Genomic DNA, 57,671 nt, shown 5'->3' with positions numbered 1-57,671 from the left:
GCAGGTCAAGACCCGGCAGCTCATCGACGGCGTGGTACCGCTCGTGGACCGGCTGGTGGGGCTGTCCCGGCTGCGCGTGCTGCGGCCGGTCACCCGTCAGGCGCTCGCACTGATCCACACGCTGCGTCACTGACTTCGCCGCCGCACCTGCCAGCGATTGCGCAGGTGAGAGTCCGTAACCGGACAGTGGCACACCCCTTGTTGACCACCGGCACTAACACATAGCGTTACCGATGTCGGGGCCTGGGGGAGAGCAGCGGACCGTGGATCCGGCCCGGGATCCACGGTCCGCGCCAGGCCGGGGATCCGGGCCGGCTCAGCGGGGGAAGACGCCGAACGCGGTAAGGCCGCGATCCGGGAACCCGGCCGCCTCGGCCACCCGGCCGGACGCCGCGTTGCCCGGGTCGTGCAGGTAGGTGGGGATCGCCCCCTCGTCGAGCACCCGGCGGGCCGCCTGCGCGACCAGCCGCCGGGCCAGGCCGCGCCCGCGCGCCGTCGGCACCGTGCCCACCGCCAGCTCGTGGCCGTACGCGTCGTGCCGCTTGATCCCCACGCCGGCCCGGTACGCGCCGTCGGCGCCCCGGACCACGAGCACCTCCCTGTCGAACAGCCGCAGCCACGGCGGCAGCCCGGGCAGCGTGGGCGGCACCCACTCCCCCACCTCGGGCAGCGGCGCCGGGTCGGTGCACCACCGGAAGACCGAGGTGTGCGCGATGAACTCCGGCATGCCGACCGCGCCCGGCAGGTCGGGCAGCCACTCCCCGAGCGGCCGGTCCCGCACCAGCGTCCGGACCGCCTCGACCCGGTCGGCGGCCACCGAGAGGACGGTGCTGCCGCCCGCTGTCACCGCGACGGCCGGGCGCAGCCGCCCGTCCCAGGCCGGGCGGGCGCGGCGGTAGGACCGGACCACGTGCAGCCCGGGGCCCGCCGGCCACTGCCCCAACCAGGTCGCCAGATGAAGGAAGACCCGCCGGTCGAGCACGTGATCATGGTACGCCGGGACGCCGCGCCCATGCCTGCGGAATTCGCCGATCGCGGCGCGGTTGAGACGCGCGGCACGCGGGTAGAGGGTCGGCACGCCAGCGACGGGCGCCGATTCCTGGTTCCGCCACCGGCCGCAGGAACCCCGGGCGCTTCGCGGAACCGAAGGCATCGCCCCTGCGTCATATTCATTTCCATACATGGACAAGTTTCTCTGGGACGGTAGTGGTCATGCCTCACGAACCGAATGACCGATTCCAGCAGGACGCGGAGCGCGGCTGGCGGGCCGCCGCAGACGCCGGACGGTTCCCGGCGCAGCCGGCGTACCGCGAGGCCCGCGACCGGGCGCTCTCCTGGGCCGAGCTGAACGCGCAGCCGGCCGGCACCGCCGCCTGGCGTGGCCTCACGCCCCTCTGAGAGGGCGGGCGGCGACACACCGGCCGGGCGGGCGTACCGGCCTTCGCACACCTGTGCGGTAGCGTCTTGTGGTCCGATTTCCGGCCTACGACAGGAGAAGCTCCGCGCATGGGCAAGAAGACGATCCACGTCTCCGACTTCACCGGTCAGGTGCTCAGCCCCGACGACGAGGTGGTCAAGGTCGTCGTCCTGGAGCACCCGGACCTGGTCGCCGGCCCCGTGCAGCTGGACGCCACCGCGGTCGAGGTGGAGAGCATCGACGACGCGGCGCTCGACGTCGCGGTGGTGGAGATCCACGACCGGCACGGCCACGGTGAGCCGCGCCGGGTGGTGCTGACCGCCAGCGAGTTCGACGCGATGGCGACCGACGTGCCGATGGCGCAGCTGCTGCGGACCGCCGAGCGGGTCAAGCCGCCGAAGGCCCGCCGCGCCACCGAGAAGATCGACTACGGCACCATCGAGCACGCCGGGCGCCCGCACCGCGGCCGGGTCACCGAGGAGGAGGCCCGGCTGGTCCGGGAGCACCTCGACGAGGTGAACAAGCGGCTGGCCGACGCCGGGATCCGCCAGGTCGACCCCGCCGACCCGGAGCACGCCGCCCGGTACGGCTTCCCCACCGCAGACTGACACCCGGACGCCGGGCACGCGCCCCCGTGACGCGTGCCCGGCGCGGTGTCAGGCCCCTTTCCGGGTGATCTCGGCGAGCGCCGCCTCGAACGCCGACTCCAGCGCGGACTTCTCCAGGCCGAGGCCGCGCAGCACGCCGTCGTCGCCCTCCTCCTCCAGCAGGGCGAGCAGGATGTGCTCCGTACCGATGTAGTTGTGCCCCATCCGCAGCGCCTCCCGGAAGGTCAGCTCCAGGACCTTCTTGGCCCGTGCGTCGTAGGGGATCAGGTCCGGGACCGGGTCGGCCTTCGCCGGCAGCGTCGCGGTGACGACCTCCCGCAGCCGTTCCAGGGGTACGCCCCGAGCCACGATCGCCGCGGCGGCCAGCCCTTCCGGCTCGGCGAGCAGTCCGAGCGCGACGTGCCCCGGGGTGATCTCGGCGTTGCCCGCGGCCCGCGCCTCCTCCTGCGAGGCCAGCACCACGTTGCGGGCGCGCGGGGTGAACCGGCCGAACCCGGAGTTCGGGTCGAGCGCGGCGGCGGTCTCCGCCTTGGCGGCGGAACGCTTCTGGGCGGCCTGCTTCGTCACGCCCATGCTGCGGCCGATCTCCGTCCACGAGGCGCCGGAGCGGCGCGCCTGGTCGACGAAGTGCCCGATCAGGTGGTCGGCCACGTCGCCCAGGTGGTCGGCGACGAGAACGGCGCCGGCCAGCTGATCGAGCGCGTCGGTGTGCGCCTTCTTGATGCCGTCGATGAGGTCGTCGAGTCGTACCGGCTGGGTCATCTTGAGCGGTTCGGTCTCCTCCATGCGTCAACCATAGGTTGACGATCCTCGACCGTCAACCCTCGGTTGACGACACCGTCCGCATCGCATGATGATCTCGACGCGGGTACTGTCGGTCGAGGTGAGCACCCATTCGACACTGCTGTTCGTGCTCGCCGCCGTCGCGGTCGTCATCGCCGTGCGGTGGGTGGCCTCCCGGACCGGCCTGCCGGCAGCCGCGCTGCTGCCACTCATCGGCATCGCGTACGCGCTGCTCCCCGGCCCCAACGTCAGCCTCGACCCCGACCTCGTGCTCATGGTCGTGCTGCCGCCGCTGCTCTACAGCGCCGCGCTGGACTCCTCCCTGCTGGACATCCGCCGCAACCTGCGGATCGTGGTCAGCCTCTCCGTGGTGCTGGTGCTCCTCACCGGACTGCTCGTGGGCATCGGGTTCCACCTGTTCGTGGCCGGCGCGACGCTGGCGGCAGGCATCGCTGTCGGTGCCGCGATCGCGCCGCCCGACCCGGTCGCCGCCCTGGCCGTGGGCCGCCGGGTCAACCTGCCGCCGAAGATGGTCACGATCATCCAGGGCGAAGGGCTGCTGAACGACGCCACCGCGCTGACCATGCTCAGCGTCGCTGTGGCCGCCGCCGTGGGCGGCACGTTCTCGTTCCCCGCCGCGATCGGGCAGTTCGTGCTGGCAGCGGCCGGCGGCATCGCGGTGGGCGTGGTCGTCGCACGGGCGAAACGGCTGGTCCGGCCGCTCACCGCGGACCCGCTGCTGTCGAACGCGATCTCGCTCGCGACGCCGTTCGTGGCGTACCTGCTCGGCGAGGCGCTGCACGTCTCCGGCGTACTGGCAGTGGTGGTCGCCGGCCTGATCGTCGGCCACCAGACGCCGCAGTTCGGCTCCGGGGCCGCCCGCCTCCAGACCAACGCCGTGTGGCGGCTCGTCGACTTCCTCCTCGAAGGCTTCGTCTTCCTGCTGATCGGCCAGCAGCTCCCCGCCGTCATGCGGGGCCTGCGCCAGTACGAGACGTCGACAATCGTCATCGCCGTCGCCGTGTCGGTCGGCGTGGTGCTGCTTCTGCGCCCGGCCTGGCTGATCCTGACCCAGTGGCTCCCCCGGTCGCTGCACACCCGGCTCGGTGGCGTCGCCGAACAGGACGACACCGACGATCCTGATGCCGCACGCCGGCTCGGCGGCGTCGACCGCAACGCCCGCGGGCTGACCTCCCGCGAGGTGGTGGCCCTGAGCTGGTCCGGTACGCGGGGCGTGATCAGCCTGGCCGCGATCTTCACGCTGCCGCTGACCACCCGTAGCGGAGATCCCTTCCCCGATCGTGACCTGCTGCTGTTCTGCACCTTCGTGGTCGTCCTGGTGACGCTGGTCGGGCAGGGCCTGACGTTCGCGCCGCTCGTGCGCATGCTCGGCCTGCGCGCCAACGAGGCCGACCAGGCCCGGGTACGCAACGAGGCCCGCTCGGCCGCGGTGGAGGCCGCGCTGGCCCGCCTCGACCTCGTCGCCGCCGAGGAGCCGGACAGCAGGGTCGCCGTCGACACCACGCGGGCACAGTTGCAGACCCGGCTGGCCCGCTACCGGGGGCGGCTCGACCTGCTCCAGCAGAGCGGATCGTCGGAGCTGCCCACCTCACCGGAGTACGAGACGGCGCTGCGGGTCCGCAGGACCGTCCTCGAAGCGCAGCGCGAGGAGTTGCTGCGGTGGCGCGACTCCGGGCGGCTGCCGGACGAGGAACTACGCGTGCTGGAACGCGAACTCGACCACGAGGAGCTGCTGCTGCCGAAGCGGGCGCCGGGCTGACTCCGGACCCGGCGCCCGCCGACCGCCTCACAGCTGGCGCAGGATCACCGGATCCTTGATCTTCTTGTCGGCGGCCAGCAGCAACGCCTTGCTGATGATCTCGGCGAGCCGGCTGTCACCCTCGAAGGGCAGGTACATCTCCGGCTCCTTCGCCTTCGCCGAGTCCGGGATGATGCACAGGTACCGCTCGTCCGGTGCGATCAGGATGTTCCCGGAGCCGCAGTGGATGCGGTACGTGTGCAGGTCGCCGCGTACCTCCAGGAACCTGTCGGTGAGCGTGCACCGGTCGGCGATGGCCAGCCGGGGGATCAGGTCCGCCAGCACGTCCCGGCGCGTTCGGCCGGTCGGGGTCAGCTCGCCGAAGCTGCTCTGCGCCCAGTAGTCGCGATACCGGCCCTGCGGCCCACCGTCGTACCAGTTCGGGTCGGCGCCCACCCCGGCCGCGGCCACGAACAGGTCGACGTCGCGCATCACCTCGCTCAGCACGACCGGCGGCACCTCCGCCAGCGGAACCGGCAGGCGCTCTCCCCGGATGAAGAACAGCTGGTCGGTCCCCATCGTGTCGAACACGAGGTCGTCGCCCCGGTCCTCGATCCCGGCGACACCCAGTTCGGCGCGCAGCCCCCAGTCCGGGAGGGCCAGCCAGGGCAGGTCGTACGAGGCCCCGTCGTTGCGGTGCTGGACGTACGACCAGCCACGCCGGGACAGCAGCGCGTTGAGCCGGTGCTGGCGCACGATGTGCGCGGCGAACCGGTTGGAGTACATGCCCGTGGCCCGCTCCGCGTCGGTGAGCAGGTACTGCTCCCGGTGCGCCTGCTTGAACGGCTGGGTGATCCCGTGCCGGGTCAGGAAGTCCCGCCACGGCCCCACCGCGTCGGGGTCGAGCACCGGATGCCACAACCGGACCGTCGCCTCGTCGGCCGGCTCGACCATTGTGTCGTCCACTGTTCGCAGCGCCTCACCGGCCCAGCAGCAGGCCACGCCGTCGACGGTCCAGATGAGACGCCGGGCCAGCGTACGGGCCAGCGGATGGTCCAGGAACCGCTCGCGCCACTGCTCGACGGTCCACGAACGGTCGCGTCGCAGCAGGCCTTCCAGCCGGTCGCGGGTGGCGACGAGCGTCGCGGCGACGTCGGCGACAGTCGCCTTCAGCTCCTTCACCTCGTCGCCGTGGTCCCTGCGCACCTGGGCCGGAGGCGTCTTGACCACCTTGCCGTCCGCGTTGCGCCACACCACTACGGCGTCGACACCGCGCACCTCCAGCTCGTACGAGCAGTCGCCCAGCTTGTCCGCGAGCGGCAGCCCGAAGCCGGGCAGGGCCATCTCCTCGACGTCCTCCCGGCTGACACCGCGCGCCTCGGCGTGCCGGGTCAGCCCCTTCTCCACCAGGCGCAGCGTGCTCTTGTAGGTCAGCCGCGAGGACAGCCGGGCCAGTTGGGCGAGGGCGGCGGGGTGATCGGTGTCGACGAGCGCCGCCACAGCGACGTTCGCCAGTTTCGGGCTCGCCGGGCCGTGGCCGGAGATCTTGCGGGCGGCCCGTTCCGCGATCTGGCCGAGGCTGCGCAGTGTCTGCTCGGACGGCTGGCACATCGTCCGCATCCAGATCAGTCCCCACAGCAGCCCGACGTTGTAGCGGTCGATCATCCGTGGTGGCATGTCCTTGATGTGGCCGGGGCAGCACGCGGTCATGCGCAGCGGCAGGCTGCGCGCCTGCCCGACGAGCGGGAGCCAGTCGTCGAGCCGGGCGGTGAAATCGTCGACGCCCACCGCGTCGAGCAGCGACCGGGCCTGCTTGCGCCAACCGGCCGTCGGCTTCGCCTTGTCCACCTCGACCGGACAGTGCGCCAGCAGCGCCTCCCACGCGGACCGGCGATCCGCCGGCATCGCCTCGACGTCCGCGATCGCGCGGTCGGCCCACTGCTCACCGACGTTGGGGATCGGCCACATCCGTTCGGCCTCGTCGCTGATGTCGCTCAGCGAACGTTCGAGCCGGGTCCGGCGCCAGGTCGCCAGCGCCGCCGGGTTCACCCGCCCGGCCGACGCCTCCGCCTGGATGGCCTCCCAGGTGAACCGATTGAGGTGCCAACTCCAGTAATTGAATCCCAGCCAGGCCTGAGTGCCCAGCCGGCCGAGCCAGGCCGAGCCGTCGAGGCCGCCGCCGGAGCGCACGACACGGATCAGTCTGGTCTGCTTGTCACCGCTCTCCCCCGGCACCGTCAGCGCGTCGAAGACCACCTGGCGCACCGGCGCCGGCTGCGCGGCCAGAAGTTCTTCCGTCCGGCGCCACGCCTCGCCACGGGCCCGGTCCCACACGCTCACGTCCTGGTGCGGCCGCCCTGGCAGGTGGCCGACCGTTGTCAGCGCGGCGGCGGCACGGCGGTCATGATCCGCGTCGTCGCCGGCCAGGTCGGTCACGGCGGCGGCAACCGACTCGGCCTTCCGCACGGCCTCCGACAGCAGCTCCTCCTGCGGCGGAGCGGGATCACCGGACCGGCGCGTGTCATTGAGCGCGGCGAGCAGCGCCGGAACCGAACCGGCCGGCGCCCAGCCGAACACGGCCACCACACCGTCGAGGAAGTGCCGCAGGTGATGCTCGTTGAAGGTCTGGTCGTCGCTCTCGCGCCAGCCGCTGGCGGCGTCGACCACCTCGCGCAGTGCCGCCTGCACGTCCTGCGTGTCCACTCAGCCACCCACCAGTGGGACGAGTTTGAGGAAGGTGACCCGGGATCCGGCGTGCAGGTGGATCTTCTCGCCCAGGTCAGTCACCTGGCGGTCGTCGACGAGCACCACGAAGGCGTTGCGGCGGAACGCGTCGAGCGTCAGACGGGTGCGCTCCCCCGCGTCGACGTCCACACCGGACTCGGCGATCTCCAGCGAAACCCGCCGCCGGATCAGCTCGTCGAGGCGTACCTCCTCCTCGAAGACCTCGATGGTCCACGTGGGCCCGCTCGGAGCACCGACGACCTCGTCGGTGACTGTGATCAATGGCATGGCGGAGAAAGTAACGCCTCCCACCGACACCGCACACATTTGTGTGACCTGACCGCGTACCGGACAGTCTCCACCGTGTACGAGATCGTTCCGTGAAGGCGAGGTTGTGAGCGTGTCCTCTCACGCGTACCCGGGCAGGGCCGACATGTCGACGGTGGTGGACGCGGCACGCCGCGGCGACCGGGCGGCGGTGGACGAGTTGGTCTCGCACTGTCTGCCGCTGGTCTACAACATCGTGGGCCGGGCCCTGAACCGGTCGGCGGACGTCGACGACGTGGTGCAGAACACGATGCTGAGCGTCGTCCGCGGGCTGCCGGGCGTACGCGAGCCGCAGCTTTTCCGCTCGTGGCTCGTCGCCGTCACCATGAACGAGATCCGCACCCACACGCAGCGCCGGCACACCACACCGGCGCCGCCGGAGGACATCGACAACGTGATCGACCCGCGCTCGGACTTCGAGGACCTGACCCTGACCCAGCTCCGCCTCGCCGACCAGCGCCGGGAGGTCGTCCTGGCCACGCGCTGGCTGGACGACGACCACCGCCACCTGCTGTCGCTGTGGTGGCTGGTCGAGGCCGGTCACCTCAGCCGCGCCGACCTGGTCGACGCCCTGAAGCTGGCCCCGCACCACGTGACAGTGCGCGTCTCCCGGATGAAGGCGCAGCTGGACACCGCCCGGCTGGTCGTACGGGCCCTCACCGCCCGGCCCGGTTGCGCCGGCCTGGCCGACACGGCCGGCGGCTGGGACCGCCGACCCGCGCCGGTGTGGCGCAAGCGGTTCGCCCGCCACATCCGGGACTGCCCGCACTGCCCGGACGCGACGAACGACCTGGTCCCCGCCGAGCGGCTGCTGGCCGGCCTGGCGCTCACCCCGATCCCGGCCGGGCTCGCCTCGGACGTCACGCACCACCTGCGCACCGTCGCCTCGCCGTCGCACGTCGTACCGCCCGGCGCGCAGATCGTGACCGCCGGGGCGCGGTCGACGCTCTCCCTGTCCAAGACCCTGATCGGCGTCGTCGCCGCCGTCGCCGTGCTCGGCGGGGGCGGGCTCGTTCTCGCCAACTACCCGGAGGAGCCGGGCCGGCAGCCGGCGAGCGCGGCAGCCGCGCAGCCCTCGGCCGCGACCGCCACACCGGCGCCCACACCCTCCCCGACTGCGGCGAAGCCCTCAGCGACCGCGGTGAAGCCGTCCCCCACCACGGCGCGCCCGAGTCCCGCCAGGTCGGTGAAGCCGTCACCGAAGCCGACTCCGTCGCCGTCCCGGTCGGCCGGCACGTCGACGGGTGTCTCCGCCGCGGAACGGCGGCTGCTGGTGCTGCTCAACGAGCGGCGTCGCGCGCTCGGGCTGACCGAGGTCAAGCTCGGCGCGGCGCAGCACCGCGACGCGGAGGCCTGCGTACGGCAGAACCTGAACGCCGGCAGCGGGCTGAAGCACTGCGGGCACGAGGTGCTGTTCGCGTCGTCCGGCACCGCCACGCCGGAGCAGATGATCGAGGCGTGGTTCAACAGTCCCGGCCACAAGACGGCGCTGACGTACACCGGTTCCCGTTTCGCCGGCCCGGCCATCGTCTCCAACGGCAGCCGCCAGGTCGCCGCCATCAACATCGACTACTGAGAGCGGACCCGGATCACCGCCGGCGAGTGTCGCTACGCTCCCCTGATGACGCACGAGAAGGAGATCGTCGAGCCGGTCGACCTGTGCATGCCGGACGGGCGGCTCAACCCCGCCGCGGTCGGCTGGACCCGCCGGCCGCTGCACCGGGCGAACCTGCGCGGCTGGGGAAGGGCCAAGCGGTGGGAGTACTGGGGGATCGTGACGCCCACCCACATCGTCGGCCTCGTCGCGTCGTCGCTGGACTACGCCGGGGTGCACGGCGTCTACGTGCTCGACCGCGCCACGAAGGTCGAGACCGGCAAGGACGTCGTGGTCCCCTTCGCCCGTGGCGCCGTGTTGCCGCCGGTCAGCGGCGTGGGCACCGTGTACGCGCGCGGGGGCAGCCTGTCGATCGACATCGACCAGACCACCGAGGGCAGCACGATCCGTGCCACCGCACCGGGCATCGAGATCGACCTCGTGGTGCCGCTCCCGCCCGGCCACGAGTCGCTCGGCGTCGTGATCCCGTGGAGCACCCGCCGGTTCCAGTACACGGTCAAGGACGTCGGCCGCCCGGTGCGGGGCTCGCTGCGGGTGAACGGCACGACGCACGTCGTGCCCGAACGGGACTCGTTCGCCGTACTCGACCACGGCCGGGGCAAATGGCCGTACGCGATCACATGGAACTGGGCGGCGGGCAGCGGACCGGACGTGTCGATCCAGCTGGGCGTCAAGTGGACCGACGGCACCGGCTCGACCGAGAACGCGCTGTTCGTCGGCGGCCGGCTGCACAAGCTCGGCGCCGAACTGCACTGGAGCTACGACCGCCACGACTGGCTGCGGCCGTGGCGGATCAGCGGCGATCGGGTCGAGGTGGAGTTCCACCCGTTCCACGAGAAGATCTCGCGCACCAACCTCGGCGTCGTGGCCAGCGAGACCCACCAGTGCTTCGGGCACTTCTCCGGCTGGGCCCAGGCGGACGACGGCGAGCGGGTGGCTCTGGACGGCCTCGTCGGGTGGGCGGAGGAGGCTCAGAACCGCTGGTGAAGCAGCTGTGCGTTGACCTGCCGCACCACTTCCTCGGGAAGCTTGACCACGCGCCGGTCGTACGTGAGCAGGCCGTTGAGCTCGTCCTCCACGTCGGACAGCTGGGTGTAGACGGTCGCGCTCAGACCGGCCCGGATCGCGGGCACGATCTGCTCGGTGTGCAGCCGCGTGAACGCCTCCGCCAGTTCCTCGGTGCTCCGGCACCGCCGGTAGCCGAAATCCTTGCGGCTGAACGCGTGCCCGTCGACGCGCAGGTTGTAGCCGCCGTACTCGGACAGCACCAGCACCCGGCGGTCACCGCGTCGCCGCGGCACCCGGAAGCGGCGGAAGTACACGTGCAGGCTGCGCAGGTCACCCCCACGCTGGTCGTGCCATCCGCTGGCGTGGTCGACAGTACGGGTGGGGTCGAGTTCGGCGACGTCGCGGGCGATCCGGGCCGCGTCGAACTGCCCCCAGCCCTCGTTGAAGGGCACCCACACGGCGAGGCTCACCACGTTGCGCAGGTGCTCGACGGTGTCGCGCAGCTCGGCCCGGAACCGGTCCCGTCCGCCGGCGTCGGCGCGGCCGAACCAGCGCCGCCACCGGCCCCGGTCGGGCAGCCGCAACGGCGTCACCGCGGGCGCGGTGACGACCAGCGGGTGGTAACCGCCGCCGCCGTTGACCATGTCCTGCCAGACCAGCATCCCCAGCCGGTCGCAGTGGTAATACCAGCGCAGTGGCTCGATCTTGATGTGCTTGCGCAGCATGGTGAACCCGAGCCGCTTCATCGTGGCGATGTCGGCGATCATCGCCTCGTCGGAGGGCGCCGTGTACATGCCGTCGGACCAGTAGCCCTGGTCGAGGATCCCGGCGTGGAAGTACGGCCGGCCGTTGAGCAGTAGGCGGGGCACGCCGTCCCCGTCCGGTCCGACACCGAACGAGCGCATGCCGAAATAGCTGCGTACCCGGTCCGCGCCCAGCTCGGCGGTCACGTCGTAGAGGAACGGATCCTCCGGGCTCCACTGCCGTACCTCGGGGATGGGGATGCGCACCGCCACGCCGACCGGCGCGGTGGCCTCGGCCACCACGATCCCGTCGGCCAGGATCCGGATGCCGGCGTCGCCGGCATCCGCCGTCGCGTGCGCCGTCACCTCGACGCACCGCTCGTCGAGGAGCGGCGTCAGGGTGAGGTGCCGCAGGTGTACGGCGGGCACGCTCTCGGCCCACACCGTCTGCCAGATCCCGGACTGGGCGGTGTACCAGATGCCGCCACGGCGCAGCCGCTGCTTGCCCCGGGAGTGGTGGCCGGTGTCGCTGTCGTCCTGGACCGCCACGACCAGGACGTTGGCGTCCTCGCGGAGCGCGTCGGTGATGTCGCAGGTGAACGGCAGATACCCGCCGGTGTGGCCGCCGACCGGGACGTCGTTCAGGTAGACCCGGCAGGTCTGGTCGACCGCGCCGAAGTGCAGCAACAGGCGCGAGCCGGCGGCGTGGAAGCCCGCCGGGAGGGTCAGCGGACGGCGGTACCAGAGCGTCTCGCCCGGCTGGAGCTGCCGCCCGACGCCGGAGAGCGCGGACTCCGGCGAGAACGGCACGAGGATATGGCCGTCGTAGCGTTCGGGCTCGGTGGGCGAGCCGGTGATCGCGTACTCCCACCGGCCGTTGAGGTTGAGATGGCTGTCCCGGGCGAACTGGGGACGGGGATACTCGGGCAGGACACGCTCCGCGTCGAGCGTGGCACCCCACGGGGTCAGCAGCGTCATGCCGGGGCCCCCTGCTCCCGCCGCCGCAGCGCCACGGCCGGCACCGCGATGAGGACCAGCACGGCCAGTGCCATGAGGAAGATGCCCGGCGTCGGGACCTGCTTCACCACACCGAGATCCTCGTAGACCTCGCCGGCGCCGGTGATCACGGCGGCACCGAGGTACGGGCCGACGAGCATCGGAATGAGGATGGCGAAGACCATCCGCAGCCCCTGGACATGGCCGGCCCGGCCCGGTGGTGAGTAGTCGCGGACGAGGGCGCCGATCGGGGCGAGGACGAGCATGAAGCCCGACATCATCACGATCCCGGCGTCGATCACGGGAACCATGCCGCGGGTGAGGAACATGAGCGCCAGGCCGGTGCCGTAGACCACTACCGCCGGCAGCAGGAAACGCACCTTGCCGACGCGGTCGATGAGCCGCCCGCTGACCACGCTCACCGCCGACGCCGTGACGAGGACGACGGCCAGGACGACGGCGTACCCCTCGATCCTCAGGTACCGCTGCAGGTAGATGATCAGATACGGCAGGAACACCTGCGTGGAGATCCCCCAGACGGACCAGGCCGCCAGGGCGAGGTAGAGGCCCGGGTTGGCCCGCATGGCAGCCGGGCGCAGACCGTGGACGACAGCCCGCAGGTAGCCGCCCTCGTGCCGGACGACTGACGGGCCGTCCTCGACCAGGAACCAGGCCAGCACCCCGGCCACGGCCATGATCACGCCGATGACCACGAAGAACAGCTGCCAGTTCCCGGCGCGGGCCAGCCAGTCGAACCCGCCGAAGATCACCAGCATCGAGACCAGCGGCATGATCGCGAGCACCGACTCGACCCGGCCACGGTTCGCCGGCACCGTCACGTCGGTGACCCACGCCTGGAACGCCGCGTCGTTGGCCCCGGAGCCGAGGAAGGACATCAGGCAGTCCAGCGTGATGACCGCGATCGCCGTGACGAGCACGACGTTCGCGACGGGCGCGATGTCCTCCACGAGGCCCACGGTCAGGAAGCCGAAGGCGGCTGTGGAGACGCCCCACAGCAGATACCCGCCGGCGATGAACGACCGGCGCCGCCCGGTCCGGTCGGAGAGGGCGCCGAGCAGCAGGGTCGCGACAGTGGCGGTCACGGCGCTGGCGGCGACCATCGTGGCGATCACGTTCGGGTCGCCGGTGATCGTGTCGTACACGAACAGGTTCAGGTAGATGTTCTCGATGGTCCAGGCCATCTGCCCGACGAGTCCGAGGACGATCAGGGCGGTCCAGACCCGGGGGCGCAGGCCGGCTGGGCCGGCCGACGTGGCCGGGGTGAGCACGCTCCGGGTGGCGGACACGACGGCCTCCTTCGACGGGTCAGAATATGATCCGTCCCGTCCGGCCGTCGATGGGTCCGGGGTCGGCTACGCCGCCGCTGGAGTGCGGGCACGACGAAAAGGCCCCGGTTCGGGTGACCGAACCAGGGCCTTGATCGTTGGTGCGCCGCCAGGGACTCGAACCCCGAACCCGCGGATTAAGAGTCCGCTGCTCTGCCAGTTGAGCTAGCGGCGCTCGCTGACAACGGGACGAGACGTTAGCACGCCCGCACACCACCCCGGAAACGCAGGGTCGGCCTCACCGCAGCGCCAGCGTGACCTGCCCTGTCGCGGCCCCGGACGGGTCCACCACCAGGGTGTACGCCCCGGAGGCCGGCAACACGGTTGGCCCGATTTCGCCGGCCCCGTTGATCACGCAGCCCGTGCCGACGGTGCTGCCGTCGGGCGCGCGCAGGGCCAGCACGCCGCACTGGTCCGGCAGGTCGGAGGCGGTCGCGCTCACCGTCACGGACGCGCCGGCCGCGACGGTGAACCGGTAGCCGGTGATCGCGCCGGGCCGGTCCACGACGGCGACGACAGGCGGTCCGCCGACCGAGATCGTCGCCTCCCGGTCCCGGCTGGTGACCAGCCGCAGCATGGTCGTGCCGGTGCCGCGTTCGGTCGGGTCGACCACCACTGAGTACGTCCCGTCGGCGGGCAGCAGCGTGCCGTCGATCTCGCCGGCGCCGTTGATCACGCAGCCGCTGCGCAGCAGCCGTCCCTCGGCGTCCCGCAGCTCCAACGGCGAGCACTGGTCGGTGAGGCTGCTCGCGGGCACCTCCACGTAGACGCGCTCCCCCGCGCGCCCGGTGAACCGGTAACGCGCCCGCGCGCCGGGTTGCGCGACGGTGGCGGTGACCGCCGGGCCGTTCGGCTGCACCGTGCCGTCGCTGTCCCGGGCCGCGTAGACCCGCACGGCGGCGCGGCCGGTGTCGCCGGGTGCGGCGGTGACCCGCAGCGCGTACGTGCCGGTGGCGGTGAGGTCGACGCGGTCGACGTACCCGGCGCCCTTGATGTTGCATCCGCTGGCGATCTCCCGTCCGCCCGGCTCGGTGAGCACGTACGGCGAGCAGCGGTCGCCGATTCCCGGCGCGGTGGCGTCGACGAAGACGGCGTCCCCGGCGCGGGCGGCGAACGTCAGCGGCGTCCCGCCGGGGGTGAGCGTGGCGGTGGCGACGGGTACGGCGGTGATCGGGGTGGCGGCCGGCGGGGCGACCCGTTCGGTGGTGGCGCCGGCCACGGCGAACTCGGGTCGGCCGCTGACCGCGACGTCGAAGACGCATTCGGCGAGCTGGGCGGGCGCGGTCACGCCGGCCCAGCGGCAGACCTGTTCGGCCGCGGCGCGCCGGGCCGGGTCGAGGTCGCCGACGGTGACCTCCCGTTCCGGGAACGCGCGGTCGGTGAAGGTGCCGGTGTCCTGCCCGTCGTCGTAGTGGAGCAGCGAGCGGTCCGGGGTGATCCGCCAGCTGTCCGCGTACGCGGGATAGAGCTTCGCGAACGGCACCGGCTGGGCCAGCGCCGCCCCGGAGGCGGGCGCGATGTCGTCGGCCGGGTCGCCGTCGTAGTCGCCGAGCAGTCCGCGTACCTTCCCGGCCCGCCCGTCGGCCAGCCGGACCAGCACGCGGTAGCCGTACCGGCCGATCTGGTCCACCGCCGCCGCGGACCCGTCCGGCCACGTCACGTCGTACCCGTCGGTGGGGCCGGTGTCCGACGGACGGCGGGTGAGGATGCCGCCGCCGGCCAGGTCGGTGCGGTCCGGCAGCGCGGCCGGTGACGCGCCGTCGACGTGCACCCGGGTGCCGCCGTCGGTGAGGGTGAGCGCTACGCGGTGCGCGCCGATCCGGAACGCGACAGCCGAGTTGACCGAGGCGGTACGCGTGCCGGCCATCGGGGCCTGCCGGACCTGCACCTCCAGCGGGTCGCCGCCGGTGGACGCGACCAGCGTGAACTCGCCGACGGCCTGGAAGTCGTAGGCGACCCGGTCGAACGTGACCAGGTGCGGGTCGCCGTTGCTGCCGCCGCAGTCAGCGCCGTCCTCGCAGAGCTTCACCGGGCCCTTCGGCGGCGGCGTCTTCTTGGCCGGTTTCTTGCACTCGTCGAGGTTCTTCGGCAGCGTCTTCCCGTCGTACTCGGTGCGCGGCGGCAGCCCTTTCGCCGCCCGGTAGCGGTTCTCCGCGAGCGTCGCCTTCACCTCGGCGGTACGGATGCCGGTGCCGCCGCACTCGCCCTGCGGCACCGCGTTCCGGGAGATGTCGTCGGCGTGGTTCAGCTCGTGGTAGAGCGCGGCGCAGGGGTCGCGGGCCACCCCGTCGCCGTACGGGTCGGTGGAGGTCGGGTTCCACGTGACAGTCGAGGAGCCCTTGCCGTCGGCGCTGTCCGGCGTCTCGAACGCGCCCGATCCACCTGTGGTCGGGATGATCCGCACGCGGGGACTCTTTTTGTCGCGCAGCCGGGGCAGCAGGCCGGACGGGTCGCCGCCAGGTAGCGCGAACCCGGCCAGGCAGCCGTCGACAGCAGCCTGGAAGTCGACGCCGCTGACCGGCACCCCGGCGGTCGGGTCGACGCCGTAGTCGGCCCGCGCCGGCCGGGCACCACCGCCGACGTACGCGCCGACGGCCACCAGCAGCACCAGGGCCACGGCGGCGGCTGTCGGCCGGCGTCGTCGGCGTACCAGCAGCAGCACGACCAGCGCGACGACGAGCAGCGCGAGTGCTCCCCCGGCCACCACCCAGAACCAGCGCGGGCCGGTCCCGCCGTCGTCGGACACGGTGAACGTGGCGGTCCGCAGCGCTGTCGCGCCCGCGCACGGGTTCGTCGCGCCTGTGACCGGCAGCGTCACGTAGCCGGCGGTCACCTCGTACCGGCCGGGTGCGCCGACCGGCCAGAGCGTGTCCAGCCCACCGCCGTCCGGGGTGGCGGCCACCGAGCGGAGCACGACGTCGCCGTCGCGCAGCCGTACCCCGGTCAACGCCACGACGGCGGTCGCTCCCGGCTCCACTGTGGTGAGCCCGGTGGTGGCGGCGGCGCCGATCCCGTCCTCGAAGAAGCTGCGGGCCAGCGTCGGCTCGACGTCGCGCCCGTCCCGGCGTACCCCCGTGACCTGCACGGTGCCGACGGGCCCGGTGGCGAGCGCGCACGCCGACCCGGTCGTGTTCGTGACGGTGAGGTCGAGGCGGACCTGGTCCCCGGCCTGGTAGTCGGCCTGGCCGGGCCGCAGGGCCAGGCCGAGGCCGCCGTCGGCGGGCACCGCGGCGCCGCTCGCCGACCCGGTCGCCAGAGCTGTCGCGAGTACGCCGAGCGCCGCCGCCAGCCGCAGGGTCCACCTCATGGTGCGGACTGTAGAAGCGGGTGGGCCGGTTTCCGCGCGGTCTGTCGGGGACCGGTCGGAGCCGTATCCTGCTGGTGATGAATGAGCCATTTTCATCGTGACGGCGCAGGTCACGGGCGGTGTGGGAGGCCGGTGTCCAGGTAGGACGAGGCTCCCGGTAAGACAGCAATCGACCAAGATCAGATGCCCCAACCGGGAGCCTCGCTGTGCTGTCTTACCCTGCCGCGATTCCGTTGTCCACCCGCAGCCTGAACCACCTCGCCGCCCTCATCCGAACCCGCCGCCAGCAGCAACGGTCTCGGTGGCGACGCCTCGACCCCGGCCGGCAAGCCCTGCTCGCCCTGGCCCACCTGCGCAACGGCGACACCTACACCCGCCTGGCCGCCGGATTCGACATCGGCGTCACGACCGCCTGGCGTTATGTCCGCGAGGCCATCGACCTGCTCGCCGCGACCGCCGACGACCTGGCCACGGCCATGACCAGGATCCGTCTGCTCGCCTACGCAATCCTCGACGGCACCCTGATCCCGATCGACCGGGTCGCCAACCAGAAGCCGTACTACTCCGGAAAACACAAGCGTCACGGCGTGAACGTGCAGGTCATCGCCGACGCGGCCGGGCGTCTCGTCTGGGCCTCGGCCGCGCTGCCCGCCTCGACGCACGACCTGACCGCCGCCCGCACCCACGGCATCATCGACGCCCTGGCCAGCACCGACGTGATGACCTTCGCGGACAAGGGCTATCAAGGCGCCCCCGGCAGCGTGCGCACCCCGTTCAAGCGGCGCCGCTTCCGGCCGAAGCTGTCACGCCGGCAGAAGGCCGTCAACCGAGCGCACGCGAAGATCCGCGCCCGCGGCGAACGCGCGATCGCCACCCTCAAGACCTGGAAAATCCTGGTCAAGCTGCGCTGCTGCCCACGCCGAGCGACCGCGATCGTGCAGGCCATCCTCGTCCTGCACCGCGTCGAAGCCGACCGCCACGCAGGATGAAAATGGCTCATTCAACGGACCCAAGTCGCACCGAGGCACTCGATATCGGCCGACCTAACGGCTGGACCCGACCTTCCAAACGGAGGTCAAAAGACCGTCAAGATAGATCCGGGCCGCCTTCCCTGATCCGCTCTCGTAAATCCGAAAGAGAGTTTTCAATGACATCAGCAAAGTCCCTCATATCAGGAAGCCGCGAGGCAGATTCGAGGAAGAAAGCAGCGCGACGTGTAAGCCACTCAGTAGCGAGCCCGCAGGCCGTAATCAGATCGATGCAAGCAGTTCGCGCGTCCACATTCGAACTAGTCTCCAGTATCTCCACGTAGGCAATAAAGCCTAACGAGATCTCCTTGAGACATTCCAAGTGGACTGCTGAATATTCCCCATCCCCCGATTCTTCCTCCTCGAAACCAGCCGCCATGTCGGCTAACAATCCAAGCACAAGATCCACTACCGTGTCATCGCAACGCCACAGTCCACTCACTAGCGCTGAGGCTGTCGCCACCGAGGCCTGAGATAGAACCTCATGCGTTGGCAAGACCCTGCTTATCCTGGTCACGGCCAACTCTGCCGCCTGGCGGTCAGAGGCCGCGCAAAGCTGGCGAATAGCATCCGGCAGGACGCCAGAATCGTCATACGGACTGTCGAGGCTAGACCATCGGTGACGCTTAAGTTCGAGTTCCATCACAATCCAAGCTAATCGAACAGGCGAAGAACATCGGTATCAAAGGTTGTGCCTGACCGAGGGAAGGCGCCCCTACCAAACGACGCTTCGCAGGTAGGGCAAACGTTGACCTGGACGCCCGTTCTCGGCCTGACAGCAGAAGTGAAGACAATCTTTGAAGGGTCTCCGCCCAATTGATTCACCACGCAGGTCTCGGCGCAAACACCTCTCCCTGAAGCCCCAGCCGCATACTGACCCGTCTCCCTGTTATATCCCGCTGTCACAGTCGCCGGTCGCTTGCTCTGCGAAAGCCCCTTGAGGGAATCGGCATATTCATCGCGAAGCTGTGTCGCCCGTTCGGGCAATTCGTCGCCAGATAGGCCAGCGCCTTCCTTCGCACCCGTACCGCAGTTGTGTACGAGCACTGGCGTTGTGCCCGCCAGCACATAGTACGTGTGGGATTTTCAGCCCGCTACGAAGTGTGACTTACGTTTCCATGGCGTTTCACCTGGTCTTTCGTATGCAGCACCAACTTACCGCATCGAAGCTTATCGGTGTTGACGGCAGCAACGCTACGCAGTGCCACCGAGCATTTTCGGAACTGAAAGGAAGGCGGGCTCAACCGGCATCCGGTCGAGCCCGCTCAAGCTCCGTCCTAGAACGCGAGACGGCCCCTAATTTGCATCGACTTACATCATGCGACGCGCAATGTTCAGCGCCCAGGTCAGGAATTCGGCCGACACGCCATCCAATCTCGGATTAATTGAAACGCGCGCGTCATGCCAGTCCGAACCTCGGTTGAATACTGCGACCACCGACTCTGCCGATGACACGGCAGGATCAATGAACTCGACGATTCGCTCGTCGCTTGTCGCGTCATCGAAGCTAACAACTTGGATCTTACGACCCTCGTAGTCTTCGCTAGCCATTTGCGCTGCTCCTAGTCGAGGAAACCCGAGAAGTTGCCATTGAGATCAAAGCGTGCTCCTCGGCCACCAGGAAGCCGAACATCGAGTGTGTCTTGCCACTGACCACCCACACGACCATACCCTAGATGCGCGACCGAGTCAGGATTCGTCAGAATATCGTCGAGCATGTCCTGCCCTGCCGAGTTCCATCCTTGAGGGTTTTCTCGTCCGGCGGGTCTCGGCCAATTTGAACCGGTGCCCGCGCGATCTGCATGCTTCTGCAAGGCGCGCCCAGCAACCGAGTAGTCGCCCTTTTGCAGAGTTGCGCCAGACGCAGAAGCTGCATCAAGGTCGATTAGTCCAGATGGGCCAGTTCCGCAGTTATGTACCAACACCGGCGTGTTGCCGGCGAGCACATAGTACGTGTGGATGTCGTCGATCGTGAGGTTGTGGACCTGTGCCGGTTCCGTCCACTGCCGGGTCGCGCTGATTTGCACGTGGGTACCGGCCGAGGTACGCAACCACTGACCGGCCCGCAGATCGGCGGCATCGACCCACTCGTCGAGGCCGGGTACCCAGAACGGGTGGTTGTCGGTGGCGACCACGCGCTCCGTGGCCTCGCCGCTGTCACCGTCGGGATCGATGGTGACTTCGACCAGGTTCTTGCTGCCCTGACCGATGATGGTCGCCACCACCGGCTTGATCGTCGTCTTGCCGGTCACCGGATCGGTCACCAACACGATGTCGCCGGTCTTGACGTCCTCGATCGGCTTGCGCGACCCGTCGGCCATCACCACCAACGTGCCCGGGACGAAGCTGTTCTTACACTTCATGAAGCTACGGACGCCGTCGACCAGGTCGACGAGCAGGCCCTTGACGCGGCTGGTCAGGTTGGCGAGTTTCTTCCACTTCCATGGGGCGCCGTATCTCACGGCCAGCTTGCCCAGCGCACCGCCGATCGCCGCACCCGCGACGTTTGCTGCTGTGGCCAGGCAGCCGCCCATGTCGCCCTTGAGGAAGCAGTCCAGGGCATCGGTGATGCCCAACTCGTCCATCAGGATCTTCGCCAGGGCCTTGGCGGCGTTGAGCATCTTCGCCTTGGCCGCGGCGATCCGCCGCTGCCTCTCCTTCTCCGCCGCCGCCCGCGCGGCCGCGGCCCGCTCCTCCGCTGATGCCCGCGGGTTGTTGTGGACGTTGATCGTGGGCTCGTCCGGGTCGTACGCGCCCGAGCAACCACCGCAACCGTCGTTGTGGCCCTTGACCTTGTGGTAGGTGCCGTACATGTCCTCGTAGTCGGCGCCCGGCCCGCAGGCGTCGTCGGAACAGGCCTTGAGGCCGTCCGGGTCGGAGAACGAGATCGGGTTGTTGTTGGCGTACGCGTACCCGTTCATCTGCTGCGGGTCGTTGACGTCGATGATCGGGTCGACCGAGATGAACCGGCCGGTGATCGTGTCGTACTCCCGCGCGCCGATGTTCACCAGGCCTGTCGTGGAATCGATGTTCCCGTTGACGAAGCCCTTCTCCGTCGGCCACTGACCTGGCGACGCTCCCCGGTTCTCGCCGTACGGGGTCATCCGCCGGTGCGTGACAGCGCCGCTCTGGTCCACCACTGCCTGGCCGGTGCCGTGGTGGTCGTTCGCGACGTACCGAAGGCCGTCCACCTTGCGGACCAGGCTCGCCCCGCCCGGAAGCGCGTAGTACCGGGTGGCGTCGGTGGACCGGGTCTGGTGGTTCAGCCGGATCTCCATGCCCGGCAGGTAGAGCGTGGTCGAGGCCGGCTCCTTGCGGAGCATCCGGGAGCCGTCGACGTCATAGAGGAAGCTGGTCTTCTTGCCGGCTTCGGTGACCGACTCGAGGTTGCCCTCGGCGTCCCAGACCAGGGTCTGGTCCTCGCCGGTCCTCGTCCGCTTCTTCGTGTTGCCGGCCGCGTCGTACTCGTACGAGTACAGCCGGTCGCCCTGCGGAGTCTTCTCCGTCATCTGGCTCAGCGTGTGCGGCTGCGCCTGGCCGGCGGCCGGATAGGTGTAGCTGCGCTCGATCAGCGGAGTGCCGTTGGTCCCGTACTGGACCTCGGTCTTGCGGTTGCCCGTGACGTCGAAGGTGTAGGCGTGGTGGTAGGGGGCCACGCCGCCCACCCCGGTGACCGAGGGCCCACCGGCGCACGGGTCGGTCGCGGTGCTCGCCGACGTCCAGGCCCGCTCCATGCGACGCAGGTAGTCGTACGTGAAGCACTGCGTGTCCTGCGTCCCGGACGGGTTGCTGGCGATCCGCAGGATGTTGCCGGACTGGTCGTAGGTGTAGCGGGCGTCGATGTCCACGACCGGGGCCGACTCGCGGTCCAGCCGTTGCCGGGTGAGCCGCTTGGAGCCCTGCTCGTACTCGTAGGTCGACCAGACCTTCCGGGTGCCCACCCGAGCCTCGGTCTGCAGTACCTCGCCGGTGCCGGCGTACTCGACGTCGGTCAGGTAGGGGGCGTCACCGGTCGCCGCGGTCAGGCGCTCAAGATCGTCGTAGGTGTAGGCGACCGTCTCGAACGGCAGCCCACCGCCGTCCGACATGCTCAGCGACTGGATGCTGCCGTCCCGGTTGTACTCCGTGCCGAAAGTGTAGAAGCCGGCCAGTTCGGCACCGGCGTGCTCGGGCACGGAGTAGTAGGTGGCGTGCGGCCGGTAGAACTCGTCGTAGATCGAGAAGTACGTGGCGTACTCGTGTCCCTCGATCCAGCGGCTCGTCGAGGAGAGCTCACCGAGCATCTCCAGGTCGTACGTCCAGCTGCTCAGCAGCTCCCCGGTGTCGGCGGCCCCCTTGTAGACGGCGATCTTGCGGCCGATCTCGTCGTACTTCGTGCTGATCGTCTGGTTGAGGGCGTTCGTGGTGCTGGTGAGCCGGTCCAGGTCGTCGTAGCCGGACGTCGACGTGCCGGCGTCCGGGTCAATCGACTTCGTCTTGCGGCCCAACTGGTCGTACTCGTGGGACCAGACGTTGCCGGCCGGGTCCTTGACCGTCTTCAGCTGCCCGGCATGCGTGTAGGTGTACTCGGTCTTGTCGAAGTCGCCCGTAGGACCGCTGCCCTTGTACTGCCGCAGTTCGGTGGTCTTGCCCAGGGCGTTGGTGATCGCGGTCGTCGGGGTGCCGCCGGCCGGTGGGTCGACCGAAACCCGGTCGCCGCCGTAGGTGGTCGTGGTGCGCCACTTCTCGTTGCCCGCGACCGCGAAGATCTCCGCCGTGACCCGGTCCGCGCCGTCGTAGACGTACAGCGTCTGGCCGTTGACGTCACCGTTGACGGCCGGGTAGATCACGTCGGTGGGCGTGCCCGCCACCGTGTACGTCGCGTACGTCTTCGCCAGCTGGCCGGTGCCGGTGTAGAAGGTGTCGGCGACCGTACGGGTGCCGTCCGGGCCCTCCGACTGCACCTGGCGGGGCCGGAGCAGACCGTCGTGCAGCTTGTACTCGACGCTGTAGGAGCCGTCGTTCTGCCGCCGCTCGGTCTTGATGGCGACCGGCTTGTCGGTGCGGACCAGGTAGCTGTAGCGGATGCTCGGCTCCAGCCCGCTGGCGCCCGTCCGGTCCGGCATCCAGACCTTCGCCAGCCGGCCCAGGGCGTCGTACTCCAGGACGCTCTTGAGGCCGTTCTGGTCCACCTGGCCGACCGGCACACCCCACGCCGGGGCGTAGTCGGTGGTGGTGACGAACTGCAGCGGGTTGGTCTCCTTGACCTTGGTGGTCAGGCCGTTGGTGTCCGTGTACACGGTCTTGGTGACCCGGCCCAGCGCGTCGACGGCGGTCAAGGGCCGGCCGTACGCGTCGAACGTGCCCTCCGAGGCGCGGATGTAGGTGGCCGTCGTGCCGTTGTGGCTCTTCAGCCGCTCGGTCCGGGTCGGGTTGCCCAGCGTCGGCGCGACGCCGAACGCCTTGCCGTCGTAGAGCGTCCGGGTGTCGGAGATGACCTGCTTGCTGCGGTCGGGGGTGGCCGAGCACGCCACCGACACCGACTCGACCCGTGACACCAGGCTGTACAGGTGGGCGGTCGCGTTGTCGGCGTACGTGGTCCGGCTGCAGGCCTCGTCGCCGGTGACCGCCACGTCACCCTCGTTCTCGGTCTCGGTCACCCGGCCGAAGCTGGTCTCGAAGGTCGAGGTCTGCTTCGTCTCCCGCCAGCCGCCGGCGGCCAGGGCGACCAGGCTCCGGGCGGTGGTGGTGTTGATGAACCAGGCCTTCTTGCTGCCCCAGCTGTGGGTCTCCGTCGCGGTGTTGTGCCGCCACGGGACGGCGATGCTCTTGCTGACCGCGTCGGCGCCGTCGTAGACGATGCTCTCCAACTGGTGGCCGGAGAACTCGTTGTGGTCGGTGTGGCTCCCGCCGGTGGAGTCGGCGACGCTGACGGTACGCGTGCCGCCGTCCGGATCCTTGTCGCCGTGCATGCCGCGCAGGTAGCGGTACTCCGTCTTGGTCGTCTGGACCTGACCGTCGCCGGCCGTGACGATCACGCGGCCGTAACCGCGCCAGTCGCTCCAGGTCAGGTCCTTCGGGTCGGAGATGCCGTCCGGGTCGGCGTGCCGCCAGGCCGCACCGTCCAGGTACTGGTAGCGGGTCACCATGTCCGGCGCCCCGCCGGTGCGGTCGGTCTCGACGACCTGCTCGACCACGTACTTGTGGAACCAGTCGGTGATCGGGTCGCCGCTGCCGAGCGGGTTCCACTTCACCGGGTAGCAGCGCCTGGTGCTGTTGCCCGGCGTGGGCAGCGTGCTCTTGGTGCAGTCCGGGGTGGCGTAGTTGACGTCGATCTGACCACCGGCGTCGGTCCACACGGTCGCCAGCCGGAAGCGGACCAGCGGGGCGATGTTGTCGCCGTCGCGGTCGATCCGGTTGGGCAGCTGCAGGCCGCCCAGTTCGACCGACGGCATGGCGATGTCGGCGCCCGGCCCGTAGAGACCGGTGTGGGTGATCTTGTGGAGCCAGAGGGTCCGCGAGCCGTCACCGTTGTCGGTGAGCAGGTGGTCGAGCTTCCAGTTGTCCACCGGCGTCCAGCCGGTGCCCTCGCGGATCTCGGTGGTGATGCCGGTCAACCGGGCTCGGGTCCAGAACGTCGGGGTGATCTGGTCGAGCTTGCACTTGGTGTCCTTGGCGCAGTTCCGGTCGAACGGCACGTCCGGCCAGTAGGGCGCGGTGGTGGTGTTCAGATCCTGCGGGTCACAGTCGACGTTGCCGGACGGCAGGCACCGTTCCTTGGTCTCGAAGCGCACCCGGGCGGGGGCGTTGGTCGTGTAGACGGCCTCGTGCCGCTGGCCGTAGTCGACCCGCTTGAGCCAGCCGCCCCGGACGTACGGGACACCGTTGACGTCGGTCTTCTTGCCCCGGGCGTAGTAGTTGGTCTCCTTCTCGTAGAAGTACGAGGTGACGTTGCCGTAGCGGTCCTTGACGTAGTCGAGGCTCCAGCGCCACGCCTGGTCGCAGTAGGCCGACGTGAACGTCGCGTTGTAGCAGGGCTCGCCCGAGTCGTCGCCGTAGATCGGCACGGTCCAGGTCGAGCCGGTCTCCTCCTTGCCGGAGGTCCAGCCGGGGAGCCGGTTGAGGCCGAAGTGGTACTGGGTGCCGTCGGTGGTGGTGACCCGCCAGTACTCGCCGTCGTTGTCACCGTTCACCGCGCCGGTGAGCCGCTCGACCTTCGAGCCGTCGTCGGTCCCGAACCGCCAGGTGTCACCGGTCTTGACCAGTTCCGTCGACTTGCCGTTGAGCAGGATGGTCGCGTTGTCGTACGCCCAGCACTGGTCGGCGTACTGGTCGTGCCCGTCGTCCGAGCAGGGCTTGTACCGGCGCTCGATGTGCCCGGGCTCGTAGTTGAAGCCCTCACCGATCCACGAGCCCTGGTTGTTGGTCGTCGCGGTCCGGCCGTCGACAGACTGCGACGAGTAGGCAAGCGCGATCGGCGGTGCACCGCCGCCCGGCACCGGCGGGCTCCGCAGCGGGTAGCTCCAGGAGAAGCCACCCGTGGAAGGGGCCACCGACCACTTGGACGACGGGGACAGCTTCGTGGCGCCGTAGTCGCCCTGCGAGGAGGAGTCGGTGGCGGTCATGGCGAAGAGCGCACCGGTGCCCGCCTCGGCGGAGAGCGTCTCGGCGGCGCTGTCGTTCGTCGTCGGCAGCGGAACCGGGGCACACTGGGCCTTCTCCGGAGTGGTCAGCGCGCACTCCGGCAGGCGGACCAGCCGCAGCCGGGCGCCGAAGTCGCCACCGAACGCACCGGCGACCCCGCCGTAGCCGAGGTCGAGGCGGACGTTCCCGGCGGCGGCCTGACCGTCGGCCCGGTCGAGCCGGACGATCGGGCCGTCGACCTTGGCCTTCTCCGAGGCCTTCCGGTCGAGCACCTCGATGCGTACCTTGCCGGGAGCGGAGGCCGCCGGACGGGCCGAGTCCGGCGCGGCGGCCGCCGCGGCGGGTGCGGCCGACACCGCGACCGGCAGGCCACCGATCTTGGCGGTGGCCGCCGGGGCCTTCGAAGAGCCGGCGGTGGAGCGGGCCGACGCGGGCGCCGGCACGGTGATGTCCGCGGCGCCGGCGGCGGGCCAGGTGACCTTCGCCGGGGCGGTGGAGGCGGCAGCCACCGCCGGGTTGGCCGCCTTCGGCTTGGCCGGCAGCGGGTCGCGCTTGGGCAGGACCTTGGACGCGTCCGAGGTCGACGGACGGTTCGGCTTCGCCTCGGCCGAGGCGGGTGGGGTCGCGATCTGGATGAAGCCGGCGGCCATGACACCGGCCATCGCCCAGGAAACCGGTCGTACGGTGTGGCGGACGAACCCGCCGGACCGGACCAGGAGTCGGGAGAACATCACCCCTCCAGGGGTTACGGGAGAAGAACGGGAAAGGTCTCGCGTGCCGGTGGGCCCGCCCGGGAGCGGGCGGACCCACCGCCTGTCACGTCAGAGCGAGAGTTGTTCGCGGACCTGGACGTTGAGCTTCTCGATCAGGACCTTGTCGGCGACACCGTCGTAGACCCGGACGTCGTCGACGGCGCCGGACAGGTGCTCCTTGAAGGCGCCGTCGAGCCAGGCGCGCCCCAGTTGCACCCCGCCGGTGGCGACGAACGGCGACACCAGCTGGATCGCCTCGGTGAAGGACCCGTTGACGTACAGGGTCACTTCGCGGGCGTAGCCGTTGTAGACGAGGGTCAGATGGTCACCCTTGCCGACCAGCTTCGGCGCCTCGTCGGTGGCCTTCGTGGTCCACTCCGGTGCCACCGTGTCGGTGCTCGCCATCGCCAGCTCCCACTGCCCGGCGTTGTTGCAGCGCACGACGACCGAGCTGCCGTTGGTGCCCTTCTGCGAGAAGACGGTCATCGGGGTACCGGCACAGTTGCTGGTCAGCTTGACCCGGGCGCTGATCGAGAAACTGCCCGCCATGTCCGCGTTGGTCGATGTGCTGGCATAGCTGTCCGCGTTACCGGTCAGCGCGAGGTGACCACCGCCGAGCAGGGACAGGACCGGGTGCTTGAAGATGGTCGCACCGGTGCCCAGGGTGAGCCCCGCTCCACCGCGCTCCTCGGGGCTGACCTTGCTGGTCTCCGCGTTCAACCGCCAGTACGCCTTACGGCTCGGAGCGGTCTTCTGCAGACCGGTGACCTCGTCGGCGATGATCAGCCGGTCGAAGACCGAGACGTCCGCCATCGCCCCTCCCCAGTTGTCGGCGTAACCGCTCTTGGTGAGCACACGGCCGATCTGGAGCGGACCGCGCGACTTGGTCAGCGACCTGCGCTGGGCGACGCGCGGGGCGTTGTTCCCGACCTGGAGCGACATCTCCTTCTTCGCACCGTCGAAGATGGCGGACACGTACGTCCAACCCGTGGTGGCCGCCGCACCGTCCACCTGCCAGCGGCCCAGTGAGTTGACGTCGTTGACCGGCATCCGGAAGAACCAGGTTCCTCCCTCGACCCCCAGCGCGAACCCGGGCTCACCGGTGCCGTCCTGGCTGACCGCCACCTGCCGGCGGCCGGCATCGTCGATCTTGAACCAGCCGGTCACGGCGAAGCTCGCCGACGTGTCGGTCAGGACCGGCTTGCTGGTCGTGAGGTGGGCGTCGGCCGTCCCGTCGAACCGGGCGGCCGTGTCGGACGTCCCACCCGGACCCTCGACCCCGAACGTGACGCCGCTTCCGGCCGTCGCGTCGTTGTCACCGAGCCCGTCGCCGGCGCCGTCCTCGCCCGCGACCTCGCCGAGCGACCACTGGGCGGTCGGCGGTCGCTTGCCCACCCGGAACGTGCACGAGGCGATGCTGCTCGACCGGCCGGCCCGGTCGACGGCCTGGACGTTGATCGTCCGCGGGCCCTCCTTGTCCGGGTACCAGTTCGGCAGGGTGACCGGGCCGCCGTCGGTGGTGGGCCGAAGCACATTCACGCCCGGCGCCGGGTTGGTGTTGAAGCCGTACCGGTACTCCACCACGTCCGTGGCGGCGGAGTCGAAGACGAAGTTGCCGGGTACACCGATCGAACCCAGCCACTCGTCGCTCTCGATGCAGTTCGACGCGCTCGCCGTCCCGTTGTCGGCCGCGTCCTGCGGCAGGTACACCGCGGAGTCGACGTCGGGCGCGCTGGGGCTGGTCTTGTCGTAGAGGAACTGACAGACGTTGCGCGAGCCCTCACTGCTCCACGGACCCCAGCTGGTGTTGTCGCTGGCCCGTACCTCCCAGGAGATGGGGACGTTCTGCGCGATGTCACTCGGGACCGTGTACGAGAAGACCGATCCGCTGGCCTTCAGCGGAGTGGTGTACGAGCGCGTCTGCAGCGTCCCGCCGGCCGGCGTCCAGGTCACCTTGAACTCGGCCTTGATCTGCTCGGTGTGGGCCGAGGAGTGGTCCGGGTCCCGCAGCACCGCGTTCAGCCGCGGCGGCACGTCCACGTAGGGCGCGCCGGAGCCGTAGACACACTGCCCGCCGGGGGACATGGTGAGTTCGTTGAGGTTGGCGATCACCGGCGCCCGGTTGTAGCGGACCGAGAGGACGCCGTTGTCGCAGAACCGCTTGGTGTGCGTCGAGTCGCTCTCACTGACCGACCGCAGGCCGAGGGTCACGTTGCTCCAGCCCTTGGTCACCGCCTGCTGCACCGCGGCCTTCGCGTTCCACTCCGTGTTCTGGTTGGTGGAGGTACAGGTGGCCTGCGTCTTGGTCGGTGAGCTGGTGGCGAGGTGCGTCGCTCCGGACCAGCCCGAGCCGCCGGGCTGGTTGCTCCAGTTGGTGGAGGAGGTGATCCCGGCCGGCATCAGGTAGAGCGCCGCCGCCCGGGCGGTCGAGTTGTAGACGTGCTGCAGGGTGACCCGGAAGGTGGCCTCCAGGATCGTCTTGCCCGAGTACGGCGTGGCGAGCCGGTAGAACAGGCGCTTGACCTTCGAGTTGTTGCAGGAACTGGGGCAGAGGCCGATCCGTTCGTGCCGCTTGCCGTCGAACTTCCAGTACTCCTCGTTGGGATAGCCGCTGTCCACCATCGCCCAGGCGCTGTTGGTGCTGCTCTGCCATACCGGGTCGATGTACAGCGGGAACGAGGCCTCCGGATCGGTGAGCATGGACCGGTCCGGGGTGAGGGTGAGGGTGTTGTCCGAGTAGTCGAGGCCGACCGGAGCCACCTCCGACGTGTCGCCCGGTCCCTCGGCCGAGGCCGCGCCCGGGTCGGTGGACGAGGTGTCCAGCGACCGCGCCGCGGCCGCATCGCCCCCCTCCTGGCTTCCGCTGTCCCACATGGTCGGCGCGTCCGCCTCCAGGACCGGGTTGTCGGTGACCGGGTCCAGGGCGACCACGCCACCCTCGGCCGTCTCCTCGATGGTCAGACCCACCGCGGCGACCCCGAGCCGGAGGTTCTGGAGCTCCGGCAGATCGGCCGCCTCCGGCGTCTTGACCACCAGTACGTGCGAGAAGCCCTCGACGGTGACGTTCGTGACCAGGTCGACATCCTGGAACACGTTCGGGTAGGTCGCCTTGCTCTCCTCGATCACGGGAGCGGGAAGCGGCCCGTGCGGCCAGGTCAGGGTCATGCTCTTCTGGTCCCGGGTGACCACCATCAGCGGTGCGGTGCCGCCCTGGGAGAGCTGCATGCCGAGCAGCGCGGCCGCCGGGGCGTACGAGCCGTCGGGCTGAACCACAAGGGTCGAGTCCGCGGGTACCCAGGCGTCCCCCTGGGTGACCCGCACCGGCTGCGTGTGGCCGTTGGCGATGAGCGTGCCGTCCGGCTGCGCGAAGACGTCGCGGTACTCCGTGCGGTGCGCCAGCACCTCGACCGGCTGGTTGAGTGCCCTCGCGGCCACCAGCGCCTCGGCCTCGGTGTCCCGGACGAGGTCCTCCGAGGCCGCGGCGGTGCGCGGCGCCGGCTCCGGCGGCTGGACGAACACCGCAGTGGACATCAGGCCGGCGAGGCCGAGCGTGAGGCCGAGCGTGAACACCCGGCCCCGTTTTCTCGTACGACGGGCCACCCTCTGGTCCTCCCCCGCTGGATAACTGCTCATGTCGATGGTCTTCATCAGCTGATCGCCGCCCCGAACGCGCTGTGCCCGGTGGGGAGACCGCCCTGTCCCGGCTGCCAGGTGACGCTCGGAACCGTGTTGCCCGCGCTCAGGTCGGACCAGGTGAACCCGTAGACGGCGTCGGCACCGTAGGGGGTGCCGACATAGAGCCGCTGCGAGGTGGCCGAGAGCGAGGTGCCGACCAGTTCCTGGGCGCCGGCCGTCCCCGGCATGCCGCCCGATTCCCGGTGCAGCGTGGTCGGGGTGCCGATCGGATTGGCCAGCGCCGGGAAGACACGTACCCGTCCGGAGTCGGCCACCGACGTGCCCGCGTCCTCACCCGGCACGCCGATTGCGACGAACATCGTCGCGTTGGTGCCCTCACTGCCCGGCGCGGTGTTCACCACCACGACCTTCTCGCCGAGGTAGTCGCCGTCCTCCGAGGCGTACGTGATCGCGGGCAGTTCGGTGAAGGTGTTCGCGGCCGTGACGTGGAACCGGTGCACCAGCCCGGCGTCCGGCGCCGGGGTGTTGGTGGCCGCGACGACCAGGTCCTCACCCGGCACACCGACAACGACCAGCGAGTCGGCCTGGCCGGCGGGAGCACCGACGGGCCGGTACGGCGCGATCGAGATCGACTTGCCGAAGTTGTCGTTGGCCTCGGCGTCGTTCGAGACGTTGGCGACGTTCTGCTCCAGGCCGGCGGCGAGGGTCGGCAGCCCGTTGCTCAGCGTGTGGCTGAAGACGTTCACCGCTCCGGCGAAGGCCTCGGTGCCGATCGCCTCGCCCGGGGAACCGACCGCCCAGTGGTGGGTGGAGGCGGCCACCGCATAGCCCGTTCGGTCGTCGATCTCGGCCGCGCCCGGGATGCCGCTGCCCTGGGACATCGCCACGTTCACGGTGCCGCGCATGTAATGCACGATCCCGGTGACCGGGTTGGCCAGCCCTTCACCGGGCGCGCCGATGACGAGGTACGGCTCACCGCTGGCCGTCCGGCTGCCGGCCACGGCGTAGCCGAACCAGTCGTACGCCTCGGCCGCGTCGGGGACGTTGGCGCTGTCCTGGTGGTACGAGACGGCGGGCGGGCCCTGCGCGAGGCCGGCGGGTGATCCGAGCAGTACGTACACGACACCGGCCTGGGCCTGGCCGCTGACGGCCTGGTTCGGCACGCCGACCGCCAGGTCGGTGCACCCGTCGTTGTTGGCGTCGTACGCGGCGATCGACGTGCCGAAGCGGTCACCCGCCTCGGCTGCACCGGGCATGTTGGCCCCACCCTCGTGCAGGGTGTGCACCGTCGTGCTGCCGCCGTACGTGACGTTGATGCGGCCGGCACGGATCTGGCCGTTGACAGTGGCCTCCGGGTCGGCGATCGCGATGTCGGCGACGCCGTCGCCGTTGAAGTCGCTGTCCGTTCCGCCGGTGCAACCGGTGACCGGAGTGGCCGTGGTGTACACCTGCATCTCACAGAACGACGACCAGATGTCGCTGCCGCTGACCCCGTCCGCGGCCTTCACCCGCCAGCGGTAGATGCCGCCGTCGACGAAGGCCCCGGCCGGCACGGTCGCGGCGGCGGTGGCCCCGGAGGCGACGCCGCTGAGGCTCGCCGCACCGATCGGCCCGTCGGCGTTCATCGCCCACCACTCGAAGGTGACAGTCATCGCGGTGCCGTCACCATCGGTGACTGTTGCTTTGAGCTGCGGCGTGAGGGTGTTGACGAGCGGACGACCCGACCCGGTCGCGCACGTGGTGGCAGGGACGGTCGACCGGGCCGTCACGGTCGGCCACGAGTTGTAGGTGACGCTGGCCTTGGGCACCTCGGCACTGGCGGTCGCGTTGCGGGAGCGGAACTGCTTGAAGGACTTCGAATCGGTTTCGTCGGTGGCCCGTAGGCCCATGTCGGCGCGGGTGTCACCGGCGTTCGCCGCGCGCTGGAAGAACTTGGTACCGCTGATCCCGACCCAGGCGTCGTTGCAACTGGCGTCGTAGCCGGCAGTCGCCAGGGTGGTCGCCTCCTGGTTGTTCCATGCCGGCTGGGTATCCCAGATCATGTCGTCGGCCACGGCCCCCACGGTCCAGAGCTCCCACGACCGGCCCTCGCACAGGGGCGACCACCAGTTCCAGAACGAGACGGTGGCAGAGGTGATCTGCTTGCCGACGAGGGCCGCGGTGTCCCAGCGCAGCAAGGACCGGGTGACGGGCCCGGTCGGACCGAGCCGACCGAGCCGGAGGTCGTCGGTGCCGCCCCGGTTGACCGTGTCGCCGGCCTGGATGAACGTGTCGAAGGTGGTGTACAGCGGGTTGATCGTCGGGTCGATGACGATCGGATACTCCCGCTCGGAGTCGGTCAGCCAGCGCATGTCCGGGGTCAGCGTCAGGTCGAGCCGGCCGGTTCCACGGGCCCCGGCGGCAGGGGCGATCGTGGATGCAACCGCCGTCTCGGCGGCGGGATTGCCGAGCGCGTCGACCCGCGCGTCCCACATTCGCAGTGCGGGAGTGCGCGCAACCACCCGGCCGGCGGTGTCCTGGATGGCGGTGTTGCCGCCGGCGTCGCGGACCGCCCGGGCGGCGTTCGGCCCGGTGATCGGCAGCGTGAGTCGGGCGACCTGCTTCACGGCGCTGCGGTCCTTGACGACGAAGAACGCCTCCATCCCGGCGCGGGTCGCTTCGACGATCAGGTCCACCCCGGGCAGCGTGTCGACATAGGTGGCCCGTCCGCCGTCCAGCTTCGGCTCGGGCAGCCGACCGGCCCAGCCGACCGCGAGCCGGTCGGCCCCGTGGCCGAGGACTGCCAGCTCCTGCGTCCCGCTCGGTTGCGCGCCGGAGACGACCAGATCGAACGGGTGGGCGACGGCGGCAATCCGCCCGTCCGCGCCCTTGCGCAGGGTCAGATCGACCGGAACCCACTGGTCACCGCGCCGGATCCGGCTCGCGCCGACCGAAAGCTCGGCCCGGAACTGACCGTCCGGTAGGGCGAAGACCTCGGTGGTCTCCGACGTGAGGCTCTTGACCTGCACCGGCTTGCCGGACTCGCGGGCGGCCCGAAGGGACACCGCCTCATCGGTCCGGCTCTCCACGCCACCTGTCACGCCGTCCGGTCCAGCGGCGAGAAACTCCGCCGGTTCTCCCGGTACGCCCGCCAACGCGGCCGCCGTCAGTACGGCGACGCCCGCAGCCAGGCACGAACGGACAGTGGCCGTCACTCGACGTGCCACAAACCCTCCCCCGTGTGCTTTGCAGTTGTGCGAGCGGGACTCTAAGGGCGTCCTGCCTCAGCGCACAAGGTCGGACACGTTCTGTCAGGACGGATCACGGCGAACTGGACATCCCATCGATCGATCAACACGCTCGGTAGTCGATTGCGTCCTCCACATTGGAGCGTTCGGCGACTGCCGCACCCACGAGTGGTGGCGTCAGGCGGTCGGATCGATCTTCAAAACCGCAGATCAGTAGATGGTTGCCGCAGTCAACTGACGCCGCGCGGGCACTTCACCATTGCGAACTAATTTCACGCATCGCCATCTTCGAATATGACACGGCGTAGTTGCCATTGATCGAACAATCAGCCGATGCGGCACTCGCCCATCGGGAGACAGTGCCGGACCAATCAGACTCATGGACGCACCGAAATGGCGGCGGGCGGCATCACGCCAGCCGCTCGGGCAGGTCATCGGTCCAGCACGGAGCACCGAACAGCGACAACGGAAAACCGATTCGTGTCGTCAGAACACCGAGCGATATTCGCCTCATTCGGGCGTCGGGATCGCCCTCGTCCGCGGAGTGACGCGTCGGTGATCATCATGCGCGACGCGAGCGAGGCAATCGGCGAAGACGATTACCAGTCGAAAGCACTGCGGCACCGATTTCGTCAGGGTTGGCCGACCTTCTGACATCCGGGCTGCGGGCGGGTTCAGCGCTCAAGGTCCTCCGTGGGTGACCCCGGCCGGCGTTCGACGGGCGCGCTGCTCAGCACGCCGTCGGGGCGGACCTCCTGACGCAGACGCGCCAGGTTCACGAACCGGTCGCCGTCGACAGGGGCGGCGTCGAGCAGGCGCAGGACCACAGTGCAGTACTTGGCCATCGTGTTGCGGCCCGGCATGAAGATGGACAGCTCGTCGTGGGCGTCGGGCGTCTGCACGATCAGGCCGGCGGGCAGGGACGGCAGTGTCTCCGGGGTGCCATCCACAGCGACCTTGACCGTCCAGAACGGCCCGGTGCCGTCGAGTACGCGCCGGTCCTGCTCCGGCGTCTCCAGTGCCAGCGTCCGCCACGGCTCACCCCGGCAGGTGACGCCGGCCTGCCGCACGGTGGTGACCAGGTCGGCCGCCGCCGCCGTGATGATCTCCTCGGCCCGGTCCCACTCCTGCGCGTCCCGGCCCAGCGGTGTGCCGGGCACGAGCCGCGCCACCGCAGTCGTGGCCGGCACGTGCCGCAACCGCGGTTCGGGCTGCGCCTCGAAGGCGGCGCGGGCCGCAGCGATGGCGTCGGCCTGAGCTTGCCGTTGCCGGCTGACCTCGTCGCTGTGCCGGTCGAGCAGGGCGACCGCCTGGTCCGGTTCGTCGAGGGCGCGCCGGACCAGCTTGACGCTCATCCCGGTGTCCCGCAGCAAGGTGATCAGCATGGCCCGTTCCACCTGGTCGAAGGCGTACGAGCGGTGGCCGGTCCGGTCGTCGATCCCGGCGGGCACGAGCAGCCCCTCGGCGTGGTAGAAGCGCAGCGCCTGCGGGGACAGGTGGCACATCTGGCTGAACTCGCTGATCGACAACATGACCCCCAGACTGCCCCTTGCAGTAACCGGAAGGGCAAATGACGCCGGCTAGCGCCTGTCGTCGTCGCACCCGTCCTGAGGCAGTCCGGAGGCAGCCGCGATCGCCTCCACGGCCTGGTCCAGACCGGCGCTCTCCGGGAGGACGAGTTCGCCGGGCCAGCCCAGGACGTCGTGCGCGGCGTACCAGCCGCTCATCTGCGCGGCGGTGAAGTCAGCGGCCTGCGGGCGGGTCAGATGCCGGCGCAGCGTCTCGGCCAGCGACACGTCGAGGTAGCAGAACAGCGACCGCCCCCGGTGACCGTCCCGCAGCGAGGTCAGCACGTCGCGGTAGCGGCCGGTGTACAGGATGCCTTCCAGGACCACGTGGTAGCCGTGGTCGAGGGCGAACCGGACGGTCTGCTCGATCAGGGCGGGCGCCACGCCGCCGGGGTTGTCCCGTTCGCGCAGGACGATGCGACGCAGGTAGTCCTGTTCGACGAGGGCGCAGCCCCGGCCGTGCCGGCGTCGCAGCTCCCGGGCGATGCTGCTCTTGCCCGAGCCGGAGTTGCCCCGGATGCAGACGAGGATCGTGTCCGAGCTGCCGGCGGGTACGGCGCGCACTGTCCCTCCCTGGCGCGAGGAGCGATGCCGAAGGCGGGTGGACGCCCGCCGGTGCCGCTCCTGGCAGCCCGGCGGGCGACCGCACTAGCCCTGGGTCTTCACCAGGAACGCGTAACCGATCACCTTCGTGCCGTCCCAGTTGTACATGGGACGGCACGCCTGCGGCTTCGTCCACGACGACTGGTACTTGGGCCGGGCCTCGTTGCAGGCCTTCAACGTCGAGTAGGTCGGGCTCGAGTAGTCCGCGTACGCGGGCGCACCCAGACCGAGCACCAAGGCGCCCACGACCGAGGTGGCGGCGACGAGGCTGCGGATCCGCGGCCGTCCGAAGGCTTTCATGTCTTCTCCCGTCCTGATCGTCGTCACCCGACCATCCATCGTGGCCGTTACGATCATGATCAGATTAGGGCGACCGCACAAGCGGCGCCGACGGGCGGACCGCGCCTCGGTGGAACGTCATGGGTGCCCTGCGGCCGGTGTGACGCACGTGGCGTTCCACCCACGGGCGGCCACCCCGGCGCGCACCGGGGCACCGTACGCGAAAAAGGCCCCGGCCGGCGTTAACGCCTGGTCAGGGCCTTGCTCGTTGGTGCGCCGCCAGGGACTCGAACCCCGAACCCGCGGATTAAGAGTCCGCTGCTCTGCCAGTTGAGCTAGCGGCGCTCGCTGACAACGGGAAGAAGATTAGCACGCCCGCCGAGGCGGGTTCCAATCCGATACCGGGGTCCACCCTTCGGACGAGCTTAACCGGCGAAAGCGGCCAAAACGGTCACCTGATCCGGCGCGGGGGCGGGCGCGGGAGCGTCGATACGGCACGATGTCCGCCAGGCACGCGAGGACAGGGGTGGGCATGGGCAGGTTCGCGCGGGCCGGGGCGACGGTGGGCGCCCTGGTCCTGACGGCGTCGCTGGCACTGACCGGGTGCGGCAGCGGCGGCGACGAGGGGAAGAAGCCGGAGTTCGTGCCCGGCCAGCAGCAGGTCGGCGGCGTCTCGTCCTCCGCGCCCGACCCGAGCGTCGCACCCAGCGACAGCGCCGCCGCGCCGCCGCTGACGGTGAGCCCGGCCGACGGCGCGAGCGGCCGCCCGGTCAGCACCGAGATCAGCGCCCGCATCCCCGGCGGCGGCACCGTGTCGAAGGTGGCGCTCGCCACCGCCGACGGCGCCAGCGTCGCCGGGCGGATGCGGCGCGACGGCTCCAGCTGGGTGCCGTCGGCCGCGCTGAAGTACGGCACCAAGTACACCGCCACGGTCACCGGCGCCGGCAAGGACGGCCAGACCTACCAGGGCACCAGCACGTTCACCACGATGGCCAAGCCCAAGTCGATGATCGGCTCCGGCCTCTACATGTTCAGCGGCAAGACGTACGGGGTGGCCATGCCCGTGGTCGCCGAGTTCTCCCCGGGCATCCCGAAGAAGGACCGGGCGGCGGTGCAGAAGCGGATGTTCGTGCAGACCGACCCGCCGCAGCCCGGCGCCTGGCACTGGGTCGACAACGGCACCCAGGCGTACTACCGGGCCCCGGAGTACTGGAAGACCGGCACCACGATCACGGTCCGGCTGGCGCTGGCCGGGATCCCGCTGAGCAACGGCCGCTACGGCAACATCGACCGCAGCGCCACCGCCGAGATCGGCCGCGCGTTCGAGATGACCGTGGACAACGCGACCAAGCAGATGACGGTCTCCGAGAACGGCACTGTCATCCGTACGCTGCCGGTCAGTCTGGGCAAGAAGAGCACCCCCTCCTCCAGCGGCACGATGGTGGTGATGGAGAAGAAGGAGTCCACCGTCTTCGACACCCGCAGCGAGCCCGACCCGGCCAACCGCTACGTCACCGAGATCGACTTCGCCCAGCGGATCACCTGGGGTGGCGAGTACATCCACGCCGCTCCGTGGTCCGAGGGCGTGCAGGGGCGCCGCAACGTCTCGCACGGCTGCGTCAACGTGTCGATGGCCAACGGCCGGTGGCTGTTCGGCAAGACGATGGTGGGCGACCCGATCACGGTGAAGGGCACCGAACGCCGCCTGGCCCCTGGTAACGGCTGGACGGCGTGGAGCATGAGCTGGTCGCAGTTCGTCGCCGGCAGCGCGCTGCCGGTTCCGCAGGGCGGGCAGCCGGCGCCGTTCTGACCGGCGTAACGTGGTCGGACATGCCACCTCCGACAAAGCGCCGGACGACGGCGGAATCGTTACACCCGCGCAGGGTGTTCCGTTTCACGTCCGGCAACGCGTACCCGCTCCGGCGCGTCTGACCAGAGACGACGGGGCACGGCATCACTTTGTGAGGGACTCATGCGAGCTGGCCAGGACGAACCGATCCGGGGCGCGAGCGCCCGACGCGTCGGCCGCCGCCGTGCGCTGGCGGCCGGGCTGCTCGCCGCCGCGATGGCCCTGACCGCCTGCACCAGCGGCGGCGGCGACAAGCCGTCGAGCTGGCAGGGCGGCGGCGACGAGGGCGAGAAGGCCCCGAAGGCGGCGGCCACCATCAGCGAGCCCGCCGCCGACGCCAGGGACGTGCCCGCGTCCACCGCCATCACCTTCACCACGAAGGAGGCGCAGGAGACCACAGTCGAGCTGAAGGACGCCGCCGGCAAGGTCGTCGACGGCACGCTCGCGGCGGACGGCGCGAGCTGGCTGCCGTCCTCGGCCCTGGAGTACGGGCAGACGTACACGGCGACCGTCACCGCGACCGGCGACGACGGCAAGCCCGCCACCGCGACCAGCACGTTCACCACGATGGCGAAGCCGGCCAAGCAGATCCGGGTCACCAGCTTCCTGGGCGACAACCAGGTCGTGGGCGTGGCCATGCCGCTGATCGTGAAGTTCGGCCGGGCCATCCCGGAGGACTATCGCGACGACATCCAGCGCCGGATGACTGTCACCTCGAAGCCCGCCCAGGAGGGCATCTGGCACTGGGTGAGCCCGACCGAGGTGCGCTACCGGCCCAAGACGTTCTGGAAGGCCAACAGCACGGTCAGCTACAAGGTGCAGGCGGGCGGGCTGCCGCTGGGCGGCGGCTGGTACGGCCGCGCCGACCTCAGCGTCGACGTCAAGATCGGCCCGTCGTTCGTGATGACAGTCGACAACCGCACCAAGCGGATGACTGTCACCCGCGACGGCAAGGTGGTCAAGACCATCCCGGTGAGCCTGGGCAAGAAGAGCACCCCCTCCTCCAGCGGCACCATGGTGGTGATCGAGAAGCTCCGGCACACGGTCTTCGACACCCTGGAGGAGCTGGGCCCGGAGGAGGGCTACCGCACCGAGATCGACTACGCCCAGCGGCTCACCTGGGGCGGCGAGTTCATCCACGCCGCGCCCTGGTCCGAGGGCGTGCAGGGCCGCACGAACGTGTCGCACGGCTGCGTCAACGTCTCGATGAAGGAAGGCAACTGGCTGTTCGCCAACACCCGCATCGGTGACCCGATCACCGTCAAGGGCACCGAGCGCAAGCTCCAGAACGGCAACGGCTGGACCGACTGGAACATGAGCTGGGACGAGTACGTCAAGGGCAGCGCCCTGCCGTACGAGCCGCCGTCGGACGACACCACGCCGGACGCCGGTACGCCGAGCGTCGAGCCCACCCCCTGATCGGCCGCCGGGACACCCGGCACACGACGAAGCCCCCTCCCGGAGGAGGGGGCTTCGTGTTGGGGTGACTGATGGGAATTGAACCCACGACAACCGGGACCACAACCCGGTGCTCTGCCAACTGAGCTACAGCCACCATGCTCGCCGCTCCGGTCACCCGGGCGGTGCGCGGACTAATCATAGCCACACTCCGGCCGACCCCGTCCACCGGGTTCGGCCGGGGCGTCAGAGCTGGGCGGCGATCGCCTTCGCGGCCTCGACGTCCGGCCCCGGCAGCGGCACGAACACGGTCCGCCGGTAGTACTCCAGCTCGCGGATGCTCTCCCGGATGTCGGCGAGCGCCCGGTGGGCCAGGCCCTTCTGCGGCTGCCCGAAGTACACCCGCGGGTACCAGCGCCGGCACAGCTCCTTGATCGAGGACACGTCGATCATCCGGTAGTGCAGGTGCGCGTCGAGCCGGGTCATGTCGCGGGCCAGGAAACCCCTGTCGGTGGCGATCGAGTTGCCGCACAGCGGGGCCGTACGCGGGTCCTTCACGTAGCTGGTCACGTAGTCGAGCACCATGTCCTCGGCCTCGGCCAGCGTCACCGTGGAGCGGCGTACCTCCTCGGTGAGGCCGGACTTGGCGTGCATGGTCCGCACGATCTCCGGCATGCCGTCGAGCGCCTCGTCGTCGGCGTGGATCACCACGTCCACGCCGTCACCGAGCACGTTGAGGTCGGGATCGGTGACGAGCGCGGCGACCTCGATCAGGGCGTCCCGCCGCAGGTCGAGCCCGGTCATCTCACAGTCGATCCAGACGAGAAGATCAGCCACCGGAACAGACTACGCGCCGCCGACGCGCCCGCGCCTCGGCCCGGCGGCCGAGGTGGACCGCTAGGGTTTCCTGCGTGCCAGCCGAACCCGTCGCCCCACCCGCCGTCCCCCGTGACGACGCGGGCGGGCGTACGGCCCGCCGGGTGGTCGTGGTGCTGGCGCTGATCGCGATCATGCCGGCGCCCTACCTGCGCAACCTGCGGCACGACTACTACGACCAGAAGATCTACATGTCGGCGATGGACTGGTGGGCGGCCGGGCACCCGCTCTACGACTACGTCCAGCCGGACCGGGTGCAGGGCGCGCTCTACTTCACCTATCCGCCGTTCGCGGCGCTGCTCCTGGCGCCGTTCGGGTATCTGCGGCTCGGGGTGGCGATCGCCGCCTTCGCGGTGCTCACAGTGGCCGCGGTGGTGGTGACCACGCGCTGGCTGGTACTGCCGGTGCTGCGGCGGCACGACCTGCCGCGGGGGTTCGGCCTCACCGTCGCCGTGCTGCTGGTGCTGGCGGTGGAGAGCACCCGGGAGACGATCACGCTCGGGCAGATCAACATGCTGCTCGTGGTGCTGATCCTCGGCGACCTGCTGTTCGCCGTACCGCAGGGCCGGCGCTGGGCCGGTGTGGGCGTGGGACTGGCGGCGGCGCTCAAGCTCTTTCCCGGCATCTTCGTGGTCTACCTGCTCGCCGCCCGGAAGTGGCGGGCGGCGGCCGTGGCGGCGGTGACAGCGGCGGTGGCCACACTGCTGGCGGCGGCGGTCGCGCCGGGCGACTCGTGGCGCTTCTGGACCCACGAGCTGTGGGTGACCGACCGGGTGGGCCGCCCCGACTACACCGGCAACCAGTCGCTGTTCGGGCTGCTCAGCCGCCTGACCGCGCCGGCCGAGCCGGACCGGCTGCTGTGGCTGCTGCTCGCGCTGGCGGTGGCCGCGTTCGGCCTGTGGCGGGCGGCGCGCGCGGCCCGGGCGGGGGACGCGCTGGTGGGTCTCACCCTGACCGGGCTGGTGGGCGGGCTGGTCAGCCCGATCACCTGGATCCACCACCTGTACTGGTTCATTCCCGCGGTGGTGGTGCTCGTCGACGCGGCACTGGACGCCGATCCGGCGACGCCCGCCGGGGCCCGCCGTCGCGGCGGCCTCTTCGCGCTGGCCGCCGTCGTCGGCCTGCCGATCGTGTACGGGTTGGTGACGTTCCAGGACTGGGGCACCGCCATCGTGCACACGGACGACCCGGTCGACTTCGTGGTCCGCAACATGTACGTCCTGCTGAGCCTGCTGGTGCTCGCGGCGCTGCCGATCCGTCGGCACGCGGACGAGAAACCGATGACCCGGACTGAACGGACACACCTCGCAACAAATGGCGATCAGCGCTAATCTGGTATCAACTACCTCAGTTTTCTCCCAGGTAGCACCGATCCCCCGGTGAAGAACGGCCCTCCGCGTCGGCAGCGCGGAGGGCCGTTCGGGTTCTCGTCGTCAGTCCCGGCCGTCGGGGCACCGGCTGGGCGGCGCGATCGCCGCGCGGGTCCGCCCACCGGGCCCGGAGCCCACTGCCACCAGGTGCCGCTCGGGTCGCGACGCCGGGCCCGGCTGGCGGCCCAGCCCGCTCAGCGAGGTGACGCCGAGACGCCCGGCCAGCACCGGCACCTGGTCCGGCTCGACCACGAAGACCACCTCACGCGGCCGCAGCGGGCGCAGCAGCACCACCACGGCGAGGATTACCAGCAGCGTCCCGCCGGCCAGCAGCGCCCACGCCAGCCCGGGGAACCACCCGGCCCGCAACTCGGCACGCATCCGCAGGTCGAGCCCGTCCGCGCCGTCCACGCGCATGACGACCAGGCTCAGCGACCGGCCGGACAGCTCCGCCGGGCTCCACTCCAGGGAGCCGACGCCCTCGCGTACCCAGAAGGGCTGAGTCATCGGCACGGCGGCGCCGGTGCCGGCGGTGGCCGGGTCCAGGTCGACCGGCAGCGGGCCCCGGGTGACCGCCACGCGGCGCACGGTGCTGTGCGGGACGTCGGCCAGCCACCCTCGCACCTGGTCGGTCGGGGCGAGGCCGAGGAAGACCGGGCCGTCGTCGTCCCGCGCGGTCAGGTGCAGCCGGGCCTGCCCGGTGCGCGCCAGCGGCAGGTCGGCGCGCAGCAACGCGTCCACGTCGGTCACCAGCACCGCGCGGGCGGGCGTGCGGACCGGCTCGAACCGGGCGTCGAAGCCGCCGTCCGGGCCGGCGTGCCGGGCGGCGAGCCAGAGACCTCCGCCTGCCAGCAGCGCCGGAATCCCCAACGCCAGCAGCACCATGCCGGCGATCGTGCGTACGAAACGCATTCGCGTCGTCCCTCTCGGTAGCCAACTACCCGGCCGACCTTACCGACGCGTGTCGGCCGATCGCCGGATATCGGCGGCACCCGTCCGGGACGGCGACCGGCCCGGCGGATCGTTCCGCCGGGCCGGTGCGTCGCTCACGTTCAGGACTTCGCGGCGGGCTCCCGCCGGGTACGCGCGAACGCCAGGCCGCCGAGGGCCAGGCCGCCCAGTCCGGCGACCAGGCCGGCCACGCCGAGGGCGACGGCCGCGCCGGAGCCGGCGTCGTCGTCATCGTCGTCGTCGGCCGCGGCGGCAGCCGGCGCACTCGCGCCCGCCGAGGCGGGCGCCGAGGCGGCCAGCGTGAGCACCGGCGCCGGGCTCTCCGGCTCCTCCGCGCCCGGCGTCGGCTCCTCGATCCACCGGGAGACGTTGCCGTCGGAGTACGTCTGGAGCACCTTGAACACCATCGTGTCGGCCTGCGGCAGCGGGCCCATCGACACCGGGAACTCCTGGAACTCGCCCGGCTTCACGCCGCCGTTCGGCGCGGCCGTGAAGGTCAGCTTGGAGACCGCCTCGGTGAGCTGGCTGCCGTGCACCTCGATCGGCGGGTCGACCTTGCGCTTCTCCACCGCCGCCGTCCAGCCCGCCACCGGCATGGTGGAGACCGAGCCGACCGGCGCGTTCTCCGGCAGGTTCACCTCGACCTTGACTGTCGACGCCGTGTCGCTCTCGTTCGGCACCCGGAACGCGAACCGGCCGTAGCCGCCCTGCGTACCCTCGGCCGGGTTGATCGTGACGTGCGCCGAGGCCGGACCGGCCAGGCCGAGCACAGCCGTGGCGACGGCGGTGAGGGTCAGCGCGGCGATCGTCGCGGGGCGCCGGAGACGGATCATCAGATGGGACCTTCCGTTACTTGATCGGCACGGTGGCGGTCACCGTGGCCTGGTCGATGTCGGTCGTGCGGACGGTGATGCGCAACTGCCAGTCGCCCCGGGCCGGCAGGTTGACCTCGCCGGTGGCGTGGTTGTCGCTCAGCGGCAGCAGCGGGACGGTGATCGGCTCGATCCCGGCCGACGGCAGCGCGGCGGTGACCTTCCACTCCTGCACCGGCTGGGGGCGGCTGTCCTTGGTGTAGGCGTACAGGTGCATCGAGTTGTTGCCGGTCTCGGCCGGGTCCAGCTGGACCTCCAGCGAGTAGATCGGGCTGCTCAGCGTGGTGGAGAAGTAGCCCTGCTCGACGCCCGCGACGTTCGCGGCGGCGGTCCGCGCCGGGGTGGTCTGCACGAGCGTCGCCGACACGCCCAGCACCACCGCCGTGATCACCAGCTCGGCCACCACGGCCCGCCGCATCGCGCCCGGCCGCCCGGCGGCGACCCGCCGCCGCACCAGCGCCCGGGAGTACGCGGCCACGCCGATCACCAGCGCGAACAGCACGATCTTGGCGAGCAGGAGCCGGCCGTACGTGGTGTCGAACAGCGCCTGCAGGCTGGCCACCTCGATCAGACCCTGCACGGTGCCGGCCAGCAGCAGCGCGGCCACCGCGAGCGCGGCCCAGCGGGACCAGATCGGCAGGATCGCGTCCAGCTCGCGCTCGTCGGCCCGGCGCAGCAGGAACACCGCGAGCATCACCAGGCCGCCCAGCCAGACGGCCATGCCGCCCAGATGGACCGCGTCCACGACCACCGACACCGCGGGCGCGGGCGAGGCCGCCGCGTGCCCGGCCAGCGGCCAGGTGAACAGCGCCGCCCCGCCGAGGACCGCCAGGATGATCCCGTCGGTACGGCCGATCGGACCGGCGAACAGCGGCCGGAGCAGGAACGCCGCCGCGGCGAGCAGACCCAGCCGGACCAGGTGCGTGGTGCCGTAGGCGCTGCCCAGCACGTCACCCAGGCCGGAACCGGTCACGTCGAACAGGCCGCCGCCGTTGACGTACGGCACCTGGAGCCACACCTCGGCCACCGTGGCCACCGCCAGCAGGCCCAGCCCGGTCCAGGCCAGCCGTGCCGGTCCCCGGCGGGACAGCCGGCGCGGCCAGAGCGCGGCGAGCACCAGCGCCGGGCCGACGAGCAGCAGCAAGCCGGTGTAGCCGGCGTACTTCGCCACCTTCACCGCGTTCTCGGTGACCGGGTTCGCCCGGTTGTCCGAGCCGCTGTCGGTGGGCGGCTCCGACGGCGCGCCGACGGAGTAGGTGAAGGCGCCGGAGACCGGGTGGCTGTCGGCCGAGATGACCCGGTAGCTGACCAGGTAGGTGCCGCGGCCGCCGGACGGGTCCACCGGGATGGTGACCTCGGCGCCCTGGAACGTCGGCTCGCCCCGGTCGGCCCGCGAGCCGTCGGGGGCGATCACCCGTACCTTCCCGGGCACCTTGCGGACGCCCTCACTGAACGTGATCACCACCTGCGCGGGCGCCTCGGGCACCACGGCGGAGGCGGCCGGGCTGCTGCTCACCAGCACCGCGTGGGCGGCGGCCGGGGTGGCCGGTGTGAGCAGCAGGGCGACCAGCAGGAGCAGCAGCCCGGCGACGGCCCCGGAGCGGGCGGCGACGACCCGGGACGGGCGGCGTACGGCAGCAGTCATGACCGTAATGGTTCCCGAACCGGGGCGGGTCCGGCGAGCCGGTCTCCGGCAGGCGTGACCGAGCGCCCACCCGGTGCGGCGGCGCGCGCCACGCCGGGCCTGCTCGGAGGTCATGGGAGGGTAGTCGGACGGCCGGCGGAAAAAGTTCCCGGCGTGTGCGGGACCACGGAATGGGTCGAAGGACCCTGTCCCCTCCAGGTACGCCGCGTAACCTCGGGTGACGTGATCCCCGGCCCGCGCGACACCGCCGCCGACCGCCCCGAGTCGGCGCCCGACGCTGCCCGGGACGCGGCCACCGGCTGGGCGCTGGCCGCCCGGTACGGGAACCGCGACGCGCAGGCCGCCTTCGTCCGGGCCACCCAGGCCGAGGTGTGGCGCTTCGCCGCCGCGCTCGTCGACCCGGACAGCGCGGACGACCTGACCCAGGAGACGTACCTGCGGGCGTTCCGGGCGCTGTCCGGCTTCGAGGGGCGCTCCAGCGTGCGTACCTGGCTGCTCGGCATCGCCCGGCGGGCCTGCGCCGACCACCTGCGCACAGTCGTACGCCGCCGCCGGCTCGACGCGCGGCTCGCCGCCCAGGCCGCCACCGACCGCCCCTACCCGGACCCGGCCGGCCAGCTCGGCGCCACCGACCTGGTCCGCCGGCTACCAGCCGAGCGGCGCTCCGCGTTCGTGCTCACCCAGCTGCTCGGCCTGTCGTACGCCGAGGCCGCCGACGTGGAGGGGGTGCCGGTGGGCACCATCCGCTCCCGGGTCGCCCGCGCCCGCGACGAACTGGTCGACGCCGTCGGCGACACACTGGCCGGATAGCGGGAACCTTTCGTGGCGCTCGGACGACGAATGACTGTGACCCCCTCCCCCTCCCGGGCCGGCCGCTGGCCGACCCTGCGGCCCTGGCTCGGCGTCGCGGCCCGCCTCGGACTGGCAGCCGTGTGGCTGATCGCCGGCGGCACCAAGGTCGGTGACCTGGCCGCCTCGGGCCGGGCCGTGAACGCGTACCAGGTGATGCCGTACGACGTGGCCACTGTGATCGGCGCGGCGCTGCCGTTCGTCGAGCTGGCCCTGGGCGTCCTGCTGCTCGCCGGGCTCGCCACCCGGATCAGCGCCGGCGTGTCAGCGGCACTGCTCGTGGTCTTCATCGCCGGCATCGCCTCGGCCTGGGCCCGTGGCCTGGCCATCGACTGCGGGTGTTTCGGCAGCGGCGGGCAGCTCGCCGCCGGCCAGACGCCCAGCTACCTCCCGGAGATCCTCCGGGACCTCGGGTTCCTGGTACTCGCCGGGTTCCTGCTGATCTGGCCCCGCACCCCGTTCTCCGTGGACGGGTGGCTGGCGGGCGACGACACCGTGGAGGACACCGATGAGTAGTCGCAAGGGGCGCAAGGACGCGGCCCGGGTCGTACGCGAGCAGATCGCCCGGGAGAAGCGGCGCAAGCGGACGCTCTGGACCTCGATCGCCGCGGTGCTGGTGCTCGTCATCGCCGGTGGCATCGGCTGGGCGGTCTACTCCAGCCAGAAGTCCGACGAGTTCACCGCCCCGCCCGGGGCCAACGACGCCGGCACCGGCATCGTGCTCGGCACCGGGCCGGTCACCATCGACCTGTACGAGGACTACCTCTGCCCGGCCTGCAAGCAGTTCCAGCAGATCAGCGGCGAGACGCTCAACCAGCTCGTCAGCGAGGGCAAGGCGAGGCTGGTGTTCCACCCGGTCGCGTTCCTGAACCGCTTCTCCACCACTGAATACTCGACCCGCTCCTCGGCCGCCTCCGGCTGCGCCGCGCAGGGCGGCAAGTTCCGCGAGTTCACCGACCAACTGTTCACCAAGCAGCCGCCGGAGGGCGGCGCCGGGCTCAGCAACGACGAACTCGTCGACATCGGCGCGGGCGTCGGGCTGAACCGCGACGAGTTCGCCTCCTGCGTCTCCGACGGCACGTACCGGCCGTGGACCGAGCACGTCACCGACGAGGCGAGCAAGTCCGGCGTGACCAGCACCCCGACCATCAAGGTCAACGGCAGTGACCTCCAGGACCGCAGCCCCGAGGGGATCAAGTCGGCGGTGGAGGCGGCCGGCAAGTGATCGCACCCCTGCGCCGGGCCGCGCTGGTGCTCGTCGTCGCGGCCACCGCACTGCTCACGCTCGCCGCGCCGGCCGCCGCGCACGGCGCGGACGCGCCCGACGGCACCGACTACCGCGCCACGATCAGCGGCGTCGACCCCGACCGCCCCGGGCTCACCGCGCGCATGGTGGAGGCCGGCGCGCGGCTGGAGCTGACGAACGACACCGGCGCCGAGGTCACAGTGCTCGGCTACTCCGGTGAGCCGTACCTGCGCATCGGCCCGGGCGGCGTCTACGAGAACACCCGCTCCCCCGCCACCTACCTGAACCGGACGCTGGCCGGGGAGACCCGGCTGCCGGCCGAGGCGAACCCGGCCGCCGCGCCGGACTGGCGGCGGATCGACGACGGACCCACAGCCCGCTGGCACGACCAGCGCACGCTGTGGCGGGAGGAGGCTCCGCCGGCCGCCGTCGCCACCGCACCGGACCGGGAGCACCGGGTACGCGACTGGACGGTGCCGCTCCGCGCCGGTGACACCGCCGGAGCCGTACGCGGCACGCTGGACTGGGTGCCGCCGCCCGACCCGTACCCCTGGTGGGTTGCCGCCACACTGGGCTTCCTGCTGATCGGCGCGGCCGGGCTGGCACCTGGCGGCACCGCCGCCGGGGTGCGGGCGCTGCGCGCGGTCGGCGCCCTGCTCGCCCTGGGCGGCGCCGCCACGGTGGCGCTCACAGTCGCCCGCGCGCTGGACACCGGCGCCCCCGGCGTCGGCGGAACGCTCGCCGAACTGGTCACCGGCCAGGTGTGGACGCTGCTCACCGGGCTCGGCGCGCTCGCCGCGGGCGGGTACGCGCTGGCCCGCCGCCCGGCCGCCGACTTCGTGCTCGCGCTCGCCGGCGCCTGCCTCACGCTGTTCGCCGGGGCGACGAACCTGGCCGCGCTGTCCCGCGCGATCCCCCCGGCCGCCGGCCCGGCCGTGCTGGTCCGGGTGCTCGTGGTGGTCGGCCTGGCGACAGGCGCCGGCGCGGTGGCGGCGGGCCTGCTGCGCCTGCGCACAGCCGCAAGAGCAGCCCGCCCCACCCCCCACCCAACCCCCGTGCCCTGACCCCCGCCCCGCCCCGCCCCGCCCCGCCCCCCGGCGAGATCTTGGTACCAAACGGCCCCTATAAGGGCCCTTTCCTACCAAGATCTCCATGGCTCCCACCACGCGGAACGCCAATCTCGCGTAACGGGAGGCGCTCGCCACAGCAGCCAGCCGAACGAGGAACCTCCGCCCACCCACCCCCAAACACCGCGATCTCGCACCTTCCGCCCCGGCATCCACGGCGTTCACGACATCTCCGGGGCCGCAACGGCAAGATCACCGAGCGCTGCGAGCGCCGGGCACGCCCGAGTGGAACACCACGGGTGTCAAAACGCCCCCGACACACCCATCACGTTCCACTCCCGCCGCACTCACCCCTGGGCGGCGTGATCTTGCAGTTGCCGCCCCGCGCGTGCGGCTTTTGCCCCGGAATGCGCGGACGGAAAGTGCAAGACGCTTCTATGTCTGTGGTGATCGGTTCGGCTGATTGCCGTTAGGGTTCGGCGTTGGTGATCACTTGGGTGGCTCTTCGTTGATCCGGCCGCCTGTGGTGTGGGTGTGCCTTGTGCAAGACCTGTCCCCGGGTGATCGTCGGCGCCGGCCCGGCCCACCCTGCTGGCCTGATCAGAAGCCTGCCCGTGCGAGCACACGTGGCCCATCACAGATTTGCCGCCGAGGTGATGTCTTCCCGAGCCGACGCCGACTGTCCCGGTCGTCGCTGGCAAAGGAGCAACAATCCGAGATGAGAAGGATCGTAGAACGGGTCGCGGATCGCTATGACGTGGTGGTGGGGGTCGATACTCACACCGATACGCATACCGCCGCCGTGGTGGACCGACTCGGTGGGGTGTTGGCGCAGGTCACGGTGTCCACTGACCCGGACGGGTTGAGCCGGTTGTTGGCCTTCGCCGTCGCGCACACCCCACCGCAGGGGCGCCGGTTGTGGGCGGTGGAGGGCACCCGGTCACACGGGCAAGGGCTGTGCCGGCTGCTGACCGCTGCTGACGAACCCGTCTGCGAGGCACCCAAGCCCCCCGCTGCGGCCCGTCGTCGGGGCGGCAAGTCCGACCAGCTGGACGCGGTCGCCGCCGCCCATACGGTGCTGGCGCTGCCCGCTGAGCGCATCGCCGTGCCCCGCAGCGACGGCCCACGCGAGGCCCTGCGTCTGCTGCTGATCTGCCGCCGGCACCACACCGATGCCCGCACCGCCGCGGTCAACCTGGTCAAAGCGTTGATCCTGACCGCTGACGACACTCTGCGCGAGGCGCTACGCGGGCTGTCCACCACCATCCAGATCGCCCGCCTGGCCGCCCTCGAACTGCCCGAAACCACCGCCCTGCCCTGCGAGGAACACACCCGCCGCCGCGAACTGGTCACCCTCGCCCGGCACATCCACATCCTCGACGCCACACTGGCCGACAACCACCAGCGCCTACGAGCCCTCGTCACCGAACTGTGCCCGCCCCTGCTCGACCAACCCGGAGTCGGACCCGTCACCGCCGCGATCGCCCTCACCGCCTGGTCCCACCCCGGCCGCGTCCGCTCAGAAGCCGCCTACGCCACCCTCGCCGGCGCCGCCCCCATCCCCGTGGCCAGCGGCCGCACCGACCGACACCGCCTCAACCGCGGCGGCGACAGAACCCTCAACAGCGCCCTGCACACCATCGCCCTGACCCGCCGACGCATCCACCCCGAAACACGCGACTACATCACCCGACGCCACGCCGAAGGCCGCACCACCAGAGAAATCACCCGCTGCCTCAAGCGCTACATCGCCCGACAGCTCTACCGCACCATCACCACCCACCACCAAACCCCTTGACAACCCCACTCACAGATCGACGCGGAAGGCGGAGGGCGGAGGAGGGCGGGAGGGACGAGGGCCGGGTCAGGTCGGGCGGGGGGCGAAGCCGTAGGGGAGCTCCAAGCGGTGGGCGGTCAGCAGTGCCTCGTCGGACAGGAGGTCCGCGGTGGGAGCGTCGGCGACGATGCGGCCGCCGTCCAGGATCACCGAGCGGGGGCACAGCTCGGCCGCGTACGGCAGGTCGTGGGTGACCATGAGCAGCGTCACCGGCAGGGCGCGCAGGATCTCCGCCAGTTCCCGCCGGGCGGCCGGGTCGAGGTTCGACGACGGCTCGTCCAGCACCAGGATCTCCGGGCGCATCGCCAGCACCGTCGCCACCGCCACCCGGCGCCGCTGCCCGAACGACAGGTGGTGCGGCGCGCGGTCCCGATGCTCGCTCATGCCGACCGCGGCGAGCGCCTCGTCGACCCGGGCGGCCAGCTCCGCCCCGCGCAGGCCCAGGTTGGCCGGGCCGAACGCCACGTCCTCGGCGACTGTGGGCAGGAACAGCTGGTCGTCCGGGTCCTGGAAGACGATGCCGACGCGGCGGCGTACCTCGGCCAGCGTGTCCCGGTCCCGGCTGACCGTCAGGCCGCCGACGGTCACCGTGCCCTCGGTCGGGGTGAGGATGCCGTTGAGGTGCAGCACGAGCGTGGTCTTGCCGGCGCCGTTGGGTCCGAGCAGCGCCACCCGATCGCCGCGCGGCACGGTCAGGTCCACGCCGTGCAGGGCGACGTGACCGTCCGGGTACGCGTACCGGACGCCGTTGACGTCGAGGGAGGGCTGCTGCTGCACGTACCCGATCATTGCAGGACGAGCGCGACGGCGGCGATGGTGGCCGCGATCGCCGGCACCGTCGCGGCGGCCGCCCACTGGCCGGCGGTGGCCGCGCCGGCCCCCTGCCACACCGCCGGCATCCGGCCGGTGTAGCCACGGGAGAGCATCGCCAGGTAGACCCGCTCGCCGCGCTCGAACGCGCGCAGGAACAGCGCGCCGACGCCGGCCGCGAAGCCGCGCAACTGCCACAGGAACCGCGGGTCGTCGCCGCGCGACACCCGCGCCACCCGCATCCGGCGGGCCTCGCCGACGAGCACCTCCAGGTAGCGCAGCATGAACGTGGCGATCTGGGTGAGGATCTGCGGGCACCGCAGCCGGTCCAGGCCGAGCAGCAGGTCACGCGTCGTCGTGGTCGCCGCCAGCAGGAGCGACGCGAGTACGCCGAGCGTGCCCTTCGCCAGGATGTTGAACGCGCCGTGCAGCCCGTCCACGGACAGGGCGAGCCCCGCCACCTCGACCCGTTCCCCCGCCCCGAGGAACGGCAGGGCGAACGCGAACAGCACGAACGGCAGCTCGATCAGCGCCCGGCTGAGCAGCCAGCGCGGGCCGACCCGGGCCAGCGCGGCCACCACGGCGACCAGGAGCGCGTAGCCGCCGAAGGCCCAGTACGCCTCCCGGGGCGTCGCCACCACCGCGACTGTGAACAGCACCATCGCGGCGATCTTCACCTCCGGCGGGAGGCGGTGCACCGGCGAGCCGGACTCGCGGTAGAGGACGTGCGCGTGCCCGGCGCCCATGGTCAGCGGGTGCCGGTGGACGGGGTCGCGGCGTCGTCCGCCGGGTCGGCGCTCACAGTGGTCGTGTCAGGCGCGGCGGGGCCGGCGGGCGCGGCGGGCGTGGCGGGGCCGCGGCGGCGGGCCAGCCAGAACAGGCCGCCGCCGAGCGCGAAGGTGAGCAGCACACCGAGAACGCCGGACAGGCCGGTGGACAGGAAGTCGTTGCCGATCCCGCGTACGCCGTAGTCGGCCAGCGGGCTGTCCGCCAGCTCGTGGTCCTTCGCCTGCTGGGCCGGGCAGCTGCCGCCGGTGATCTCGTCGTCGGCGTTCACGGTACAGCCCTTGAGCAGCGACGAGTCGAGCCCGTCCGGGTGCGAGGAGGCGTAGTTGCTGACCACGCCCGCCAGCAGCAGAGCCACCAGCAGGCCGCCGAGCACGAACGGCCAGTGACGCTTGCTCATCGGGCACCTCCGGCGACCGGGACGGCGGGAGCCGGCGTGGCCGGCTTGAGGGCGCGCAGCGCGTACACCAGATCGGGCCGGACCTTCGCGACGGTGACCACCGTGGTCGCGGTGATCAGGCCCTCGCCGATGCCGATGAGCAGGTGGGCGAAGGCCATGGTGCCGGCCAGGCCGGTGAGGTTGCCGCCGAGGTCGGTGGTGCCGCCCAGCCAGTACTGGAGGACGAAGCCCTGGGACGCGACCACCACGCTGACCAGCGCGGAGACGAACGCGGTGACCGCCAGGCCGGCCGGGGTACGCGGCAGTACGCGCAGCAGGAGCGCGATCAGCAGGTACGCGGCGGCGGTGCCGAGCAGCGCCATGTTGGTGATGTTGAGGCCGAGCATCGCCACACCGCCGTCACCGAAGACCAGCGCCTGCACGATGAGCACCACGGCGACGCAGAGCGCGCCGACCCACGGGCCGACGAGCAGCGCGGCCAGCGCGCCGCCGAGCAGGTGACCGCTGACCCCGGCGGTGAAGATCGGGAAGTTGAGCATCTGCACGGCGAAGATGAACGCCGCCACCAGCCCGGCCATCGGGGCCAGCCGGTCGTCGAGGTCGGCGCGGCCCCGCATCACGCAGAACGCGAGCGCGGCGAGGGCGAGAGCCGCGAAGATCGCGGCGACCGGACCGTTGATGATCCCGTTGGAGATGTGCATCGCCAGGGTGTCCACGGGCTCAGCGTATTTCCAGGAAGGCACTGTTGCCAATATCTGGCAACAACCTCATGATGGCCGTCACCACGCCCGCGCGTCGCCGTCCGCCGACCGTACCGGCCCGGCGGTATCGTCACCGCCATGACCGACCGCCTCAAGCCCGGCGACCCCGCCCCCGAGTTCACCCTCCCCACCGACGACGGCGGCACGCTGTCCCTGGCCGGCCTGCGCGGCCGCAAGGTCATCCTGTACGCGTACCCGGCCGCCATGACGCCCGGCTGCACGAAGCAGGCGTGTGACTTCCGGGACTCGCTCGCCTCCCTCCAGGCCGCCGGCTACGAGGTGGTGGGCATCTCGCCGGACAAGCCCGCGAAACTCGCCAAGTTCCGCGACCGGGACGCCATCACGTTCCCGCTGGTCTCCGACGAGGACAAGGCGGTGCTGACCGCGTACGGCGCGTTCGGCGAGAAGCAGATGTACGGCCGCACGGTCACCGGCGTGATCCGCTCGACGTTCGTGGTGGACGAGGACGGCAAGATCGAGCAGGCGTTCTACAACGTGCGGGCCACCGGCCACGTCGCCAAGCTGCGCCGCGACCTCGGCCTCGACTGAGGTCGTCGCGCGGCACGCCCCGGTCGCGGCCCGGAGTACACACGGCTCCGGCGCGACACTCTAAACTCAGCGGGTCGGCGGGAGTGGCGGAACGGCAGACGCGCAGGCCTTAGGAGCCTGTGTCCGAGAGGACGTGGGGGTTCGAAACCCCCCTCCCGCACCATCAGCGGTGTCACCCGCATCACGAACGCGGGTCCGGGCCGCGTCGCCACGCGCAGGATGGCGTCGTGGACCTGCGTTTCGTACTCGACCCCGACCTGACCCCCGAGCTGCGCGAACAGATCATCGCGCTCTGGGTGGACGTGACGAACGCCGGCGGCGCCGTCGGCTTCGTCGCCCCGGTGACCGCGGACGAGGTACGCCCGCTCGCCACCTCGACACTCGACGAGGTGGCGGACGGGCCGGACCGGCTGCTCGCCGGCTACGAGGGCGAGAAGCTGGTCGCGGTGCTGGTCATCGCCGACAACCGGTTCCACCTCAAGACGCACTGGCGGGTGCTCAAGCGCGTCATGGTGCACCCGGACACGCAGGGACGCGGCCACGGCGCGGCGCTGATGCGCGAGGCCGAACGGATCGCCCGAGGGCTCGGCCTGGCGGCGCTGCACGTGACGGTCCGCGACGGCCTGGGCCTGGACGGCTTCTACAAGCGCCTCGGCTACCGCGAGATCGGCCGCCTCCCCGCCGCGCTGCGCCTGTCCCCCACCGACGCCCGTGACGAGATCCTCATGTGGCTCGACCTCCCCACCGCCCCCTGACCCTTCCCCGCCCTGCCCTGCCCTGCCCCGTCGATCTGTGAGTGGGGTTGTCAAGGGGTTTGGTGGTGGGTGGTGATGGTGCGGTAGAGCTGTCGGGCGATGTAGCGCTTGAGGCAGCGGGTGATTTCTCTGGTGGTGCGGCCTTCGGCGTGGCGTCGGGTGATGTAGTCGCGTGTTTCGGGGTGGATGCGTCGGCGGGTCAGGGCGATGGTGTGCAGGGCGCTGTTGAGGGTTCTGTCGCCGCCGCGGTTGAGGCGGTGTCGGTCGGTGCGGCCGCTGGCCACGGGGATGGGGGCGGCGCCGGCGAGGGTGGCGTAGGCGGCTTCTGAGCGGACGCGGCCGGGGTGGGACCAGGCGGTGAGGGCGATCGCGGCGGTGACGGGTCCGACTCCGGGTTGGTCGAGCAGGGGCGGGCACAGTTCGGTGACGAGGGCTCGTAGGCGCTGGTGGTTGTCGGCCAGTGTGGCGTCGAGGATGTGGATGTGCCGGGCGAGGGTGACCAGTTCGCGGCGGCGGGTGTGTTCCTCGCAGGGCAGGGCGGTGGTTTCGGGCAGTTCGAGGGCGGCCAGGCGGGCGATCTGGATGGTGGTGGACAGCCCGCGTAGCGCCTCGCGCAGAGTGTCGTCAGCGGTCAGGATCAACGCTTTGACCAGGTTGACCGCGGCGGTGCGGGCATCGGTGTGGTGCCGGCGGCAGATCAGCAGCAGACGCAGGGCCTCGCGTGGGCCGTCGCTGCGGGGCACGGCGATGCGCTCAGCGGGCAGCGCCAGCACCGTATGGGCGGCGGCGACCGCGTCCAGCTGGTCGGACTTGCCGCCCCGACGACGGGCCGCAGCGGGGGGCTTGGGTGCCTCGCAGACGGGTTCGTCAGCAGCGGTCAGCAGCCGGCACAGCCCTTGCCCGTGTGACCGGGTGCCCTCCACCGCCCACAACCGGCGCCCCTGCGGTGGGGTGTGCGCGACGGCGAAGGCCAACAACCGGCTCAACCCGTCCGGGTCAGTGGACACCGTGACCTGCGCCAACACCCCACCGAGTCGGTCCACCACGGCGGCGGTATGCGTATCGGTGTGAGTATCGACCCCCACCACCACGTCATAGCGATCCGCGACCCGTTCTACGATCCTTCTCATCTCGGATTGTTGCTCCTTTGCCAGCGACGACCGGGACAGTCGGCGTCGGCTCGGGAAGACATCACCTCGGCGGCAAATCTGTGATGGGCCACGTGTGCTCGCACGGGCAGGCTTCTGATCAGGCCAGCAGGGTGGGCCGGGCCGGCGCCGACGATCACCCGGGGACAGGTCTTGCACAAGGCACACCCACACCACAGGCGGCCGGATCAACGAAGAGCCACCCAAGTGATCACCAACGCCGAACCCTAACGGCAATCAGCCGAACCGATCACCACAGACATAGAAGCGTCTTGCACTTTCCGCCCCCGCAAAAGCCGCATCCAGGGCAGGTCGAGGGCCGCGAGTGCAAGATCGGCGAGTTGAGGGCTCGGCAGGAGCCCTGGGCGGGTCAGGAGCAGGGCGCCTGGGTGCGAGGGGCGGCGGCTGCCTGCACCAGGGGTTCCGTCGCGGCTGAGGTGGGGGCGGCGGGGGTGGGCGACGGCGTGAGGGAGGTCGGAGAGCTGGGGGTGGGGGTGCTGGGTGTGGGGGTCGGCTTCTTCGGGGTGGGTCTGGGGGTGGCGGGATCGGCGCCGTACATGCGCGTCTTGCTGCGCTGCACCTGGCCGGGGAGCATCCGGATACCAGTTGCTGTCGCGCGGTGGCCGTACACGTCGGTGACCCGGATCTCGTACGGGCCGGGACCGGCCCCGGACGCGATCAGCCAGTAGTTGTAGTCCTGCCGCTGCGCCGCCCGCCACGAGCCGTTCTGCCGCACCTCGACCGAGCGCAACGGGTTGCCGTGGTCACCGACCAGGACGGCGAACCACCACTGCGACGAGCCCTCTTTCATGCGGAAGGTGAGCGGGCCGGACAGCCTCGGGTTCACCACCGCGCGGTAGCTGACCTTCACCACCCCCTGTACCGGGTCGGCGATCCGGGCGAACGCCTCGGGGGAGAGGTCGAGGTGACCGGGCGCGCACTCCGGGCACTGGTCCATCACCAGCACCCGGACGGTGCCGCGTGGGCCGGTGACGTCGAGGAAGCCGCCGCAGGAGGCGCCGGAGGCGTACTCGCTCGGGCCGAGCGCGACGTACATCCGGTCGGCGGGCGCGGCGGGCCGGGAGCAGTTGCCGCCGGCGCCCTCGGAGTCGTAGAAGGTGGCCTTGCCGCTGTGCGTCGCGCCGCCGACGGGCGGGGCGGCGCAGGCGGGGGCGGCGCCTCCGCGTACCGCGAGGGTCACCGCGACCGCGGCGGCGACTGTGACCAGACCGGCGGCGGCCAGGCGGCGACGGCGCGTGGCGGCGCGGCGACGACCGTCCGGGGCGGCGGGTCCGGGCGGGTCGCCGGCTGTCGGCGGGTGGGGTGCGGTGCCGTCGGTCACGCCGGTCGATGCTGCCGGACCGACGTGCCGCCGGACAAGCGAGCTAAGCGAAAGCTAAACCGGGCGCAGCGTACGGGCGGTGGAGACGACACCGGCCAGCCCGCCGGCGAGGTCGGGGTCCTGCCGCAGCGAATCCTCCAGGCGGACCCGCCAGACGCCGGTCTCGACCGGCAGCCGGGCGTCGCCGGCCCAGCGGACCCGGTCACGGGTCTCGTCCAGGGCCACCGCCGCCGCGGGGCCCATCAGGGCGCCGAGTTCGCCGCGCAGCCAGCCGAACAGGTGCTCGTCGTGGATCGCCCCGCCGATGACCCGGGCGGCGTCCCACGCCACCCGCGGTTGGTGGATAACCTGCATCTCGACTCCTCGGTCGATGTGGCATTCCTCACCATCATCGATCCGGCGGCCACCCGGCGGCAAGGCCCGGAACCGGCCACCTCGCCGCGGCGGTCCCGCGCCGCCGGGGCGTCACCGTCCGGGCGCGGGTCCACACGGTACGACGTGACTCAGTAGCATCGCGGCATGTCAGATCGCCACCAGCTCACCGATTCCGACCCGCGCGCGCAGGGCTCCGATGTGGAGCCGGGCGGGCCCGCGGAGGAGGAGCGGCCCCGGCGCCGCCGGGGCCGGCGGATCGCCCTGATCGTGCTGCTGGTGGTGGTGCTGCTGAGCGGCGGCACCGCCCTGGCCGGCGGCCTCTACTACCGCTCGGTCGACAAGTCGATCGAGCGGGTCGACGCCTTCGAGGGCGTGCCGGAGGAGTCGCGCCCTCAGGTCGAGGCCAAGGGCGCCATGAACATCATGATCCTGGGCAGTGACTCCCGCGACCCGGAGAGCACCGGCGGCTCGCGCAGCGACACGATCATCCTGGCCCACCTGCCGAAGGACCGGTCGAGCGCCCAGCTCATCTCGATCCCCCGCGACACCTGGACGGCCGTCCCGAAGTCGAAGGAGGGCCGCGGCGGTCGCGACGCGAAGATCAATGCCGCGTACGCCTGGGGCGGTGTGCCGCTGATGGTGCAGACGGTGGAGAAGTTCAGCGGCGTACGGGTGGACAACGTGGCGATGGTCGACTTCGCCGGCTTCAAGGAGATCATCGACGCGCTCGGCGGTGTCGAGATCGACGTGGAGAAGGGCTTCACCACGAAGTACTCGCTGATCGGCACGCGGACCTTCGAGAAGGGCCGGCAGACGATGGACGGGGCCGCCGCGCTGGACTACGCGCGGGAGCGGCACGCCTTCCCCGACGGCGACTTCGCGCGGATCCGGCACCAGCAGCAGGTGATCAAGGCGATTCTGGACAAGGCCGCCTCGGGCGGTGTGATGACCAACCCGGCCAAGCTCAACTCGTTCGTCCGTGCCACGTCCGACTCGGTTGCTGTCGACAAGTCACTGTCGTTGGTGGATCTGGCGATGGAGATGCGGGGCCTGCGCGGCGGCAACCTGACGTTCTTCACCTGCCCGGTCAAGGGCACCGGCCGGGTCGGCAGCGAGAGCGTCGTGTTCCCCGATCCGGCGCGCTCGAAGACGCTGTTCGACGCGGTGCGCCGCGACTCGGTCCCCGAGATCCTCGCCATCAGCGGAAAGTAGGACGTCGATCTGCCATGCCGGTGCTGGCGGCGGGGCGGGGTCGCTCGTATCCTGCGATCGCCGTCGGTCTCTGTATCCGGGCCGGCGGCGTCACGGGGGAGGATCGACCATGCCACGCCTGCCGGCGTTCGAGCATCCGTCTGCGCCGCCGTCCGGTGTGGCCATGAACAGGCCGATGGACAGCGGCATGGACACGACCACGGTGCTGCCGTACGCGGGGTCGC

Annotated in this window: 45 protein-coding genes and 4 tRNA genes (2 of these 49 running past the window's edge); 20 read left to right on the top strand and 29 right to left on the bottom strand. The window is 71.0% G+C overall.

Annotated elements, in window-relative coordinates; translation table 11 throughout:
* A protein-coding gene (locus ML5_RS07475; protein ID WP_013284433.1) for a TetR family transcriptional regulator crosses the window boundary here: on the top strand, positions 1–133 show its 3' end. The gene continues 569 nt to the left of window position 1, outside the view; the window shows 133 of its 702 coding nt (coding positions 570–702); the start codon falls outside the window, past its left edge; it ends in the stop codon at positions 131–133.
* A 183-nt stretch (positions 134–316) separates the two neighbouring features.
* Here the strand turns inward: ML5_RS07475 and ML5_RS07470 are convergent, their stop codons facing one another.
* Positions 317–982 (bottom strand): GNAT family N-acetyltransferase, encoded by a 666-nt coding sequence (locus ML5_RS07470; protein WP_184977210.1) that lies wholly within the window; start codon positions 980–982, stop codon positions 317–319.
* Positions 983–1,212: 230 nt separating this feature from the next.
* On the opposite strand from ML5_RS07470, the gene ML5_RS07465 reads away from it, so the two are divergent.
* Positions 1,213–1,398, top strand: a complete 186-nt coding sequence (locus tag ML5_RS07465) for a hypothetical protein (RefSeq protein WP_013284431.1) — start codon at positions 1,213–1,215, stop codon at positions 1,396–1,398.
* A 108-nt stretch (positions 1,399–1,506) separates the two neighbouring features.
* Positions 1,507–2,025 carry a hypothetical protein gene (locus ML5_RS07460; RefSeq protein ID WP_013474282.1) on the top strand — a complete coding sequence of 173 codons (519 nt, stop codon included), beginning with the start codon at positions 1,507–1,509 and terminating at the stop codon, positions 2,023–2,025.
* A gap of 48 nt (positions 2,026–2,073) precedes the next feature.
* Here the strand turns inward: ML5_RS07460 and ML5_RS07455 are convergent, their stop codons facing one another.
* Positions 2,074–2,811 carry a Clp protease N-terminal domain-containing protein gene (locus ML5_RS07455; protein WP_013284429.1) on the bottom strand — a complete coding sequence of 246 codons (738 nt, stop codon included), beginning with the start codon at positions 2,809–2,811 and terminating at the stop codon, positions 2,074–2,076.
* Between the two features lie 64 nt (positions 2,812–2,875).
* Between ML5_RS07455 and ML5_RS07450 the strand changes: the two genes are divergently transcribed.
* Positions 2,876–4,588 (top strand): Na+/H+ antiporter, encoded by a 1,713-nt coding sequence (locus ML5_RS07450; protein WP_013284428.1) that lies wholly within the window; start codon positions 2,876–2,878, stop codon positions 4,586–4,588.
* Positions 4,589–4,615: 27 nt separating this feature from the next.
* Here ML5_RS07450 and ML5_RS07445 read toward each other — a convergent pair whose 3' ends face one another.
* A complete protein-coding gene (locus ML5_RS07445; RefSeq protein ID WP_236619375.1) occupies positions 4,616–7,270 on the bottom strand; it encodes a DUF4132 domain-containing protein in 2,655 nt (884 codons plus the stop codon).
* Positions 7,271–7,579: a hypothetical protein gene (locus tag ML5_RS07440; protein WP_232236641.1), complete on the bottom strand. Its 309-nt coding sequence runs from the start codon at positions 7,577–7,579 to the stop codon at positions 7,271–7,273.
* Positions 7,580–7,691: 112 nt separating this feature from the next.
* On the opposite strand from ML5_RS07440, the gene ML5_RS33165 reads away from it, so the two are divergent.
* Complete coding sequence (locus tag ML5_RS33165) at positions 7,692–9,194, top strand: sigma-70 family RNA polymerase sigma factor (RefSeq protein ID WP_013474279.1); 1,503 nt, start codon at positions 7,692–7,694, stop codon at positions 9,192–9,194.
* A gap of 45 nt (positions 9,195–9,239) precedes the next feature.
* On the top strand, positions 9,240–10,220 hold the full coding sequence (locus tag ML5_RS07430; RefSeq protein ID WP_013474278.1) for a DUF2804 domain-containing protein: 981 nt from the start codon (positions 9,240–9,242) through the stop codon (positions 10,218–10,220).
* On the opposite strand, the gene ML5_RS07425 is transcribed toward ML5_RS07430, so the two are convergent.
* From ML5_RS07425 to ML5_RS07410, 4 genes are all read right to left on the bottom strand, one after another.
* Positions 10,205–11,962 (bottom strand): glycoside hydrolase family 2 protein, encoded by a 1,758-nt coding sequence (locus ML5_RS07425; RefSeq protein WP_013474277.1) that lies wholly within the window; start codon positions 11,960–11,962, stop codon positions 10,205–10,207. The two genes, ML5_RS07430 and ML5_RS07425, sit on opposite strands and share 16 nt — an antisense overlap.
* Positions 11,959–13,287, bottom strand: coding sequence for an MFS transporter (locus tag ML5_RS07420; RefSeq protein WP_013474276.1), 1,329 nt, complete (start codon positions 13,285–13,287; stop codon positions 11,959–11,961). The genes ML5_RS07425 and ML5_RS07420 overlap by 4 nt, the downstream gene beginning before the upstream one ends.
* Before the next feature lie 138 nt (positions 13,288–13,425).
* Positions 13,426–13,501: transfer RNA gene (locus ML5_RS07415), tRNA-Lys, on the bottom strand.
* A gap of 63 nt (positions 13,502–13,564) precedes the next feature.
* Positions 13,565–16,633: a VWD domain-containing protein gene (locus ML5_RS07410; protein WP_013474275.1), complete on the bottom strand. Its 3,069-nt coding sequence runs from the start codon at positions 16,631–16,633 to the stop codon at positions 13,565–13,567.
* 206 nt (positions 16,634–16,839) lie between these two features.
* Here ML5_RS07410 and ML5_RS07405 point away from each other — a divergent pair, with 206 nt between their 5' ends.
* Positions 16,840–17,622 carry an IS5/IS1182 family transposase gene (locus ML5_RS07405; protein WP_013285023.1) on the top strand — a complete coding sequence of 261 codons (783 nt, stop codon included), beginning with the start codon at positions 16,840–16,842 and terminating at the stop codon, positions 17,620–17,622.
* Between the two features lie 97 nt (positions 17,623–17,719).
* On the opposite strand, the gene ML5_RS31930 is transcribed toward ML5_RS07405, so the two are convergent.
* The 9 genes from ML5_RS31930 to ML5_RS07370 all read right to left on the bottom strand — a co-directional run bounded on the left by ML5_RS31930 (position 17,720) and on the right by ML5_RS07370 (position 35,694).
* A complete protein-coding gene (locus ML5_RS31930; RefSeq protein ID WP_143766929.1) occupies positions 17,720–18,304 on the bottom strand; it encodes a hypothetical protein in 585 nt (194 codons plus the stop codon).
* Positions 18,305–18,972: 668 nt separating this feature from the next.
* A complete protein-coding gene (locus ML5_RS31925; RefSeq protein WP_013474274.1) occupies positions 18,973–19,212 on the bottom strand; it encodes a hypothetical protein in 240 nt (79 codons plus the stop codon).
* 11 nt (positions 19,213–19,223) lie between these two features.
* Positions 19,224–26,015 (bottom strand): polymorphic toxin-type HINT domain-containing protein, encoded by a 6,792-nt coding sequence (locus tag ML5_RS07400; RefSeq protein WP_013474273.1) that lies wholly within the window; start codon positions 26,013–26,015, stop codon positions 19,224–19,226.
* Between the two features lie 90 nt (positions 26,016–26,105).
* The gene (locus ML5_RS07395) at positions 26,106–29,567 is read right to left on the bottom strand and encodes a LamG domain-containing protein (protein WP_184977852.1); all 3,462 of its coding nucleotides are present in this window, start codon (positions 29,565–29,567) and stop codon (positions 26,106–26,108) included.
* Positions 29,568–29,683: 116 nt separating this feature from the next.
* The gene (locus ML5_RS07390; protein ID WP_013474271.1) at positions 29,684–32,878 is read right to left on the bottom strand and encodes a DNRLRE domain-containing protein; all 3,195 of its coding nucleotides are present in this window, start codon (positions 32,876–32,878) and stop codon (positions 29,684–29,686) included.
* Positions 32,879–33,573: 695 nt separating this feature from the next.
* Entirely contained in the window at positions 33,574–34,431 is an 858-nt protein-coding gene (locus ML5_RS07385) for a MerR family transcriptional regulator (RefSeq protein ID WP_013474270.1), read from the bottom strand.
* 48 nt (positions 34,432–34,479) lie between these two features.
* Entirely contained in the window at positions 34,480–35,031 is a 552-nt protein-coding gene (locus ML5_RS07380) for a kinase (RefSeq protein ID WP_013474269.1), read from the bottom strand.
* Between the two features lie 84 nt (positions 35,032–35,115).
* A complete protein-coding gene (locus tag ML5_RS07375; protein WP_013284403.1) occupies positions 35,116–35,370 on the bottom strand; it encodes a hypothetical protein in 255 nt (84 codons plus the stop codon).
* A gap of 248 nt (positions 35,371–35,618) precedes the next feature.
* Positions 35,619–35,694: transfer RNA gene (locus tag ML5_RS07370), tRNA-Lys, on the bottom strand.
* Positions 35,695–35,881: 187 nt separating this feature from the next.
* Here ML5_RS07370 and ML5_RS07365 point away from each other — a divergent pair.
* Together ML5_RS07365 and ML5_RS07360 are read left to right on the top strand one after the other, a co-directional pair.
* Positions 35,882–37,159 carry an Ig-like domain-containing protein gene (locus ML5_RS07365; protein WP_013474268.1) on the top strand — a complete coding sequence of 426 codons (1,278 nt, stop codon included), beginning with the start codon at positions 35,882–35,884 and terminating at the stop codon, positions 37,157–37,159.
* A gap of 162 nt (positions 37,160–37,321) precedes the next feature.
* On the top strand, positions 37,322–38,617 hold the full coding sequence (locus ML5_RS07360) for an Ig-like domain-containing protein (protein WP_013474267.1): 1,296 nt from the start codon (positions 37,322–37,324) through the stop codon (positions 38,615–38,617).
* 60 nt (positions 38,618–38,677) lie between these two features.
* Here ML5_RS07360 and ML5_RS07355 read toward each other — a convergent pair.
* Positions 38,678–38,753, bottom strand: a tRNA-His gene (locus tag ML5_RS07355).
* Positions 38,754–38,842: 89 nt separating this feature from the next.
* Positions 38,843–39,433 carry an oligoribonuclease gene (orn, locus tag ML5_RS07350; RefSeq protein ID WP_013474266.1) on the bottom strand — a complete coding sequence of 197 codons (591 nt, stop codon included), beginning with the start codon at positions 39,431–39,433 and terminating at the stop codon, positions 38,843–38,845.
* 74 nt (positions 39,434–39,507) lie between these two features.
* Here orn and ML5_RS07345 point away from each other — a divergent pair, with 74 nt between their 5' ends.
* Positions 39,508–40,803 (top strand): glycosyltransferase 87 family protein, encoded by a 1,296-nt coding sequence (locus tag ML5_RS07345; RefSeq protein ID WP_013474265.1) that lies wholly within the window; start codon positions 39,508–39,510, stop codon positions 40,801–40,803.
* A 102-nt stretch (positions 40,804–40,905) separates the two neighbouring features.
* Here ML5_RS07345 and ML5_RS07340 read toward each other — a convergent pair whose 3' ends face one another.
* From ML5_RS07340 to ML5_RS07330, 3 genes are all read right to left on the bottom strand, one after another.
* Positions 40,906–41,754, bottom strand: a complete 849-nt coding sequence (locus tag ML5_RS07340; protein ID WP_013474264.1) for a hypothetical protein — start codon at positions 41,752–41,754, stop codon at positions 40,906–40,908.
* Positions 41,755–41,894: 140 nt separating this feature from the next.
* Positions 41,895–42,626 (bottom strand): YcnI family protein, encoded by a 732-nt coding sequence (locus tag ML5_RS07335; protein ID WP_013474263.1) that lies wholly within the window; start codon positions 42,624–42,626, stop codon positions 41,895–41,897.
* A 16-nt stretch (positions 42,627–42,642) separates the two neighbouring features.
* Positions 42,643–44,319, bottom strand: coding sequence for a copper resistance CopC/CopD family protein (locus ML5_RS07330; protein WP_201766733.1), 1,677 nt, complete (start codon positions 44,317–44,319; stop codon positions 42,643–42,645).
* A gap of 213 nt (positions 44,320–44,532) precedes the next feature.
* On the opposite strand from ML5_RS07330, the gene ML5_RS07325 reads away from it, so the two are divergent.
* The 5 genes from ML5_RS07325 to ML5_RS07305 all read left to right on the top strand — a co-directional run bounded on the left by ML5_RS07325 (position 44,533) and on the right by ML5_RS07305 (position 49,270).
* Positions 44,533–45,120, top strand: coding sequence for a sigma-70 family RNA polymerase sigma factor (locus ML5_RS07325; protein WP_013474261.1), 588 nt, complete (start codon positions 44,533–44,535; stop codon positions 45,118–45,120).
* A 30-nt stretch (positions 45,121–45,150) separates the two neighbouring features.
* Positions 45,151–45,675, top strand: a complete 525-nt coding sequence (locus tag ML5_RS07320; protein ID WP_013474260.1) for a MauE/DoxX family redox-associated membrane protein — start codon at positions 45,151–45,153, stop codon at positions 45,673–45,675.
* Positions 45,668–46,384 carry a thioredoxin domain-containing protein gene (locus tag ML5_RS07315; RefSeq protein WP_013474259.1) on the top strand — a complete coding sequence of 239 codons (717 nt, stop codon included), beginning with the start codon at positions 45,668–45,670 and terminating at the stop codon, positions 46,382–46,384. The genes ML5_RS07320 and ML5_RS07315 overlap by 8 nt, the downstream gene beginning before the upstream one ends.
* Entirely contained in the window at positions 46,381–47,469 is a 1,089-nt protein-coding gene (locus ML5_RS07310) for a hypothetical protein (protein WP_013474258.1), read from the top strand. Before ML5_RS07315 ends, ML5_RS07310 begins: the two co-directional genes overlap by 4 nt.
* A gap of 721 nt (positions 47,470–48,190) precedes the next feature.
* The gene (locus ML5_RS07305; RefSeq protein ID WP_013473518.1) at positions 48,191–49,270 is read left to right on the top strand and encodes an IS110 family transposase; all 1,080 of its coding nucleotides are present in this window, start codon (positions 48,191–48,193) and stop codon (positions 49,268–49,270) included.
* Positions 49,271–49,336: 66 nt separating this feature from the next.
* Here ML5_RS07305 and ML5_RS07300 read toward each other — a convergent pair whose 3' ends face one another.
* From ML5_RS07300 to ML5_RS07285, 4 genes are read right to left on the bottom strand one after another with little or no spacing between them, the layout of a single operon-like run.
* A complete protein-coding gene (locus ML5_RS07300; protein WP_013284391.1) occupies positions 49,337–50,098 on the bottom strand; it encodes an energy-coupling factor ABC transporter ATP-binding protein in 762 nt (253 codons plus the stop codon).
* Complete coding sequence (gene cbiQ / locus ML5_RS07295; RefSeq protein WP_013284390.1) at positions 50,095–50,865, bottom strand: cobalt ECF transporter T component CbiQ; 771 nt, start codon at positions 50,863–50,865, stop codon at positions 50,095–50,097. Before cbiQ ends, ML5_RS07300 begins: the two co-directional genes overlap by 4 nt.
* A gap of 2 nt (positions 50,866–50,867) precedes the next feature.
* Positions 50,868–51,305, bottom strand: coding sequence for a PDGLE domain-containing protein (locus tag ML5_RS07290; RefSeq protein WP_013474257.1), 438 nt, complete (start codon positions 51,303–51,305; stop codon positions 50,868–50,870).
* Positions 51,302–52,021: an energy-coupling factor ABC transporter permease gene (locus ML5_RS07285; RefSeq protein WP_041784145.1), complete on the bottom strand. Its 720-nt coding sequence runs from the start codon at positions 52,019–52,021 to the stop codon at positions 51,302–51,304. Before ML5_RS07285 ends, ML5_RS07290 begins: the two co-directional genes overlap by 4 nt.
* Before the next feature lie 123 nt (positions 52,022–52,144).
* Between ML5_RS07285 and bcp the strand changes: the two genes are divergently transcribed.
* The 3 genes from bcp (at position 52,145) to ML5_RS07270 (ending at position 53,370) form a co-directional block, all read left to right on the top strand.
* A complete protein-coding gene (gene bcp, locus ML5_RS07280; protein WP_013474255.1) occupies positions 52,145–52,615 on the top strand; it encodes a thioredoxin-dependent thiol peroxidase in 471 nt (156 codons plus the stop codon).
* A gap of 77 nt (positions 52,616–52,692) precedes the next feature.
* Positions 52,693–52,778 (top strand) — tRNA-Leu (locus ML5_RS07275).
* Between the two features lie 64 nt (positions 52,779–52,842).
* Positions 52,843–53,370, top strand: coding sequence for a GNAT family N-acetyltransferase (locus tag ML5_RS07270; RefSeq protein WP_013284386.1), 528 nt, complete (start codon positions 52,843–52,845; stop codon positions 53,368–53,370).
* Between the two features lie 50 nt (positions 53,371–53,420).
* Here ML5_RS07270 and ML5_RS07265 read toward each other — a convergent pair whose 3' ends face one another.
* The 3 genes from ML5_RS07265 to ML5_RS07255 form a co-directional block, all read right to left on the bottom strand.
* The gene (locus tag ML5_RS07265; RefSeq protein WP_013473518.1) at positions 53,421–54,500 is read right to left on the bottom strand and encodes an IS110 family transposase; all 1,080 of its coding nucleotides are present in this window, start codon (positions 54,498–54,500) and stop codon (positions 53,421–53,423) included.
* A 388-nt stretch (positions 54,501–54,888) separates the two neighbouring features.
* Positions 54,889–55,860, bottom strand: a complete 972-nt coding sequence (locus ML5_RS07260) for an expansin EXLX1 family cellulose-binding protein (protein WP_013474254.1) — start codon at positions 55,858–55,860, stop codon at positions 54,889–54,891.
* A 54-nt stretch (positions 55,861–55,914) separates the two neighbouring features.
* Positions 55,915–56,214 (bottom strand): hypothetical protein, encoded by a 300-nt coding sequence (locus ML5_RS07255; RefSeq protein ID WP_013474253.1) that lies wholly within the window; start codon positions 56,212–56,214, stop codon positions 55,915–55,917.
* 165 nt (positions 56,215–56,379) lie between these two features.
* Here ML5_RS07255 and ML5_RS07250 point away from each other — a divergent pair, with 165 nt between their 5' ends.
* Positions 56,380–57,447, top strand: a complete 1,068-nt coding sequence (locus tag ML5_RS07250) for an LCP family protein (RefSeq protein WP_013284383.1) — start codon at positions 56,380–56,382, stop codon at positions 57,445–57,447.
* A gap of 109 nt (positions 57,448–57,556) precedes the next feature.
* Positions 57,557–57,671, top strand: the start of a protein-coding gene (locus tag ML5_RS07245; protein ID WP_013474252.1) for a sugar transferase. Its footprint extends 1,340 nt past the window's final position; 115 of the gene's 1,455 nt are visible here — the first part of the coding sequence; it begins with the start codon at positions 57,557–57,559; its stop codon lies beyond the right edge, outside the window.

The organism is Micromonospora sp. L5, assembly GCF_000177655.2.
In the GTDB taxonomy this organism is placed as follows: domain Bacteria; phylum Actinomycetota; class Actinomycetes; order Mycobacteriales; family Micromonosporaceae; genus Micromonospora; species Micromonospora aurantiaca.
This window is presented reverse-complemented; position numbering and strand designations above follow the sequence as displayed.

Coding starts and splice junctions, on each gene's coding strand:
- ML5_RS07465 (WP_013284431.1), top strand. CDS start 1,213: ATGCCTCACGAACCGAATGACCGATTCCAGCAGGACGCGGAGCGCGGC.
- ML5_RS07460 (WP_013474282.1), top strand. CDS start 1,507: ATGGGCAAGAAGACGATCCACGTCTCCGACTTCACCGGTCAGGTGCTC.
- ML5_RS07455 (WP_013284429.1), bottom strand. CDS start 2,811: ATGGAGGAGACCGAACCGCTCAAGATGACCCAGCCGGTACGACTCGAC.
- ML5_RS07450 (WP_013284428.1), top strand. CDS start 2,876: ATGATGATCTCGACGCGGGTACTGTCGGTCGAGGTGAGCACCCATTCG.
- ML5_RS07440 (WP_232236641.1), bottom strand. CDS start 7,579: ATGCCATTGATCACAGTCACCGACGAGGTCGTCGGTGCTCCGAGCGGG.
- ML5_RS07430 (WP_013474278.1), top strand. CDS start 9,240: ATGACGCACGAGAAGGAGATCGTCGAGCCGGTCGACCTGTGCATGCCG.
- ML5_RS07425 (WP_013474277.1), bottom strand. CDS start 11,962: ATGACGCTGCTGACCCCGTGGGGTGCCACGCTCGACGCGGAGCGTGTC.
- ML5_RS07410 (WP_013474275.1), bottom strand. CDS start 16,633: ATGAGGTGGACCCTGCGGCTGGCGGCGGCGCTCGGCGTACTCGCGACA.
- ML5_RS31930 (WP_143766929.1), bottom strand. CDS start 18,304: ATGGAACTCGAACTTAAGCGTCACCGATGGTCTAGCCTCGACAGTCCG.
- ML5_RS31925 (WP_013474274.1), bottom strand. CDS start 19,212: ATGGCTAGCGAAGACTACGAGGGTCGTAAGATCCAAGTTGTTAGCTTC.
- ML5_RS07400 (WP_013474273.1), bottom strand. CDS start 26,015: ATGTTCTCCCGACTCCTGGTCCGGTCCGGCGGGTTCGTCCGCCACACC.
- ML5_RS07395 (WP_184977852.1), bottom strand. CDS start 29,567: ATGTCCACTGCGGTGTTCGTCCAGCCGCCGGAGCCGGCGCCGCGCACC.
- ML5_RS07385 (WP_013474270.1), bottom strand. CDS start 34,431: ATGTTGTCGATCAGCGAGTTCAGCCAGATGTGCCACCTGTCCCCGCAG.
- ML5_RS07375 (WP_013284403.1), bottom strand. CDS start 35,370: ATGAAAGCCTTCGGACGGCCGCGGATCCGCAGCCTCGTCGCCGCCACC.
- ML5_RS07365 (WP_013474268.1), top strand. CDS start 35,882: ATGGGCAGGTTCGCGCGGGCCGGGGCGACGGTGGGCGCCCTGGTCCTG.
- ML5_RS07360 (WP_013474267.1), top strand. CDS start 37,322: ATGCGAGCTGGCCAGGACGAACCGATCCGGGGCGCGAGCGCCCGACGC.
- ML5_RS07340 (WP_013474264.1), bottom strand. CDS start 41,754: ATGCGTTTCGTACGCACGATCGCCGGCATGGTGCTGCTGGCGTTGGGG.
- ML5_RS07335 (WP_013474263.1), bottom strand. CDS start 42,626: ATGATCCGTCTCCGGCGCCCCGCGACGATCGCCGCGCTGACCCTCACC.
- ML5_RS07320 (WP_013474260.1), top strand. CDS start 45,151: ATGACTGTGACCCCCTCCCCCTCCCGGGCCGGCCGCTGGCCGACCCTG.
- ML5_RS07315 (WP_013474259.1), top strand. CDS start 45,668: ATGAGTAGTCGCAAGGGGCGCAAGGACGCGGCCCGGGTCGTACGCGAG.
- ML5_RS07305 (WP_013473518.1), top strand. CDS start 48,191: ATGAGAAGGATCGTAGAACGGGTCGCGGATCGCTATGACGTGGTGGTG.
- ML5_RS07300 (WP_013284391.1), bottom strand. CDS start 50,098: ATGATCGGGTACGTGCAGCAGCAGCCCTCCCTCGACGTCAACGGCGTC.
- cbiQ (WP_013284390.1), bottom strand. CDS start 50,865: ATGGGCGCCGGGCACGCGCACGTCCTCTACCGCGAGTCCGGCTCGCCG.
- ML5_RS07290 (WP_013474257.1), bottom strand. CDS start 51,305: ATGAGCAAGCGTCACTGGCCGTTCGTGCTCGGCGGCCTGCTGGTGGCT.
- bcp (WP_013474255.1), top strand. CDS start 52,145: ATGACCGACCGCCTCAAGCCCGGCGACCCCGCCCCCGAGTTCACCCTC.
- ML5_RS07265 (WP_013473518.1), bottom strand. CDS start 54,500: ATGAGAAGGATCGTAGAACGGGTCGCGGATCGCTATGACGTGGTGGTG.
- ML5_RS07255 (WP_013474253.1), bottom strand. CDS start 56,214: ATGCAGGTTATCCACCAACCGCGGGTGGCGTGGGACGCCGCCCGGGTC.
- ML5_RS07250 (WP_013284383.1), top strand. CDS start 56,380: ATGTCAGATCGCCACCAGCTCACCGATTCCGACCCGCGCGCGCAGGGC.